The sequence below is a fragment of the Gracilibacillus ureilyticus genome (assembly GCF_900111195.1).
Lineage (GTDB): Bacteria > Bacillota > Bacilli > Bacillales > Amphibacillaceae > Gracilibacillus > Gracilibacillus ureilyticus.
The window spans coordinates 67,293-117,270 of sequence record NZ_FOGL01000016.1 but is presented as its reverse complement, the minus strand read 5'-3'; the positions used below and the strand labels follow the sequence as shown (position 1 = coordinate 117,270).

39 protein-coding genes are annotated in these 49,978 nt (G+C 40.1%); 23 read left to right on the top strand and 16 right to left on the bottom strand.

Going from position 1 to position 49,978, the window contains the following annotated elements:
• Together BMW36_RS20500 and BMW36_RS15110 are read left to right on the top strand one after the other, a co-directional pair.
• Window positions 1-217: hypothetical protein (locus tag BMW36_RS20500; RefSeq protein WP_217640963.1), on the top strand; the 217-nt coding region annotated here is incomplete at its 5' end.
• Between the two features lie 234 nt (window positions 218-451).
• A complete protein-coding gene (locus tag BMW36_RS15110) occupies window positions 452-1,453 on the top strand; it encodes a C40 family peptidase (RefSeq protein WP_089742608.1) in 1,002 nt (333 codons plus the stop codon).
• A 59-nt stretch (window positions 1,454-1,512) separates the two neighbouring features.
• On the opposite strand, the gene BMW36_RS15105 is transcribed toward BMW36_RS15110, so the two are convergent.
• Entirely contained in the window at window positions 1,513-2,451 is a 939-nt protein-coding gene (locus tag BMW36_RS15105) for a DUF4179 domain-containing protein (RefSeq protein WP_089742606.1), read from the bottom strand.
• Window positions 2,444-2,962, bottom strand: a complete 519-nt coding sequence (locus tag BMW36_RS15100; RefSeq protein WP_089742604.1) for an RNA polymerase sigma factor — start codon at window positions 2,960-2,962, stop codon at window positions 2,444-2,446. Before BMW36_RS15100 ends, BMW36_RS15105 begins: the two co-directional genes overlap by 8 nt.
• 120 nt (window positions 2,963-3,082) lie before the next feature.
• Between BMW36_RS15100 and BMW36_RS15095 the strand changes: the two genes are divergently transcribed.
• Window positions 3,083-4,267 (top strand): YecA family protein, encoded by a 1,185-nt coding sequence (locus BMW36_RS15095; RefSeq protein WP_089742602.1) that lies wholly within the window; start codon window positions 3,083-3,085, stop codon window positions 4,265-4,267.
• A gap of 46 nt (window positions 4,268-4,313) precedes the next feature.
• Here BMW36_RS15095 and BMW36_RS15090 read toward each other — a convergent pair whose 3' ends face one another.
• The 5 genes from BMW36_RS15090 to BMW36_RS20635 form a co-directional block, all read right to left on the bottom strand.
• Window positions 4,314-5,036, bottom strand: a complete 723-nt coding sequence (locus BMW36_RS15090) for an ABC transporter permease (protein WP_175480486.1) — start codon at window positions 5,034-5,036, stop codon at window positions 4,314-4,316.
• 15 nt (window positions 5,037-5,051) lie between these two features.
• A complete protein-coding gene (locus tag BMW36_RS15085) occupies window positions 5,052-5,747 on the bottom strand; it encodes a fluoroquinolone export ABC transporter permease subunit (protein WP_089742599.1) in 696 nt (231 codons plus the stop codon).
• Window positions 5,744-6,598, bottom strand: coding sequence for an ABC transporter ATP-binding protein (locus tag BMW36_RS15080; protein ID WP_089742598.1), 855 nt, complete (start codon window positions 6,596-6,598; stop codon window positions 5,744-5,746). Before BMW36_RS15080 ends, BMW36_RS15085 begins: the two co-directional genes overlap by 4 nt.
• Complete coding sequence (locus tag BMW36_RS15075) at window positions 6,585-7,208, bottom strand: TetR/AcrR family transcriptional regulator (protein WP_245711706.1); 624 nt, start codon at window positions 7,206-7,208, stop codon at window positions 6,585-6,587. The genes BMW36_RS15080 and BMW36_RS15075 overlap by 14 nt, the downstream gene beginning before the upstream one ends.
• A 128-nt stretch (window positions 7,209-7,336) precedes the next feature.
• Complete coding sequence (locus tag BMW36_RS20635) at window positions 7,337-9,028, bottom strand: methyl-accepting chemotaxis protein (RefSeq protein WP_089742594.1); 1,692 nt, start codon at window positions 9,026-9,028, stop codon at window positions 7,337-7,339.
• A gap of 330 nt (window positions 9,029-9,358) precedes the next feature.
• On the opposite strand from BMW36_RS20635, the gene BMW36_RS15065 reads away from it, so the two are divergent.
• Complete coding sequence (locus BMW36_RS15065; RefSeq protein ID WP_089742592.1) at window positions 9,359-10,867, top strand: sensor domain-containing diguanylate cyclase; 1,509 nt, start codon at window positions 9,359-9,361, stop codon at window positions 10,865-10,867.
• A gap of 129 nt (window positions 10,868-10,996) precedes the next feature.
• On the opposite strand, the gene BMW36_RS15060 is transcribed toward BMW36_RS15065, so the two are convergent.
• Together BMW36_RS15060 and BMW36_RS15055 are read right to left on the bottom strand one after the other, a co-directional pair.
• Window positions 10,997-12,367: an MATE family efflux transporter gene (locus tag BMW36_RS15060; protein ID WP_089742590.1), complete on the bottom strand. Its 1,371-nt coding sequence runs from the start codon at window positions 12,365-12,367 to the stop codon at window positions 10,997-10,999.
• A gap of 11 nt (window positions 12,368-12,378) precedes the next feature.
• Window positions 12,379-12,972, bottom strand: a complete 594-nt coding sequence (locus tag BMW36_RS15055) for a TetR/AcrR family transcriptional regulator (RefSeq protein ID WP_089742588.1) — start codon at window positions 12,970-12,972, stop codon at window positions 12,379-12,381.
• Window positions 12,973-13,132: 160 nt separating this feature from the next.
• Between BMW36_RS15055 and BMW36_RS15050 the strand changes: the two genes are divergently transcribed.
• The 13 genes from BMW36_RS15050 (at window position 13,133) to BMW36_RS14990 (ending at window position 28,596) form a co-directional block, all read left to right on the top strand.
• A complete protein-coding gene (locus BMW36_RS15050; RefSeq protein WP_089742585.1) occupies window positions 13,133-13,852 on the top strand; it encodes a 3-ketoacyl-ACP reductase in 720 nt (239 codons plus the stop codon).
• A gap of 341 nt (window positions 13,853-14,193) precedes the next feature.
• Complete coding sequence (iolG, locus tag BMW36_RS15045; RefSeq protein ID WP_089742583.1) at window positions 14,194-15,201, top strand: inositol 2-dehydrogenase; 1,008 nt, start codon at window positions 14,194-14,196, stop codon at window positions 15,199-15,201.
• Window positions 15,202-15,219: 18 nt separating this feature from the next.
• Window positions 15,220-16,023 (top strand): 5-deoxy-glucuronate isomerase, encoded by an 804-nt coding sequence (iolB, locus tag BMW36_RS15040; protein ID WP_089742581.1) that lies wholly within the window; start codon window positions 15,220-15,222, stop codon window positions 16,021-16,023.
• A gap of 70 nt (window positions 16,024-16,093) precedes the next feature.
• On the top strand, window positions 16,094-17,095 hold the full coding sequence (iolC, locus tag BMW36_RS15035; RefSeq protein ID WP_089742578.1) for a 5-dehydro-2-deoxygluconokinase: 1,002 nt from the start codon (window positions 16,094-16,096) through the stop codon (window positions 17,093-17,095).
• A gap of 13 nt (window positions 17,096-17,108) precedes the next feature.
• Window positions 17,109-17,963, top strand: a complete 855-nt coding sequence (locus tag BMW36_RS15030; protein WP_089742577.1) for a class II fructose-bisphosphate aldolase — start codon at window positions 17,109-17,111, stop codon at window positions 17,961-17,963.
• Window positions 17,964-17,982: 19 nt separating this feature from the next.
• A complete protein-coding gene (locus tag BMW36_RS15025; RefSeq protein ID WP_089742576.1) occupies window positions 17,983-19,443 on the top strand; it encodes a CoA-acylating methylmalonate-semialdehyde dehydrogenase in 1,461 nt (486 codons plus the stop codon).
• 59 nt (window positions 19,444-19,502) lie between these two features.
• Complete coding sequence (gene iolD / locus BMW36_RS15020; protein ID WP_089742573.1) at window positions 19,503-21,425, top strand: 3D-(3,5/4)-trihydroxycyclohexane-1,2-dione acylhydrolase (decyclizing); 1,923 nt, start codon at window positions 19,503-19,505, stop codon at window positions 21,423-21,425.
• A gap of 15 nt (window positions 21,426-21,440) precedes the next feature.
• Window positions 21,441-22,337: a myo-inosose-2 dehydratase gene (iolE, locus tag BMW36_RS15015; RefSeq protein ID WP_089742571.1), complete on the top strand. Its 897-nt coding sequence runs from the start codon at window positions 21,441-21,443 to the stop codon at window positions 22,335-22,337.
• Window positions 22,338-22,492: 155 nt separating this feature from the next.
• Window positions 22,493-23,497 (top strand): LacI family DNA-binding transcriptional regulator, encoded by a 1,005-nt coding sequence (locus BMW36_RS15010; protein WP_089742569.1) that lies wholly within the window; start codon window positions 22,493-22,495, stop codon window positions 23,495-23,497.
• Window positions 23,498-23,807: 310 nt separating this feature from the next.
• Window positions 23,808-25,070, top strand: coding sequence for an ABC transporter substrate-binding protein (locus BMW36_RS15005; protein WP_089742567.1), 1,263 nt, complete (start codon window positions 23,808-23,810; stop codon window positions 25,068-25,070).
• Between the two features lie 71 nt (window positions 25,071-25,141).
• Window positions 25,142-26,011: a carbohydrate ABC transporter permease gene (locus BMW36_RS15000; protein WP_089742565.1), complete on the top strand. Its 870-nt coding sequence runs from the start codon at window positions 25,142-25,144 to the stop codon at window positions 26,009-26,011.
• On the top strand, window positions 26,004-26,837 hold the full coding sequence (locus BMW36_RS14995; protein WP_089742562.1) for a carbohydrate ABC transporter permease: 834 nt from the start codon (window positions 26,004-26,006) through the stop codon (window positions 26,835-26,837). Before BMW36_RS15000 ends, BMW36_RS14995 begins: the two co-directional genes overlap by 8 nt.
• Before the next feature lie 40 nt (window positions 26,838-26,877).
• Complete coding sequence (locus BMW36_RS14990; RefSeq protein ID WP_089742621.1) at window positions 26,878-28,596, top strand: hypothetical protein; 1,719 nt, start codon at window positions 26,878-26,880, stop codon at window positions 28,594-28,596.
• A 76-nt stretch (window positions 28,597-28,672) separates the two neighbouring features.
• Here the strand turns inward: BMW36_RS14990 and BMW36_RS14985 are convergent, their stop codons facing one another.
• Entirely contained in the window at window positions 28,673-29,170 is a 498-nt protein-coding gene (locus BMW36_RS14985) for a hypothetical protein (RefSeq protein ID WP_089742560.1), read from the bottom strand.
• 162 nt (window positions 29,171-29,332) lie between these two features.
• On the opposite strand from BMW36_RS14985, the gene BMW36_RS14980 reads away from it, so the two are divergent.
• On the top strand, window positions 29,333-30,418 hold the full coding sequence (locus BMW36_RS14980; RefSeq protein WP_089742558.1) for a hypothetical protein: 1,086 nt from the start codon (window positions 29,333-29,335) through the stop codon (window positions 30,416-30,418).
• Between the two features lie 27 nt (window positions 30,419-30,445).
• Here BMW36_RS14980 and BMW36_RS14975 read toward each other — a convergent pair whose 3' ends face one another.
• Window positions 30,446-30,910: a DUF421 domain-containing protein gene (locus BMW36_RS14975; protein ID WP_175480485.1), complete on the bottom strand. Its 465-nt coding sequence runs from the start codon at window positions 30,908-30,910 to the stop codon at window positions 30,446-30,448.
• Window positions 30,911-31,147: 237 nt separating this feature from the next.
• Between BMW36_RS14975 and BMW36_RS14970 the strand changes: the two genes are divergently transcribed.
• On the top strand, window positions 31,148-32,584 hold the full coding sequence (locus BMW36_RS14970; protein WP_089742554.1) for a carbon starvation CstA family protein: 1,437 nt from the start codon (window positions 31,148-31,150) through the stop codon (window positions 32,582-32,584).
• Between the two features lie 20 nt (window positions 32,585-32,604).
• Here BMW36_RS14970 and BMW36_RS14965 read toward each other — a convergent pair whose 3' ends face one another.
• Entirely contained in the window at window positions 32,605-34,104 is a 1,500-nt protein-coding gene (locus BMW36_RS14965) for a BCCT family transporter (protein WP_089742552.1), read from the bottom strand.
• A gap of 159 nt (window positions 34,105-34,263) precedes the next feature.
• Between BMW36_RS14965 and BMW36_RS14960 the strand changes: the two genes are divergently transcribed.
• From BMW36_RS14960 to BMW36_RS14950, 3 genes are all read left to right on the top strand, one after another.
• Window positions 34,264-35,841: a Na+/H+ antiporter gene (locus BMW36_RS14960; protein ID WP_089742550.1), complete on the top strand. Its 1,578-nt coding sequence runs from the start codon at window positions 34,264-34,266 to the stop codon at window positions 35,839-35,841.
• Between the two features lie 155 nt (window positions 35,842-35,996).
• On the top strand, window positions 35,997-39,158 hold the full coding sequence (locus tag BMW36_RS14955) for a DEAD/DEAH box helicase (RefSeq protein ID WP_089742548.1): 3,162 nt from the start codon (window positions 35,997-35,999) through the stop codon (window positions 39,156-39,158).
• Window positions 39,159-39,311: 153 nt separating this feature from the next.
• Entirely contained in the window at window positions 39,312-40,322 is a 1,011-nt protein-coding gene (locus BMW36_RS14950) for an Rpn family recombination-promoting nuclease/putative transposase (RefSeq protein ID WP_089742546.1), read from the top strand.
• A gap of 28 nt (window positions 40,323-40,350) precedes the next feature.
• Here the strand turns inward: BMW36_RS14950 and BMW36_RS14945 are convergent, their stop codons facing one another.
• From BMW36_RS14945 to BMW36_RS14935, 3 genes are all read right to left on the bottom strand, one after another.
• A complete protein-coding gene (locus tag BMW36_RS14945) occupies window positions 40,351-42,330 on the bottom strand; it encodes an SGNH/GDSL hydrolase family protein (protein ID WP_089742544.1) in 1,980 nt (659 codons plus the stop codon).
• A 15-nt stretch (window positions 42,331-42,345) separates the two neighbouring features.
• On the bottom strand, window positions 42,346-43,872 hold the full coding sequence (locus BMW36_RS14940; protein ID WP_089742541.1) for an extracellular solute-binding protein: 1,527 nt from the start codon (window positions 43,870-43,872) through the stop codon (window positions 42,346-42,348).
• Between the two features lie 131 nt (window positions 43,873-44,003).
• Window positions 44,004-46,274 (bottom strand): helix-turn-helix domain-containing protein, encoded by a 2,271-nt coding sequence (locus tag BMW36_RS14935; protein WP_089742539.1) that lies wholly within the window; start codon window positions 46,272-46,274, stop codon window positions 44,004-44,006.
• A 391-nt stretch (window positions 46,275-46,665) separates the two neighbouring features.
• Here BMW36_RS14935 and BMW36_RS14930 point away from each other — a divergent pair, with 391 nt between their 5' ends.
• The gene (locus BMW36_RS14930) at window positions 46,666-48,123 is read left to right on the top strand and encodes an extracellular solute-binding protein (protein WP_089742619.1); all 1,458 of its coding nucleotides are present in this window, start codon (window positions 46,666-46,668) and stop codon (window positions 48,121-48,123) included.
• Between the two features lie 61 nt (window positions 48,124-48,184).
• On the opposite strand, the gene BMW36_RS14925 is transcribed toward BMW36_RS14930, so the two are convergent.
• The gene (locus BMW36_RS14925) at window positions 48,185-49,354 is read right to left on the bottom strand and encodes a cation:proton antiporter (protein WP_089742537.1); all 1,170 of its coding nucleotides are present in this window, start codon (window positions 49,352-49,354) and stop codon (window positions 48,185-48,187) included.
• Window positions 49,355-49,978 lie beyond the last annotated feature (624 nt).

Below are 49,978 nucleotides of genomic sequence, written 5' to 3'. Positions count from 1 at the left end.
GGAAGTGAAGTCGATCGGAGGCAGTCCGAAAGCCATCGCGCCGGGAAAATCGGGAGTGAAGTCGCTCGGAGGCAGTCCGAAAGCCTTCGCGTCAGGAAAATCGGAAGTGAAGTCGTCCGTAGGCGGTCTGAAAGCCATCGCGCCAAATAAATCGGAAGTGAAGGTATTCGGCCCTCCGCCGAATACCGCCCCCTCTTTTGTAAATCTCCTTTTATGAAACTATCCTGGTCAAATAAAATAACCTCTCCTCCTCAAACATAGCTGCATAATCATACGAAGCGGACCCACGCATCTCTCTAAACCACTTAGCCCTAGCCCCCACCTTTCACAAGCCTCTTTTCCTAGTACTATTCATCATCTCTATGTAATACCTTTTTACTATTTTGTAACGAAACTGTAATGTTTAATTGTCATATTTCGTGGTATAATCGCCGTGTTAAGAGGTGAGGAAATGAAAAAAGTAATAGTGACATTTGTCCTAATAATTATAGGAACAGTAATATTTTCCCAGAATACAGCACAGGCACAGGAAAATAAGTTAGTAGAAGTAGCTAAGCAGTATATCGGAACTCCTTATCAATGGGGTGGAACAACAACTTCCGGATTTGATTGTTCAGGATACATAAATTATGTATATAATCAATTCGATGTAACTCTTCCACGTACGACCAGCGGCATGTATGCCCAAGGTCAATCCGTATCAAAGGCGAATTTACAAGTTGGCGATATCGTATTTTTTAACACATCGGGAAAAGGCGTTTCCCATGCTGGTATATATATTGGCAATAATGATTTTATACATGCTTCATCAAGCCGTGGTGTGATGATCAGTGGCTTGGATGAAAGTTACTGGGTAAACAGTTATATTGGCGCACGAAAAATATTAAGTGATGAAAAACGTAGTGAATTCACTCCAATCGCAACTGTTACCACTTCAAAGATTTTTAAAGACGTACCTGCTAATCACTGGGCAAAGGATGCAATTGAGTCTCTTTACGAGCAAAAAGTCATCAGCGGACTTAGTGCCAACACATATGGCGTTAATCATAATATAACACGTTCTCAAGCTGTTGCTTTGTTAATGCGTGCAAAAGGTTATGATAAATCTCAAACATCAAATTTCGCAGATGTAAATAGTCACTGGGCCAAAGGAGAAATTGCGGCTGCTGAGAGTAAAGGCTATTTAGATTATATTGAAGGCAATACATTCAATCCTGACCAGCCAATTAATAGAGAAGAAGTAGCAATACTAATCTCGAACATTAACAATCTAACATATAACGGAAGCGGCAAGGCTTTCACAGATGTACCGGCAACACACCCATCATTTGAGGCAATTACTGCACTTCGCGAGCAGCAAATTGTTACAGGATATACTGACGGAAGCTACCGTCCTAATAAAAACTTAACACGTGCTGAATTTGCTGTAACACTTTATAATGTTCTGAATTAATAGATAAACCCCCTATTCCTGGACAACTACTCCCAAGATAGGGGGTTCTTTATTTCCTTCTATTCCGAATAAATCTCTATCACCTGATCATTAGGTAAATGTAATTCAATCGCTAGTTCCTCATAATCTGTCGGCAATGCATCGAATTTCATTTCAAATGTAGTTCCGGTTATTCCGGTGCTGTAGCCAGTACCAAACTGGCTGATTTCTTCCCCGTTAACAAGTAACCTCATTTGCTCAAAATCGATGTTTTCAATCAATGCTTTATTTCCGCTACCAGTGATTCTGGTTAAAGTTGGCGATGCTGTGATGGTTTTAAAGGTTAAATGGCCGTCATCCAGCGTTATTTTTTCATTAATCGGCTGCTTTATTGAATGTCCCATTGCCTTTGACGGGTCATAGGAGAAAGTTAACGTATCGGAGGTAAAGAAAAACTCTACGGTTAACTCTTTAGCAAAGCCGTTCGGCGGCTCAAAGCTGTGTGTTCCTTTCATTACTTTCCCGTCTTCACTGATTTCACCAACTCCACTCTCATGATTGGAATCTGTCAAAAAACCTGTTATTCTGGTTGGCTGATGATCCAATTCAGGGTGCTCCTCAATCGATTGAGGACTTTCCATTGTATAGAACATGACAAGCTGATTATCATCAACAATAACCCCGTCAATCGTAAACCTTACCCCATCTTCAAACGTAATGCTTTTATTAACCACCTGCCCCATGCCGAGATCATTTAAATGCTGCAACGTATCTGAGGTAATATGATCGTATCCGATAATTTTCTTCCCATAATACGCAAGACTTTGATAGTTATACCCTATTAATAAGCTGACAATAATTAATGCAGCAACACTTCGCAAAATGATCCCGTTCCGCTTCGGACGGCGTGTTGGCTGCTTATTTAATCGCTCCCGTAATCGGTCCTCCAACTCTGCCGGTGCATGAGTTTTCTGCAATTGATCCTTTTTCTGACGGATATGCTGTTTCGCACTACTCATCCTGCTCACCTCGATATAATTGATAGAGTTTCTTTAAACCATAATAAATTCGCGATTTTACTGTACCAAGCGATGTATTAGTAATTGCTCCGATAGTTTTCAGGTCCAGATCATGTAAATATTTTAGCCGGATCATTTCTGCCTGTTGAGGATTTAATTGGGCAAGCATTTGATCGAGATCTATCTGAATTTCTGCAGACTCTATTTCATCATCCTGTGCAACAAGTTCTTCCTCTTCTAAAAATTCGGTTTTCTTTCTTTTACGGAACGTATCATAGCAGCACCTGACGAGTATGGTTTTACTCCAGCTGTAGAAAGATTCTCTTTTTTTCAATGTGTGGATTTTTTCATAAAGGATCACAATCATATCTTCCATAACATCCAATGCATCGTCTTTATTTTTCATATAGCTTAATGCGATCCGGTAATATTCATCCTGTTTATTTAAAATAAGTTTAAGCAGCGCCTCTTTATCGCCCTTTTGCGCCTTTTTTACAAGTCTGTCAGTCAAATTGCTGCCCCCTCTCTATATGTAAGAGAAATAATCGCAGAAAAAAGTTCAATATTTCTTAAAAATAGTTTACCATGGAGATTAATAGGTGCGGGAAATATGTGAGGGAGAGGGTTTGAAATGGATAAAGAGATGATGCAAGTGTTAGAAGCGATGGATAGCTGGGATAAAGAATTGTACAAAAAGGAACAAAAGAAGTACTGGTCGCCAATCAAAGTTCCTTTCCAATTATCAGAGGCATTAACTGGTTTAACAAAAAATGAATTAGATATGATAAGAAAAAAACTGGGGATTAAAAATGCAAGTCAGCTAAAAAAAGCTGATCTGGCAGCATTGTTAACAGAGAAAATTCCTGAATACATTGAACAGCAATATCATTTTTGGGATAGTGATATGCTGGACACAATAACTTCGCTTGCTAAGAATAATGGGATAAAGTCTGTATCAAATATTAATGTAGAATTTTTTCGTGACCGCGGATTAGCATTTACAGGGATAGTAAATGACAAAAAAATCATTGCACTGCCGAGTGACCTGATTCCTGCTGTGCAAAGGTTAAAGGAAAATCAATTAGCAAGAAAAGTCTGCCAGAGAAATTCAGAATGGCGAAAGCTTACATATGGCCTTTTGCATTACTATGGCGCACTGGAAAGCCACCAAATGGTTGATCTGCTGGAAAAGTACACAGACAAGCCACTGGACTTTATGGCATATTTTAAAGCAATTGATGAGATGAACAGTTACTATGAAGATATAGTTATTGATCTGAATGGTTTCTCCGACCTGTTAGCAGAGAATCCTCAATGGATTCTGGCAGAGCAGAAGAAACGGAAGGATCTCCCATTTTACCCTTTCACGAAAGCGCAGATATTAGAAGCGAACCAGCCATTTTTTATTGAGAGAAACGTAAGTTACCGTCGGTTTGTGAAGTTTCTGACAAGGAACTTTGACATCGGCAAGGAAGCTGCAGACGAACTGGTGGAGGAATGTGTTTGGGACACAAAGGAAGGTAAAAGTCCGAACGAGGTGATGCGACACCTTACAGAAGTTTTAATTTTTGATCGAATAGAAGATGTACATGCCGTCATGGATCATCTGATGGAATTAATGAACAATACGAGAGAATGGGCACTAAAAGGTCATACATCGGAAGAACTGAGACCAATAGATACGGCGGGTATGCGGCCGTTTCCAGGTTCCATGCAGCAACAGAATAAGCAGGAAACCGTAAGGAAAGTCGGCAGAAATGAACCGTGTCCATGCGGCAGCGGGAAAAAATACAAGAAATGCTGCGGAAAGAGCTAGAGTGGCCTTAATAATATATTCCCTGAGCGAATCTCAAGATATGCTTCTACTCATTCCGCCTGCGGAACATTTGGCCAAACAACCATAGCCAAAATACTGTGACAAAAAGACCTGTTATAACATAAAGCCAAAAAGGTTCCTTGCCAATCTGCATAAAAGCTTGCACTGGCCAGTATAGAGGGAAAATCATCACAAATTTAGCGGTCGGGTGGCTGAATATATAATCAATAAGTGGTGCGAAGAGCATTAGGTTGATTACTTTAATAAGAGCCAGTCCTTCCACTTTATTTGATGCGAGGCTTGCCAGTAATATCGTCACAATGGGAGCTTGGAGGCTCAATAAGATAGATATGGGAAGAAAAGTGGCCCAATCCCATATAGCGATTCCTTGCACCAGTATGAAGAGGTAAGACATAAAGAATGTAACGATAACAGGAGCGGTTATTCTGGCAAGAAGATAACCAGTTTTGGTGATTGGTGTCACCGAAAAATAAACTAATAATCCTTCATCCCGCTCATCTAATATGATTAAACCGTAAAGCATGCCGACCATCAGCGGAGCCATCAGTAGGGAGATGCCGGTAATTATCTGAAAATGCGGTTGTAAGGAAAAAGCCGTGAAGTGGTTAAAGATATCATCTAGTTCCGGCAATCCGTAGCGAATAACTGTTGCTAAAAGCAATATCCCAAATAAAGCAAATAACAATAATGGTTCACGCTGCATATTTTTTATGTCACCAATGGACAGTAACTTTAATTTTTCAATCATCTTCTACACCTCCATTTAGAAACATTTTGTTCGTAAAAATCGTTGGAACTCATGAAGTGTCAGCATATAGGCAATACTGATCCAGGGCGTCAAAACGGCAATAGCATAAAAATAATCCCATAATGAGAGCGTATTAAATGAACCTTCCAAGAGCAGTAGAACAGCCTTTGTCGGGAGCAGATATACCAGAAATGAATCTATCAGATTAAAGAAATCAAGTAATGGTAAATAGAATACAATCACCAAAGCTGGGGACATATATAAGAACATATTGACCGAATCCACCCGTACAGCTAACAGTATCCCTAATAAAGTAAAAAATATGGAGCAAAGCATGACAGCGATGATAAATGGAAAGTAATTCAAGTGGCTCTCGTGAACGGTGATAAATATGATCGAACTAGACAAACAGGAAAGTGTCGTTAGTGATATGACTTTACTGAATAAATATTCATGAATTCGAATTGGACTGACGAATAACGTACTAAAAGTGGATTGGTCCCGCTCCAGTAGTACTAATCCGCCAACAAAAAAGAAGCCTAAAACTGATGGATCTGTAAATATAATTAAGATCGATGCCTGTTCTACATAAGGAGCTGGCAATATGGATAACAACCCGATATACAGAAGACTTACAAGCGCGTAAGCAGGATAGAAGCCATGGCGAATTTGAAATTGCACGTCGAATTTAAAAAGCTCCAGTTTTCTCATTTTAACTTCCTTCCAGTAACTTTTATAAAAATATCCTCTAATGTCGCTTCCTGTGTATGCATTGTGAGAATTTCGTGATGGGCGAGTATATGTTGGAAATGCTTGTTGGCATGAAGCTGATCAAGTGGGAAGAGGCCTTTTTTAATATCTGATTGAGTACGGTATTCCACTTGTAAGTTTTTCTCACCATAAGAGATTTTTAATTGCTTTGGCTGATCAATTAGAGCAATTTCCCCATCTGCCATAAAGGCTACGCGATCGCAGATTTTATCGGCAGTATCCATATGGTGAGTCGTAATGATAATTGTTTTTCCTTTTTCCTTTTCCATTAAAATAAGATCGCGAAGATTCTGTGCATTAATAGGATCTAAGCCGGAAGTAGGTTCATCCAGAAATAAAATATCAGGATCGTTTAACAGGACACGGCAAAAATTCAATCGCATTTTCATTCCTTTCGAATAATGGCTGAACTTCACATTAGCTGCTTCGGTTAAACCTACGCTTGCTAATAGTTGATGAGGGTCCCGGGTCTTTTTTTTATACAGTTTACTGAAAAATTGTAAGTTTTCTAATCCGGTAAATTTATGATAAAAGTTAGGGAACTCGAATCCTACACCAATTTGTTCATAATAATCTGCATTTATTTTGTGAAGTTCTTGCTGATTGATTTTTGCAGTTCCTTTATATCCTTTTAAAATACCAATTAAAATCTTTTGTGTCGTGCTTTTACCTGCACCGGATGGCCCTAAAAAACCGAATATCTCACCATTTGCCACGTCAAAAGAGATATTGTTAATCGTAGCTTCTGTTTTATTTGGATAACGGTATGTTACATCTTTAACGTGGATCATCAGCATTCTCCTCTATAATTAACCCTGATGCTATACATTCAGCTAAAAGATCAACAGCCTCCGGATATATTTCTTCTCCAATTTCACTCTTATGAAGCAAAATAGTGTAAAAACCTCTAATAGATGCTGTAATCGCATGAGTTGAGCGGTTAACCATCCGGTTGTTTTCCTGCCATTTGTTAATGAGCGGAGTGAGGACCCATTCATCCTGTTGAGCGTGCTGTTCCAGTCTTTCTGGAGGAAGTTTTCTTACGAGGTGTTCGAAACTTTCCCCTTGGAAAAGCCGCTTAATCAGCGGGTTCTGGTCGATAAGCTCCATTCCGTACAAGAGCATTTCTTTGAATGTCTGCCGAGTCATCGGTTTATTTTCCATCATCTCCATAATGCTTGCTTTGATGCTGGCCTCTTCCATCTCTAAAATATCGAAGAACAGTACTTCTTTCGAATCAAAGAATTGATAAAAGGAGCCCTGTGCGATACCAACAGCAGAAGTCAGTTGGGAGATGCTTGTTTTCTTTACACCCAGTTCTGAAAATAATTGCTTGCCAACAGCTATTAATTGTTGTGTAATTACTTTTCTTTCCTTTTCGGTAAAACCTTTAACCATCATCACAACCACCTTATGAACATATGAATATATTATATTTTTATTCATGTATAGTTTATATGAACCTGTGTATGTTGTAAATAAAAAAAATCACAAACCCCAATTAAAGAGTTTGTGATCCTGCTTCCATACTACAGCTTAAATCGCTGCACTAATCCTTCCAGTTCTGTAGCCAATTTGTTTAAATGATCGGCATTCTGAGCTACCTGATTAAAGGAGTCTCCTGTTTGATCGATTGTTGCAGAAGTTTCTTCAATTCCTGCAGCTGATTCTTCGGAAACTGCAGCAATTTCTTCGATTGACTGGTTAATCTCATCACTGTTGCCAGCGATATTTTGTAAGTTTTCGGAAATATACTTCACGCCAATCGCCATCTCGGATAAGGATGTATTGATATCGTCAAAAGTTTTTCCGGTCTTGATTACGATATTCGTTCCATTTTCCACTTCTTTATAGCCGTTTTGTAAAGAAGCCGTTACAGCTCCTGTTTCATGCTGAATATTATGGACGATCTGTGTAATGTCGGAAATAGAGGATGATACCTGCTCCGCCAGTTTCCGTACCTCATCGGCAACGACAGCAAAGCCTTTCCCTTGTTCACCGGCACGGGCTGCTTCGATCGCTGCATTTAACGCAAGTAAGTTCGTCTGCTCGGCAATATCTTTAATCACACTTACCAGTTGATTGATCTCCTGTGACTGCTTATCAAGTCCGCTTACTTTTTCCACAGCATCTTTCACGATCGAATCGATTTGTCCCATCTGATTAATCGATGAATTCATTAAATTACTGCCTTCATCCGTCAATTGAAGTACATGCTGGGAGGTAGTATGTACAGATTCCCCGCTGTTGTTTACATCCTTAATTTTGCTGATAAAACTAGCGATCGTATTTGCCAGGTTGCTTGTAGTGTCAGCCTGCGTTTCTGAACCGTTCGCTAACTCTTGCATTGTCACAGCGACCTGTTCATTTCCTTCTTTCACCGTATTGGATGTTTCAATTAACTCGTAACTTTGTGACGACAGTGTATTTGCCACATTTTTAATTTGATTCAGCATATCTTTCAAATTATCATTTACCTGATTGGACGCATGAATTAAGTCAGCAATTTCATCTTGTGATTTTGTCACTAATGGTTCACTGCTTAAATCACCATTCGCCATTAGATCCATTCGTTCTTTTAGTTGAACAATAGGTTTTGCGATCATCCTCGGTACGATAAATGCGATAGCAGAAATTACTAATAATAGTAAGATACCGGAAATGCTGGATACGATTGCTCCACTACGGGCATTCTCAAGTGCGATCTGACTGCTTTCCTTGCTTTGCTGTTCTCTTTTTATGGATAAGTCCGTAAATCCGGTTATTAATTCATTGGAAATTGGTTCTAATCTGTTACTTAATATTTCGGATGCCTGTTCTGTCTCTCCTGCTTCAACTAATGGAAAAAACTCCTCATCGGCAATTTGATTTAACTGGTCAATTTTACCGACTAGTTCGGTCATTGTCTCGTTAGTGCTTAGTGTTAATAGTTCCTCTGTAGAAAGGGAAATTACTTCTCTTAATCCTAAGATGCTTTCTTTATGTTTTGCATCCCCTGAGATAAGGTATCCCCGAAATTCACTTTGAACGCCGCCAAGAAGACTTAATAATTTAAAGTCTGCTGCCAGCAAAGGAATCTCCTTATTGGCAAGCTCCTCTGTTTCTTTTTCCATTTCATTAATGGAATAAGCCATATATAGACCCACACTCAATACTAAAAGGGTAATGATTAGGAAAAACCCCATCAGTTTTGTCCGTATACTTTTAAATCTGTATCGCATCTCAAATCTCTCCCCTTCTGTGCTGTTCAAATTTTAATGTTCTATACTATATTTATCGACAAAAATTATAAAACATTTACAGTTTTCGACATATTTCCGCCTTTTCGGCGAAAAGTCTGTTTTCTATCACATTTTAATGGTAATCTAGTTATTAATAGGTAATGGTAATAGACACGTATACCTTAGAAATGTATGATTAGATTAATCAAGTGGATATTGTTATTCATGGATTTAATAAGCTGATTTATATAGCTGCTGAGCAGTTTTTTCTATAAAACTGAAATGTGAGATAATGAATTCAGGAAGAAGTTAAGAATGAGCAGGTGAACAATGATGGAGTTATTATTTTTCTATATATTATATTTAGTCCCGGCTTCCACCTTTATTTTCATGGCTGGTATGGTATACAGCTATAACCGGCACAGTGCGAGGCATGTTACGTGCAGTCTGTTATATGCATTCACATCGATGTGGTTTTTTGGTGTGTTTACATCTGTGGTTACCTATCCGGATTTGTTTAATGAAATCATGATCTACTGGGTAAATGGGGCTGTTGCCATCACTGCTTTATTATCACTGCATCTCTGGCTTTTGACTGCAAGAATGTATGAAAGGAAAAATGGAAAGTTTCTTAAACTGCTCTTTGTTCCAGGTGTTGTGCTGGTATTGACAATGCCGATCGATTCCTGGATGTGGAATGGGGAGACCTTTTCCCAGGATCATTTATTTGTCCCTGGTCTAGGCCTCCACCTTTTATGGCTCGTTGAGTTTGTGTATCTGCTTCTTATCTTTATTATTACAGTAAAAGAAATGCGACAAGGAAGTATGTCTGCAAAGTTGTGGTTTAAAGGGCTGATCCTCTATTTCATTTGGACAAGCGTTATGTTAGCAGCCGCACTGCTTTTTCAGGAGACAAGAATCTTCTTTTATTTAATTCCACATGGATCTCTATTCTGGGGAGGGGCTGTCTTCCTCAGTATCTATCGCTTCGATTACTTATCATCATATGAAAAGCGTTACCAGGTCCTGTTCAATCGCTCTCCATTAGGTATAATGATTCTGGATGAGGAAGCAATAGTTGTGGAAGCAAGTCCGCGAGTTTCTCAATACTTAGGGGTGAAAAGGGAAGAACTTATTCAGTCATCCATTGTACCGTTTTTAGGCGGGGTCGATAAGCAGGAATTTTTGAATGTGCACCAGAAGCTATTTAAGGAACGGCTGAGCCTTGAGAATGCGGAATTATCCTTTGTCAATAAACAAGGTGAAAGAAAAACAATTGTGATGGACTCTGAATTTATTTTAGTAGAAGAAAAGCCGCTGGAATTTTTAATGGTAAAAGATATCACCGAGGCAAAAAGAAAAGAGGAAAGGGTTCAGTATCTCGCCTATCACGATATACTGACAGGGTTATCAAACAGGGCGGCATTTGAGAAAAAAATGGCTGAGCTTCTAAACAGGGAAGAGGCATTTCATTTTCTGCTGCTTGACTTGAATAAGTTAAAGTTGATTAATGATACATTCGGCCATCAGGTTGGGGATCATGCGATAAGGCATATCGCAACAATTTTACAAGAGTCAACAACAGAGGAAAAACAGCATGTGGCACGCCTTGGTGGAGATGAATTCGTTTTGTTACTCGATGTGGAGGGAACGGATGAAGTGATTGAACAGATTCATCGAAGGCTGGAATCACCAATGAAAATGATTAATCATGAGCCAATTTATTTATCTGCGAGTATAGGTGTCAGCAGATATCCCGAGGATGGAGAAACGTTTGAGCAGTTATACAGGATTGCAGATAAGCGGATGTATATAGAGAAAGGCAAGGGACAGAAATAACGGGATTGATTATCGGAAAAAGGGAATCCAGGTTACGACTGAAGATAAAAGAGCTCTTCATCATCAGAACGGCCCGCAGCTGGCTATGTTGTGATGATGAAGAGCTCAATTTTTTTACAGCTATGAACGCTATCCTTTGTTCAAAGCTAAATTCGCTTTTTGTTTGCGGTAAATAATTCTTAACCGGATAAAGAATCCGACAGCGGCACCGGTTAACCCTAAAGTAATTCCTATCCAGAATCCTGCTGGTCCCCATGAAGTGAAAGCGGCCAGCAGGTAGCCGGAAGGGATACCTATTATCCAGTAAGCAACAAAAGCAATATAGAATGGTACTTTTACATCTTTATATCCGCGAAGCACGCCTTGGAGGCTGGCTTGGGAAGCATCCGACAATGAGTAAATAATCGCAATGATAAACAGTTGGCCTGCAATTTGGACGACTGCCGGGTCTGTTGTGTAAAGATAGGCAATTGGTTCCCTGAAAAAGAATAAGAATATGGATGCTATAGCTAGGAATCCGACTGCACCGATCACTCCGATAAACGAATACTTCTTCGCTGCCTCTAATCGTTTCCCGCCAATTGAGTAGCCGACAACAATCGTAATGGCCATTGATAAACTAAGTGGTACCATAAATAATAAAGTAGTAAAGCTGAGAACAATCTGATTTGCCGCAATAACATTTGTTGTGAACATTTTCCCGACAAGCAATGTAACTACAGAAAAAATACTCGCTTCGAAAAAAATGGAAAGCCCGATGGGGATCCCGATAGCCAGCTGTTCTTTCCATGCTTTGACAGACGGCTTTGCCCACTGGACAAATAATTTAAATTCCTTCACTGCCTGGACTTTAAATGTCATCAGAATACTAATAATTGCGATAATCCAGAATGTAATACCTGTAGCATATCCTGCACCGATCCCGCCAAGCTTTGGCAAGCCGAAATGACCGAAAATTAAGCTGTAATTCAACAGCACATTAAAAGGCACTGCAAGAACAGTAATTATCATCGTGATACGGGTAAATCCCTGACCGTCAAAAAAGTTCCGAATCACATTGGAAAGAAACAATGGAACAATCCCTATGGAAAGACCAACTAAATAATGAAAAGCAATATGATGAACACTTTCTTCCAAATCCATTAAATTCAACACAGGATCGAGAGCGAAAGTACCAACGACGATGATCCCAATCCCCAGTATAATGGAAAGAAAAATAGCTTGTGTTACGGTACGGTGGATCTTATGGCGTTCATTTGCTCCCATCAGCTGGGCGATAATTGGTGTGATTGCGAGCATCACTCCGTTCATTCCTGTGAATATAGGGGACCACAGGCTTGCCCCAATAGCGACCCCCGCAAGATCATCCGTTCCGACGCGGCCTGACATCATCGTGTCAACTAAGTTCATTGCAGCTAAACTGATTTGTGTAATCATGATAGGAAACAAAATTCTCATATATAATTGGATTTTGTCTTTTAGTGTTTCTGCGTGATACATGTGAATCCTCCTTATTTCCTTGATGTCTTGTCTGAATGTGTAACACCAAGCCAGAAAATTTGCCATGATGCCTGCAATTTTCGGCTCGTACGAGATTCATCACCATAAATCAGTTCAACACCTATAGAATCTAACAATGCAGAAAAAGCCATTCCCGCCACAGCGGGTTCCTGAGTTATTTCTTTTTTATCAAAAGCATGCTGGAACCGGTCTACATATAAAAGGTCGACCTGATCAATATATTGATAAAGCTGGTTAATTACTTCCTCATATAAATGCTGAGGTGGGATAAATGTATTACGCAGCCAGAATTTCAACCTGTTATCATCCTGAAACCGATAGACAAAGCTTTCCAATGCCTGCCAGAGAACTTCCTTTAAAGTTTGGTCATAGCTTGAATCAATATAATCTTTTTCTATTTTTATCTCATTGGTGAATGAGTCCTCTAATAGTTGCATAAACAGATCATCTTTTCCTTTAAAATGTGTGTAAATTGACTGCTTTTTGATGCCCACCTGTTTAGCGATATCAGCGAGAGATGTCCCTTCATAGCCATGAATCGCAAATAAATTCAATGCTTCTTGTTTAATTGATTGATAAGACATTAGTTCACCCCTTACGAACGGTCGTCAGTATATCTTAGCAAAGCATTAATTTAGTGTCAATCTTTTATATGGCTCAAATCCGATCAAATACTTTGACTTAAATTTCCCAAATGTAAGATAATAACTCTGAAATGATACATAGGGAAGGGAGTTTTGTTAATTGGCACAGTCTCTAAAAGGAAAAGTAGCCATCATTACAGGTGCAGGGAAAGGTATCGGCCGTTCAACCGCAATTGCTTTAGCGAATGAAGGAGTTCAATTAGGGTTAATCGCACGGACAGAAGAGGATTTACAGGCTGTTCAAAAAGAAGTGGAAGCATCAGGCGGGAAGGCAGCTTATGCTGTAGCAGATGTTTCCTCAATGGAAGAAGTCAATCAAGCTGTTGAAAAATTGAAGGGCAGTCTTGGCCCTGCTGATATTTTAATTAATAATGCTGGTATAGGTAAATTCGGAAAATTCCTTGAGCTCTCACCTGAAGAATGGAAAAATATAATCGATGTTAATTTAATGGGTGCGTACTATGTTACCCGTGCGGTACTGCCACAGTTGATCGAAAAAAATAGCGGGGATATTATTAATGTCTCCTCAACTGCCGGACAGAAAGGTGCTCCTGTTACAAGTGCGTACAGTGCTTCCAAATTTGGTCTGCTCGGTCTGACGGAATCACTGGCGTTGGAGGTCCGTAAACATAATATCCGTGTTACTGCTCTTACTCCAAGTACTGTCGCAACAGAATTAGCATACAAAGAGAATTTGACAGACGGAAATCCGGAAAAAGTAATGCAGCCGGAAGACTTAGCAGAATTTATTGTGGCACAATTGAAGCTGCATCCACGTGTATTTATTAAATCTGCAGGTTTATGGTCAACAAATCCATAGAATGAAAATGATCCCGATTAGTGAAAGTGAGCTGATCGGGATTTTTATATGTTTAACCCGCTCACTTCATTGTGAAATTTAAAAAAACCGATCTACCGGTTGACTATAAAAATATATCGTATTATGATGGTATTAGTTAAGCGCTTTCCCTAAAAATGATTTAGATTTCCGCTAATACAAGGAAAACCAATTATTCAACACAGAAAGTTAAGCGTTTTCTTTTGCTGGAAAATCCAAGTTAGTACAGAGGTTAAGTATCCTCGTAAGTTTTGCTAAGGATCAGTTGAGCAGCAAAGTTCTTTACTGATCGAAAGTTTATTTTGACAAAAGGAGTACACGCTATGACAAAGATGACAGTAGGGATTATTGGAGCGGGAAGAATCGGACAGTTGCATGCTGAATATATGATGAGTACATCGTCCATTGAATTAAAAGGTATTTGTGATATTCATATCTCTCATTTGGAAGGAACAATCTTTGAACAGAATGTACCTGTCATAACAACAGATCCTTCGATCCTATTAGAGGATGAAACAATTGATGCCATATTCATTTGCTCATCAACCGATACACATTGTTATTATATTGAAAAGTGTGCCGAAGCTGGAAAACACATATTTTGTGAGAAGCCGATCAGTTTCAGTTTAGAAGAAACGGAAGCCGCATTAAAGAAAGTGAAAGAATTAGGCGTTAATCTGCAAATTGGTTTTAACAGAAGATTTGATACACATTTTAGAAAGGTGTATCAGACAATAACCGACGGAAAAGTCGGGAATCCCCATATAATAAAAATTACCTCACGCGATCCCGAGCCGCCCAGTGAGGAATATATCCAGTCATCAGGCGGGATGTTCTTTGATATGACGATCCATGATTTTGACATGATACGCTATTTGTCAAGAAGTGAAGTGAAAGCGGTATCAGTAGCTGCTGCGAATCTACTTGGTGACTGTTTTAAAAAATATGATGATGTAGATACCGCCATTATCACGCTGACGTTTGAGGATGGTTCCATAGGTGTTATCGACAACAGCAGACAGGCGGTTTACGGGTATGATCAGAGAATCGAGGTCTTTGGCGAGAAAGGTGTAGTAACGGCAGATAATGAGAGGTTGTCGAATGTACAGGTAGCGACAAAAGAATCCGTGATACTGGATCATCCCAAATACTTTTTCCTTGATAGATATAAAGATGCCTTTCACAAGGAAGTGCAGCAGTTTTCCGAAGCAATCATTAATCACCAGCCAGTCCCCTGTACGGGAGAGGACGGACTGCAGGCTCAAAAGCTGGCCATTGCTGCAAAGCTCGCCTGGAAAGAAAATCGACCGGTTTTGTTAAATGAAATTTAAATAAAGGAGGAATCATACATGCCGAGATTGTTGCAGAAGCCTCATCAGAGGGACCATGAAGGGAATGTGATCAGAATTGATCCGCAAACCGCAGGATGGAAGTATGTAGGCTTCGAAGTGTACCAATTGAAAAAAGGTGAGAAGCTTAGCAAAAATACGGAAAAGAAAGAAGTGTGTATTGTTTTGCTCAGTGGAAAGGCTAATGTCCTGACGAAGGAACGGTCGTTCACTGATATAGGAAATAGGATGAATGTCTTTGAAAAAATTCCGCCATATTCCGTATATGTTCCTCAACATGACCAATATACCATTGAAGCAAAAACAAATCTGGAAGTTGCGGTTTGCTTAGCTCCAGGAAAATCTGGCTATAATGCAAGATTAATAGAGCCTTCTGAAGTAAGTCAGGAAGATCGCGGTTCAGGAAAAATGAGTAGAAAGATTCATAATATTTTACCAGAGCAAAAGGAAGCCGCCAGTTTACTAGTTGTAGAAGTATTTACCCCTGACGGAAATACTTCAAGCTATCCTCCGCACAAGCATGACCAGGATAATCTACCGGATGAATCCTATTTGGAAGAAACCTATTATCATAGGTTAAACCCGTCGCAGGGGTTTGTGTTTCAGAGGGTCTATAATGATGAAAGAAGTCTTGATGAGACAATGAGTGCGGAAGATGGTGATGTAGTTCTTGTCCCAGAAGGGTACCATCCAGTTTCGGGTGTACCTGGTTATGAATCCTATTACTTAAATGTGATGGCAGGACCAGTAAGAACATGGAAATTTCATAATGATGAAGAACATGAGTGGCTAGTACAGCGCTAATCATCAGTTTCCCACACATATTTTTTTAACGTATTTTAGTTAAGCGCTTTATCAACAAAGGAGGTTGTATATGTATCACTTGGATTTTAGATCAGATCGTTCGATGGATTTAGTTGGTATTGGCAGGCTTTGTATCGATTTAAATGCAGATCAATTTAACCGGCCAATGGAAGAAACAACGTCTTTCACAAAGTATGTTGGCGGTTCACCGGCAAATATAGCTATCGGGGCAGCGAGACTCGGACTTAAAAGTGGATTTATTGGAAAAGTTTCTGATGACCAGATGGGTCGTTATATTCAGAAATACCTAAAGGAAAATCAAATTGATGTAAATGGCGTTTCTGTTGACGATACGGGTGCAGTAACTGGTTTGGCTTTTACGGAAATCAAAAGCCCGGAAGATTGCTCTATTTTAATGTACAGGGATAATGTCGCCGATCTCAAGCTTAATCCTTCCAATGTTTCTGAAGAATATATTCAACAAACGAAGGCTCTATTAATTTCAGGAACAGCATTAGCTGCAAGTCCTTCCAGAGAGGCAGTTTTCCTTGCACTCGATTATGCTAAAAAACATGAAGTAACTGTCATTTTTGATCTAGATTACCGGGCCTATACATGGAAAAATGAACAGGAAACAGCTGTTTATTACAATCTTGCAGCAGAAAAATGTGACGTCATTATCGGGACAAGGGAAGAGTTTGATATGATGGAGCAATTTGAGAATTATAGCCAAGATGACCATCGAACTGCAAAGAAATGGTTCGGTTATTGCGCAGAAATCGTTGTGATTAAGCACGGTTCGGAAGGCTCTATCGCTTATACCAAAGATGGGCAGTCGGAGAGAAGTGGGATTTTCCCAACAAAAGTACTGAAAACATTCGGAGCAGGTGATGCTTATGCCTCTTCCTTTATATATGGTTTAATGAACGGCTGGGAGTTAAAAAAGGCGATGGAATTTGGCAGTGCATCCGCTTCGATTGTTATTTCCAAGCACAGTTGTTCTGATGCAATGCCAACTGTTGCAGAGATTAACGAATTTCTACAGACCGCTTCAATAAGCGAAAAGCAATGAGAGCAGGTGGATGATGTTAGTGAATTTAAATGACGTTTTGTATCAGGCGCTTGCACGGAAATGTGCGATTCCTGCATTTAACGTATTTGGTTATGAAGATGCCAAAGCTGTTATTGATGCAGCAGCAGAAATGGGTTCACCAGTTATTCTTGCAACGAATAAGGTAGCTATTCACCATATGCCGATAGAGGTAATTGGGGCAATGCTAGTAGAAATGGCGAAAAAAGCTGCTGTTCCGGTAGTTGTGCATCTTGATCATGGTCAGAATTATGAAACAGCTGCAAAGGCAATCGCAGCAGGTTACAGTTCTGTGATGTATGATGGTTCTGCTTTACCTTTTGAAGAAAATGTAAGGAATACAGCTGAGGTGGTGAAGTTAGGTCATGCCTTCGGAGTTTCTGTGGAAGGGGAGATAGGATCAGTAGGATATAGTGATTCAGCTACAGGAAATGATGGCACATTAACCGATCCGTATGAGGCAAAGGTTTTTGCTGAGAAAACGAAGGTCGATGCTTTAGCGGTAGCTGTTGGTACAACTCACAGGATGGAAACACAATCAGCTTCCATTGATTATCACTTAATGGAGGAGATCCAGAAGGTGGTTCCTGTCCCGCTTGTTATGCACGGTTCAACGGGACTCCCGGACAATGACTTACAGGAAATTGCGAAGATGAACTTTTGTAAAGTAAATATTGGTACAGCGATTCGGATGAGGTTCGGTAACAGCTTGCGAAAAGCAATTCATGACAAACCTGAAGTATTTGATCGTCTGGAATTATTTCAATCACCTATAAAGGAAGTAAAGCAGGAAGCTGTCAACAAAATCAGGCTGTTACACGCGAACCATTTAACCTGGGACGAAGATTGAATAGGGAGGAGATCTTGAGATGACAGAAGCACAAACATATAAACTGCAAAATTTTATTGGCGGAAGATGGATAGATATTGAAAGCGATCAGGAAGAGATCGTTTATAATCCTGCTACGGGCGAAGAATTGGCCAGGGTTCCGCTATCTGGGAAAGAAGATGTAGACAGGGCTGTTCAAGCGGCGAATAATGCGTTTGAATCATGGAAGGAAGTTCCTGTTCCGAAGAGAGCGAGAATCCTTTTTAAATACCAGCAATTATTAGTAGAACATTGGGATGAATTAGCAGAAATTATTACAAAGGAGAATGGCAAAAATCTAAAAGAAGCTCATGGAGAGATGCTTCGTGCGATTGAATGTGTAGAGTTTGCTTCAGGTGCCCCTACATTAATGATGGGTTCACAATTGCCTTCCATTGCAACAGGACTGGAGTCAGGCGTTTATCGCTATCCGATCGGAGTTGTAGGCGGGATTACTCCCTTTAATTTCCCGGGAATGGTTCCATGCTGGATGTTCCCGTTAGCGATTGTCGCTGGTAATACATTTATATTAAAGCCATCAGAAAAAACACCATTATTAGCCAATCGATTAGCAGAATTATTTACAGAAGCGGGATTGCCAAATGGTGTGCTCAATGTTGTCCATGGTGCTCATGATGTAGTAAACGGCTTATTGGATCATCAGGATATCAAAGCAATCTCTTTTGTTGGTTCCCAGCCGGTTGCTGAATATGTGTATAAAAGAGGGACAGCTAATCTGAAACGGGTGCAGGCATTGGCAGGTGCGAAAAATCATTCCATCGTTTTAAAAGATGCCAACATGGAAAATGCGGCAACTCAAATCTTAAATGCTTCCTTTGGCTCTGCTGGTGAAAGATGTATGGCATGTTCTGTCGTAGCGGTGGAAGAGGGTATCGCAGATCAGTTTATCGAATTATTAGTGAAAAAGGCTAATGAAATTACAATAGGAAGCGGGCTGGAAGAGAATGTTTTTTTAGGTCCAGTTATCCGTGATGAACACAAAAAAAGAACATTACAATATATAGAAACAGGGATAAAGGAAGGTGCGCAGTTAATCCGGGACGGCAGAGATGATCCAAAGAGTAAAGATCAAGGCTATTTTGTCGGACCAACTATTTTTGATCAGGTGACAAGCCAAATGAAAATCTGGCAGGATGAGATTTTTGCTCCCGTTTTATCAATTGCCAGAGTAAAAGACCTGGATGAAGCAATTGAATTAACTAATCAGTCCAGATTTGCGAACGGTGCATGCTTATTTACGAATAATGGCGGAAAAGTCCGTGACTTCCGGGAGAAAATTGATGCCGGAATGCTCGGTATCAATATTGGGGTCCCTGCACCAATGGCATTCTTCCCTTTCTCCGGCTGGAAGGATTCGTTTTATGGAGACCTTCATGCCAATGGAAAAGACGGTCTAGAGTTTTACACAAGAAAGAAAGTTGTGACATCACGCTGGGTATAAGAGTGAAGGTTGCCGGGAAGATCCGGCAGCCTTTTCATCAAATAGATTGAGGTGATTGGATGAAATTGACGACATCACAAGCGCTAATAAAATTTCTTAATCAGCAATATCTTGAGGTAGACGGTCAGGAAAATAAATTATTCAAGGGAATATTCACTATTTTCGGTCACGGAAATGTATTGGGCATTGGACAGGCGCTGGAGGAGGATAGTGGTGATCTAGAGGTGTACCAGGGGCGCAATGAACAAGGAATGGCCCATGCCGCTGCAGCATTTGCCAAACAGAAGCATCATCAGCAATTAATTGCCTGTACCGCATCTGTCGGTCCGGGTTCAGCTAATATGGTAACAGCTGCAGCCACTGCTACCGCTAATAATATACCGTTACTGTTAATACCAGGGGATACATTTGCTTCCCGTCAGCCAGATCCTGTGTTACAGCAAATCGAACAGGCGCATAACCCTACCTTATCAACCAATGATGCATTGAAGCCTGTGAGTAAATACTGGGACAGAATAACAAGGCCGGAACAATTGATGACAGCTCTTATCAATGCGATGCGAGTATTAACAAGGCAAGCGGAGACAGGGGCTGTAACGATTGCGATTCCCCAGGATGTACAAACGGAAGCGTATGATTATCCTGATTATTTTTTTAAAAAAAGAGTGCACCGATTCCCGCAGAGAAAGCCGGATGACTTTGAATTAGACAATGCAGTAAAGTTAATCAGGAAAAAACAAAAACCGCTTATCATCTGCGGTGGCGGTGTCCGGTACAGCCGTGCGGGGAAGTTGCTGGCTGATTTTGCGGAGAAATATAAAATCCCGTTTGCCGAAACACAGGCAGGAAAAAGTGCTGTCATTAGTGACCACCCGATGAATCTTGGAGGAATAGGTGTAACGGGTAATTTTGCTGCAAATCGAATCGCCAAGGAAGCGGATTTAATTATCGGGATCGGAACAAGGTTTACGGATTTCACTACATCTTCTAAAAATTTGTTTCAACATAGAGAGGCTGCTTTTATCTCGATAAATAATTCAGACTACCATGCTTCTAAATTAGATGCTCATAAATTAGTTGCTGATGCGAAGGTTGCCTTACAGGAGCTTGATCAGAAATTGGCACAACATCATTACCAAACAGCATATACAGATGAAATCGCAAGGATCAAATCGGAATGGCAGCAGGAAGTTCAGCGTCTGTCTAACATTCAGTATGGAGCTGACTTCACGCCGGAAATTGAAGGGCATCTTGATGATAGATTAGCAGAATATCAAAAAGCCTTGCAAACTGCTCTCACTCAAACACAAGCAATTGGTGTAATTAATGATCATATAGCAGAGGATGCCATTATTGTCGGGTCCTCAGGCAGTCTGCCGGGAGACCTTCAGAGAATGTGGAGAAACCGTAGTACGGATACTTATCATTTAGAATATGGCTATTCTTGTATGGGCTATGAAATCTCAGGGGCTTTCGGTGCCAAACTAGCTTCACCTGAACAGGAAGTCTATGCAATGACTGGGGATGGCAGCTATTTAATGCTCCATTCGGAATTAGTGACAAGTATCCAGGAGGGTCAGAAGATTAATGTACTGTTGTTTGACAATGCCGGATTTGGCTGTATCAATAATTTACAAATGGACCACGGAATGGGCAGTTTTGGGACAGAATTTCGCAAGAGGGATCAAAAGACACGCCAGCTTACCGGGGAGATTATTCCCATATCCTATGCAGAAAGCGCTGCTGCATATGGAGTCAAGACGTACACGGCGACTTCAGTGGAAGAGTTAATTGCTGCTTTACAGGATGCGAAGAAACAATCCTGCTCTACATTAATTGATATGAAAGTTTTACCTAAAACGATGACACATGGCTATGATTCCTGGTGGAATGTAGGTGTGGCAGAAGTTGCGAAAAATCCGGAAATCGAGCGATCATCGAAAGAAAGAAAAGAGAAATTAGCATCTGCCAGAAAGTATTAAAGGAGGAGAGGGAAAATGTTTGATAAGGAGGCTGTGCAATTGGGGATTGCCCCAATCGGCTGGACGAATGATGATATGCCGGAACTGGGCGGGGAGATAACGTTTGAGCAATGTATCAGTGAGATGGCATTAGCAGGATTTACAGGAACGGAAATCGGCAACAAATATCCCAAGGATAGCAATGAATTAAAAAAAGCCCTTAAGTTAAGGGGATTGCAAATTGCAAGTGCCTGGTTCAGCTCTTATCTAACGACAAAGCCTTATGAAGAAACAGAAAAGGAGTTTATCAAGCATCGTGATTTTCTCCATGAAATGGGAGCAGAAGTCATCGTTATTTCTGAACAAGGAAAAAGTATTCAAGGCGAAATGGATACACCTTTATTTAGCAGCAAACCAATATTCTCCGACAAAGAATGGTCTGATTTAGCTGATGGATTAAATAAACTGGGAGAGTTAGCTGTGCAAAAAGGGATGAAACTGGTGTATCACCACCATATGGGGACGGGCGTACAGACATCAACAGAAATCGACCGACTGATGAAAGCGACAGAGGAAGAACTTGTATATTTATTGTTTGATACAGGTCACCTATATTTTTCTGGTGATGATCCGCTTTATATATTAGAAAAGTATCTCGAGCGTATTAAGCATGTCCATTTAAAAGATGTCAGAGATCATATTGCTGATCGTGTAAGGAAAGAAAATTGGAGCTTTTTAGAAGCGGTTAAGCATGGTGTATTTACTGTGCCGGGGGACGGCGGGTATGATTTCTCACCGGTTTTTGACATACTGTCACAGTCCGGCTATCAAGGATGGCTGTTAGTCGAGGCAGAACAGGACCCGATGAAAGCAAATCCTTTGGAGCATGCATTAATCGCTAGAAAATATTTGCGCGATAAAGCGGGTCTTTAATATTTGTTCACTGGAAAGATTATGGAAAAGAACAATGTTGGACAAATGATTACAATGTTATTTTATCAGGGAAATATGATAAAATAGGATTGTAATTTTCTTTGTAAAGATTATTTTATTTTAGGTCATATGGACGACGGAAGTAGGTGAGGAAAGTGAAGATTACAATTTATGATGTCGCAGAAAAAGCCGGAGTATCGATAGCAACTGTCTCTAAAGTTATTAATAACACGGGAAATATGCGGGACACTACGAGACAGAAGGTAATGAAAGTGATGGAAGAATTAAATTACTTTCCGAGCGTCATGGCTTCTGCCTTAACTGGTAAGAAAACACAAACGCTTGGTTTGCTGGTGCCTGATATATCGAATCCTTTCTTTTCCGAAATGGCTAGAACAATCGAGGACAGAGCCCATGAAAGAGGGCTTAGTGTAATTATGTGCAGTACGGACGAAGATGAAGAAAAGGAAAAAAAGTATTTGGAACTGTTGCGCAGAAAGCAAGTGGATGGCTTTATCATTGCATCTTCCTTTCATGAGAAAAAACTGTTAGAAGATATTAAAAGTGCAGGTATACCATTGGTCATGCTGACACAGGATGCAGGTTCACTGGGAGTTACCTCCGTCTCTGTCGATGATTTCACAGGCGGTTATGAAGCTACTTCTCATCTATTATCATTAGGTCACCAGAATATAGTGATTATTACAGAGCAGAGGTTAAGCAGTAAAATGAGATTGTACGGCTTCCGGGAAGCATATGAAACTTATGGTTATAACTATGATGAGAGCATGGTGTATCAAACGGTAGCTTCGATCGAGAATGGGAAGACATGCTTAGAAGAGATCCTGAAGAGAAGCGACCAGCCAACTGCTGTTTTTGCTTGCAATGATTTAATTGCTATCGGTGTGATTCAAGGGGCAAGAGAGCAAGGTATCAGGATTCCGCAGGACCTTTCCATTGTCGGCTTTGATAATACGATTCTGGCAACAACGACAGTGCCTTCTCTCACTACAGTTGCTCAGCCTGTTAATGAAATGGGTAAAAAGGTTGTTGATGTGATTGTTAGCAATATTAATAAAGAGGAAGAGAATGCAGAGCGTATATTATTTAAGCCGAAGCTGATTGTAAGAGATACATCAGCCCGTCTTACAAGTAAATAATTTTGTTGCGCTTAGAAAATTAAACGCTTAACTAAATTGATCGAAATATGAGGAAGCAGTGCAGGACGGCATTGTTCTCCTTTTTTCTTTGGAAAAATAAAGGTAATGCGGAATGATGCAAAGTCTTATAATAATAAGTGTTCACACAAAAAGTTTAAAAAATACTTGTGTTCAGCTAGAATAATTGATAAAATGCAAATTAAGAAAGCGCTTAACTAAATCGTGGCATGAGAAGGGGAGCGATATTTTTTTAAGTAAAAAAGAAAGCCCTTACAAAAGGGGAATAATTTTACAAAGGGAGAGGTTAAGTGTGAAAAAAGCGTTCTTATCAGTATTCATTTTGTTGACAGTCATTTTAACGGCATGTTCAGGCGATAGTGAATCTCAGTCGGGATCTGAAGGTGAAGCAGGGTCTAATGAGGAAAAGATGCAGTTTTACGTTTCTGGTGATACTGTAGAAGGTTCTGCCTTAACGAAAATGTCTGAAAAATATACAGAAGAGACAGGTATTGAAATTGAAGTGGTCGATGTTCCGTATGAGGATATGGTAACGAAAATAACGAATATGATGCGTGCAGAAGAACCACCGGCATTAGCACGTGTCACCGGCTTCAATCCTGCATGGAACGGAAAGTTAATGGACTTAACAGAGATTGCCGAAAAGAATAATGTCATGACAGATATGGGGATTACAGTTGATGATAAATTAGTCGCACCACCACTGGATCTGACGGCAGTAGGTATGTTTATCAATAAATCATTATTCGAGGAAGCGGGAGTGTCATATCCGGAGAATGAAGAGGATATATGGACATGGGAAGAATTTCTGAATGCAATAAATACAGTAGTGGAAAAAACGGATGCACAGTACGGTATGGTTATGGATAATTCGGAACATAGACTAAATGCCTTTTTATATCAGCATGGAAGTAAAGGATTTTACCAAGATGGAGATGAATATACGACAAACGATGAAACAAAAGATGCACTACAGCGGTTTATCGATATGAATGATAATACGATCATGCCAAAAGCAGTTTGGACAGCAGGTGAGGATGCTTCATCGATGTTTAAGAGTGGAAGAGTTGCAGCATATATGTCAGGATCATGGCAAATAACAGACTTCGCCTCCAACATTAAAGACTTTGAGTGGGAGTCTGTATATATGCCGTATGAAGATGTAAGGGCTACCAATTTAGGTGGTAACTATCTTGTTGGATTTGAAGGGTCTGGTCAGGAAGAACAGGCAAAAGAATTTATTGACTGGTTATACCAGAAAGAAAATTATGAAGAACTGGCGACATATGGCGGTTATTTACCAGTTACAGAGAATGCAGAAGTGGAATATGAATTAGCGCCAGAGGCATATCAGATTTACCAAAACGAGATAGCAGCATCTGATCCGATTGCAAGCCAGCAGCGTAATGAATTAGTCAGGAAGCAGTTAGTTTCCCAAAGAAGTCTTGGTACAGCTTTAGCAGATGAAGTGATGAAGGCTTTAAATGAGGAGATTACGATTGATGAAGCAATTGAGAATGTAAAAAAATCAATGACAGACGCCTATGTTGAATAAAAAAATAACAGCGGTCATGTAATTGGCCGCTGTTAGAAGAAAAACAGCGATGAAGGAGGGGGATGAATTAAATGAAAGATACCAACAGAAAATGGGCATTTTTATTTATCGTCACAAACTTAGTGTTGTTTTTACTTTTCTTTGCATGGCCTGCGATACTCGGTGTCTATTATTCTCTGACGGAATATAACGGAAACGAAGCAACTTTTATCGGTTTGGAAAATTATATCAGTCTGTTTCAGGATTCCAGTTTCTATAAGGCACTGTCACGGACATTTATATATACAGCAGTAGGGGTTCCATTAGTCTATATCACCTCATTATTTGTATCCGTTATGCTTACTACGAAACATACAAAAGGCAAAAATGTTGCCAAAATTATTTTCTTCTTCCCATGGCTGGTTTCTCCTATTGTAGTTGGTGTACTTTGGAGATGGATGTTCGGTGAAAGTTTCGGCTTCATTAACTATGTAATTCAGTTAATTGGAGGAGATCCGGTTCCGTGGTCTTCCAATGGTAATTTTGCTTTCTTAGTTGTACTGTTTGCAACAGCTTGGGGAGGAACAGCATTTAATATGCTTATCTTTATCGGGGCATTAATCAGTATCCCTAAATCACTATATGAAGCAGCTGATGTGGACGGCGGTTCCGGATGGCAGAAATTTTGGCACATCACCCTGCCTTCACTTAGATCTACATCATTCTTAGTTATTTTATTAGCGGTATTTAATCTGATGAAAGAGTTTCCTATGGTTCAGGCTTTAACAAATGGCGGTCCTGGAACGGATACAACTTTTATAGTCCAGTATATTTACCAGACAGGTTTTGACCAGATGAGGATTGGATATGCAAGTGCTGCCTCCATGGTGCTTTTTGTGATTCTGCTGGTATTCGCGTTATTGCAATTTAGATTTGCAAAAGGGGGAAGGGTAAATGAATAGTAAATTAACGGATAGATTTGCAACAGTCATGCTTACAACAGCCCTGTATATCGTTGCTTTTATGTACCTTTTCCCTATATTGTGGTTATTACTAAGTTCCCTTAAACCAGGAAGTGAGTTATTTTCATACCCGCTGACCATTTTTCCGGAAAATCCTACTGTAGAGGGGTTTGAATATTCATGGGCGACAATGGAATTTATCAAGTACTTTGTTAATACATTGATTGTGGCAGTAGGTACTACTGTATTGACAATTATAGCAAGCGCAACTTGCGGCTTTGCTTTAGCTAAATACAGTTATAAATGGCTGAATGTCTTTTTGATCTGTATGCTGGCAACGACGATGTTACCGACAGAGGTTATTATGACCCCTACTTTCCAGGTAATCTTAGATCTTGGACTTTATGACAGTTTAGCAGGTTTAATTATTCCTTCGATTAATACAGCCACAGGTATATTTATGTTCCGGCAGTATTTTATGACAGTGCCTAACGATTTGTTGGAATCTGCCAGAATTGACGGGGCAAGTGAAGGGAAAATATTTTTCCAGTTGATGCTTCCTATTGCTAAGCCTGTAGTAATTACTTTAGCAATCTTCTCTTTTCAATGGAGATGGAATGATTATATCTGGCCATTAATTGTGTTAAGTGACCCGAATAAATATACGGTCCAAATCGCATTACGCAGTATTATTGGTGCAGATAATATCGATTGGGTGTTATTACTATCCTCTTCCATTATATCGTTAGTTCCGATGATCATTATTTTCATCGTCTTCCAGCGCTATATCATGGATACAAGTGCGACATCCGGTTTGAAGGGATAAGGATGAGGAGAGTGTATTGTCCAAAGGGGAGGGATTACAATTGAACGGGTATAACAGTCTTCTAGTGAAAAATGATGAAATGACAATGATGCATTTTGAACATCAGGTGAAGGATAAAGGCAGCAGGTACTTCGGTGGTATTATTAATCAAAATACAGGCATACCAAGCCCGAGTCACACCGGTACTGGCAGTGTGATTGGGAGTTGGGTATGCTCTTATGTGAATAAGGATTCTGCCTATTTTGAAAATGAGGAACTAGCAGAAAGAATAGAAATGGCGCTCGATTATATGTTAAATAAGCAGCATAATGATGGAACGATTTCGCCGGGCTGGACAAATTACCACTCCCCACCAGACACAGCCTTCATTGTTACTGGTTTTGCACAGATATACTCGCTGCTGAAAAAGAACAAAAAGGAAAGCTTTGCAGATAAAGTAGCATTATTTCTAAAAAGAACGATTCCTGCTATGTTAACAGGTGGATGCCATACGCCAAACCACCGGTGGGTACTGGCTTCTGCACTGGCGCATTTATATAATATATTCGGTAATCTGGAGTTAAAGCAAAGGGCAGAAGAATGGCTGCTGGAAGGAATGGATATGACTGAGGACGGGGAATGGACTGAAAGAAGCAATGGAATCTACAACTCTGTCAGTAATATTTGTTTATATCATACGGCTTCCCTTTTGGGAAAAACAGAGCTTTATGGGTATATAAGGAAAAACCTCGATATGATGATGTATCTCGTCCACCCTGATGGAGAAGTTGTCACAGATTACTCTGGCAGGCAGGATTTAGGGAACAGGTTTGACCTTTCACCATATCATTTGATTTACCGGTTAATGGCATATAAAGATACAAACCCGCAATACATGTCGATGGCAGATTTGGCTCTGGAGAATATGGAAGATACAGGTCCTGTAAATAATCATATGATGCTAGGCTATCTGTATTTTCCTTTTATAAAGGAAGAAAATATTGACAGAGCGGAACTGCCTAAGGAATATGAAGTGTTCATTAATGAGAAATACCAGGTCAAAGAAAATATGAACAAAATGGAAGCTGTAGGGCACTATTCGAGAATAGAACACAGTAGTATGCACACATCATTTGGTGCACAAACGGTACGATATCGTAATAAGGATATTAGTGCAACAATTATGGGGATGAATTCATCGATTTTCTCATTACGCCACGGAAAAATAAAGCTACTCGGAACACAGATATATACCAGCTTTTCACCAGGTGTAGTTGAATTTGATTCTATTAAGAAAATAGATGGCGGGTACCGATTATCCGCAGTTTTAGAAAAGGGATATACAGGCCCGCTTCCACCATTGGATAACAGCAAACCGAATAATACAAGTATATGGTATCTCCTTCCGCATCAGTTAAGAGAATCTACACATAAACAAACCTTTCACATATGGGTAGATATTTTAAGGAAAGAGAAAGACTGGTCCATTCATATTCAAACAGATGAATTGGAGGATGTGTTTACACAGGTGGTTTTTGTGTTTGATGAGAATATCGCCAGTAAGGGAGAAGGAATAGAGAATTTGAATGAAGGAAATTACTTTTGGAAAGAAGGCAAGCTGGATATTCAACAGGAGAAAAATAAAATGACACTCTTGGCAGGCGAATATGAACATTGGCAGAAATCCTTAGGAAATAAAAATACAGGCAACAATCTAGCATTTTACCGGGTAAATCTTCTCTCACCAATTGATAAAAAGTTCAGCATATCTATCTCTTAATTTTTTTTTGGGGGGGATATTTATAGCTGATGAAAATCCCAATCAGCATCACAGCTAATTGGGATTATTGCCAGTTCTACTGACTAATCTCTTTATATTTAGTAATCGGAAACTTTTTAATCAGCCAATTGAATAAAACATAAAACAGAAATATATTCATAAAAAATCCTATAATGTTCATATCCCAGTTCGTCAATCTGAACGAAAGTAAATTGGGAAGCATAAAGTTCGCTCCACTTTCACTATATAAAGAAAAATACGGAAAAGGAAGTCCATAAGTGTAAATATATGTTGAGGCGTGAAACTGCTCAGGAACCATATCCGGGACTACTGCTGATAAAAGAATCATGGAAAGAGCTGAAATGCCGAGAATGGGGAGGTTCACATCTTTACCCCAGCCCTTCTTTTTATAGATGGCAAAAACAGAGACAAATACACCAATTATCGCGATCCAGCCATATTTGTAAGGATCCACTCCGAAAAATAATAAGCCGATCGGTATTACTATGCCAAGAACCGCAAACAGTACAATAAACAGACAAATGAACCGCAGAAATTCCAATGTTATTTTCACTTCTAACGCCCCCCTTGTTTTCTTATTTCCATTATATCACAAAACTGGATTTACCAAATGACCAATTCGATAATAAATATACGAACAATACTGTTAAGAGGTTTCGTAATGGATAAATATGGTATGATTAATTGCGACGGACAACAGTGAGGTGAATGGATAGTGGAAATGTTCTCAAGTGACAAGAACCAACACCGATATATTAGTAATGAACTGCCTAAATGGGCGATAGCTGCACATATTGCGCTGATTATATTTCTGACGCTTTTCGGCTTAGCTGGTATTATATTTTCCATTTATATTGGGGCGGAGAGTGGGATCGTGTATTTTCTTTTCCTGTTAATTGCGGGGATACTCATAATCTCGTTAGCTATTTTTGCCTATAAAAATCTTAGAAAATATCTGGATAATGCGATTAATATCCAGCTTCGTGAGGATGGCTACTTTTACCGGTATCATAACAAGAAAGAGAACAGAACAGGGGAGATTCTATTACCATATGAAACTATTGATTATGTGCTGATCGGAAAAAGTGCGAACACGACATACCGTACAACATATTCCTCTTTTATTGGGATGAGGCATAAACTTTCCTGGATGGTTAGTGCAAGATTTATGATTAAAGGGGAAGATAAAATTCTCGACTTTACAAGTTCGAATCAGCAATTTATTGATGACTGGATCCGCGTTTTTCAGGAGAAGCATGTTCCTCTTTTTCATACAGAATGTGGTGTGAAAGTAACACCAAATACACCAGAGGCAATCGAAGCGATCCCTAAACAGAAGTATGCAGGAAAATTGGCATTCCAACCTGGTGAGATGATGGATGAACTCGATTTTGATGATGAATTTTTAACAGAACAACAAAAACAACTCACCCAGAAACGCAATAATAAGAAAAAATATGCCGGTATTGTTTTGGGACTTGTCCATATCCCGCTTGTTATGCTCGTATTTCCACAGTTTCCGGTAGAAGACGGAACTTTCGCTTCTGAAAGTGACATGCTGCCATGGATAGTTACACTTCTAGCACTTTATTTCTTCAATTTTAGGAAAATTAAATGGTATCAGCCATTGCTGGATAGTCTGATATTAGTTCTCTGTATCAGCATCGCAGCAATAGTAACACCGGGTGTAACAGAAGAATTTAAAGATGCAGTATTCTTCTACATGTATACTGTGATTGCATTCTTTCTAGTCGGTAAGTACTTCTTCATGATTTTCAAATGGGTAAGGAAAAAATTATAGGATAGCACGGGGGCGAACTGAGCCCCTTTATTTTTTGATAACAGACAGTGAACCATTCGTTTCAAGGATAACCTGCTTAATTTGACTCATATCATCTTCGCCGCTCTCTCTGACAGCCTGCATGATTTCCTCTTTTTGTACCCGTTCTTTTTCCAATGCTTTGGTCAAAAACTTATCTTCATAATATAAAAGGGCTGGTTCGGACTTAATGAACTTATTCAGGAACGGAATTTTCACAGCAAAATTGGAGACCAAGTATTGCAGAAATAAAACGATCAGGATGCTGACAAATCCGTCAGAAACGGTAACTTTACTGTTTGTCAGTGTGGATGCAAGTATGGAACCGAGAGCAATCGTCACAATGAAATCGAATGCATTCAGTTTTGCCAGGCTCCTTTTTCCGAATATCTTTAATGCAAGGATAATAAAGATGTAAACACAGACACCTTTAATCAGGATATTCAGTAAGGTGTTATAGTCGCTGAAAAGCATAGAATATCTCCTCCTCAAGAGACCTTTTTTCTTCCATTCCCTGATACAGAGTAATCTACACTTAAGTGGATAGTTGTCGCTGCTTTTTATACTCAACATGAGATTATTACACTTCTGATAAAATGGAAGGAAAGGTCTAGGCTGCTAGATGTGTATATTTTTACCTCTTGAAAAATACTGGGAAAAAGTTAGAATAGATAAAGCAAGCGATTACATTATAAAAGAGGAGGCATTATGATGGCCACTTTCTTAGCATCTATAATTATATTAATTATTGGTTATTTCACATATGGTAAAATCGTTGAAAAGATTTTTGGCCCAACAGATAAAAGAGATACACCGGCAAACTCTATCAATGACGGGGTAGACTATGTTCCGATGCATAAACAACGAAATGCTATGATTCAGTTACTCAACATCGCGGGTACCGGTCCGATATTCGGTCCAATTATGGGGGCGCTCTATGGTCCTGTTGCGTTTCTTTGGATTGTAATCGGTTCCATATTTGCCGGGGCAGTTCATGATTATTTAACTGGAATGATCTCCATTCGGAATAACGGGGCACATATTCCAGAATTGGCAGGCAAGTTTCTTGGAAAGTTCTCGCGTCATCTGGTGAACGCTTTTTCCTTATTATTGCTAGTTTTAGTTGGTACTGTCTTCATTACAACACCAGCTTCCTTAATAGATATTCTATTGGATGGAAAAGTTGCATTCGGGGTAATTTTAGGTGCTATTTTTCTTTATTACTTCCTTTCCACGATCCTGCCGGTTAATCAAATTATCGGCAGAATTTATCCAGTGCTTGGAGCGATTTTGTTAATCGGGACTGTATCGATAGGAATTTCCCTCGTATTTTCCGATTATACGATCCCGGAACTGACACTGCAAAACCTGCACCCTGAAAACTTACCGGTATTTCCGTTACTGTTCTTTACAATTACTTGTGGTGCCTTATCTGGATTCCACGCAACACAATCACCAATTATTTCTCGAACAACCCAGAAAGAATCGCAAGGACGTTACATTTTCTACGGGATGATGATTGCCGAAGGGATTATTGCAATGATTTGGGCGGCGGCAGCGATGAGTATATTCGATGGCCGGACATTAAGTGAAGTTATTGCAACAGGTACAGCGTCTGCAGCAGTTAACGAGATATCTGTGACCCTGCTCGGTGCCATTGCAGGTACAGTTGCCGTTCTAGGGGTGATTGTTCTTCCGATTACATCAGGAGATACAGCTTTTCGGGCGGCAAGGTCAATCGTGGCAGATTATATTGGTCTGGGACAGAAAAAAGTATTCAACCGTTTAATCATTGCATTGCCACTGTTTGCGATTGGTTATATATTAACAAACATTGACTTTAACATTTTGTGGAGATATTTTTCCTGGGCCAACCAGGCAACTTCGGTGATCGCATTGTGGATTGCTACAATGTATCTAATAGTAAAAGGGAAAAATTATTTGATCTCTTTAATACCAGCAATATTTATGACATATATGGTTTTTGTATATATTCTCAATGCAAAAATTGGGTTCAATCTCGATTTGAATCTTTCCTTTATTGTCGGCATATTCCTTACTGCCGGACTTGTGTATCTGTTCTTTAATAAAGCAGGAAAAAATAAAGCAGGGAAGATAGAAGTTGATATGATAGACGCAGCATCATAATCCGAACAAGGGGGAGGAACTCAGCCTGTCCCTTGTTCTTCTTTTAATCCTTTTACTAAAGAAACGATCATCACAAGCACAATAGCAGTAAACGGAAGTGCCGCCAATATCGCCACAGCTCTTAAGGCTTCCAGACCACCGCTCAGCAGCAATACCGCTGCGGTAATCGAAATACAGAATCCCCAGGCTAATTTCACAAATTTCGCAGGATTAAGGACTCCTTTCGATGAAATCACACTTAATACATAGCTTGCTGAATCAGCGGATGTAATAAAGAAAATAGAGATAAGCAGTATTCCGAGAATATTTAATATCAAACCGAACGGTAAATCGCCGAGCATAAGGAAAAATGCCAGTTCTTCATTTTCCTGCGCCTTCCCTGCAATATCCAGCCCGCCAATAATCTGCTTGTGCAAGCCGGTACCGCCCATGATCGAAAACCAGACCGCACTAAGCAATGCCGGGACAAACAATACCCCGAGCACAAATTCCTTTATTGTTCTGCCGCGCGAAATTCTGGCAATAAATGTTCCGACATAAGGTCCCCAGGCGATCACCCATGCCCAGAAGAAGATTGTCCACTGGCCTCGCCAATCTCCATCACCATATGGAGACAAGGATAAGCTTAACGGAATATACTCACCGATGTACTGGCCCAGAACAGTGACAAAACTGTCCAGTAAAAATGCAGTAGGACCCAGAAATAATACGAGGATCATCAAAACGCCTGCGACAATTATATTGCTTGTGCTCAAGTAGCGGATCCCTTTGTCCACCCCTGATAATAAAGAGGTAATAAACAAGCCGGTAATCACAGCAATGATGATCAGCTGGCTGATTTCATTATTTGGTGTGCCGAAAACCTCTGAGAGTCCGCCGCTTACCTGCATGGCACTTAACCCAAACGTTGTTGCCACACCAACGGCAGTTGCTATGGTAGATAGAATGTTAATCACTTTTCCAAGCGCTCCATTTGCCTTTTCGCCTATTAATGGATAGAATGCATGACTAATAAGCCCGGGGCGCTTTTTCCTGAATTTAAAAAATGCCATCGACAAACCGATAATGGCAAAAACACCCCAAGGCTGAAGGGCCCAGTGGAAAACACTATACATTAACGCAGCCTCTGCCGCCGCTTCTGTTTCCGCCTGATATCCCGGAGGTGGCTCAACATAAAGCAGGACAGGCTCAGCCACTCCCCAAAATACAAGCCCGACGCCCATTCCTGTCGCAAAAAGCAAACCTAGCCAGGAAAAGAAAGAATATTTTGGCTTACTGTCTTGTTTCCCTAATTTCATATTCCGGTAAGGGCTGATGGCAAGATACAAACATGCCAAAACAAATATCGTTGTAGCAAGCATATAAAACCAGCTGAAATACTCATTCATCCAGCCCATCCCTGCATTCGATGTATCACTTAAATGCTTCGGAAAGAAAGCACCCCAGCAAACCAGAACTGCAATGATACCAAAACTTGTATAAAAAACAACTCCAGGTCTTGTTTTTTCTTTCCTGTTCATTGAATCCTCCTTTTTAAGTATAATCCACAGTACATATACCCTTGTGCTGATTTTATTAAAACAAATACTTCCTGCAAGGGCTGTGTGATATGTTTTTCTTTTCACTCATTTGGGGAAAATGATTAGTATTGTTACAAAAAAAGTAAGGGAGGATCAATCATGCATGAAATGGATTTACATCATATTTTTCAACTTGCACTTATTCTCGTTATGATTGCAGCTGGTATTACAGCAATTGCCAAAAAGTTCAAACAGCCTTATCCGATTGCACTGGTCATTGTCGGAGCCATTATTGGTCTTGTTAATATTCCTGTACTGGAACCATTGAAGGATTTTATTACAGAAGGGGAAGTTTTTAATTTCGTTATTATTACGCTGTTCCTTCCCGCGCTGCTGGGGGAAGCGGCGTTGAAGCTTCCCTTTTCCCATTTAAACGAAAACAAAAAGCCGATTCTTGCTCTGGCATTTGGCGGGACATTTCTATCTTTTATTATCATCGGCTTCTCTTCAGTCTGGTTATTGGAATTCACGATTCCGGCTGCATTTGTTTTTGCAGCCCTTATGAGTGCCACAGATCCTGTTAGTGTTCTATCTATATTTAAAAGCGTTGGGGTGAAAAAAAGACTTGCTACTGTTATTGAAGGGGAAAGCTTGTTTAATGATGGATTAGCAGTTGTTTTATTCAATATATCAGCATTCTCACTCATCTCCTATATGGATCTCGGGCTGCTGGGCGCAGGTTATGGAGTGTGGGAATTTGTAAAAGTCATTTCACTAGGTCTGATTATCGGCGGATTAATGGGCTACGGATTTTCCCGATTAACAAGATACTTTGATGACTATCCGCTAGAAATTATTTTTAGTATGATTCTCTTTTATGGCTCCTTTTTACTCGCGGAAAGCTTCCATGCATCAGGGGTAATTGCCGTTGTGGTGGCAGCACTTATATTTGGGAATTATGGTTCGAAAACCGGGATGAGCCCTGCAACCAAATTAAACATTAACAATTTTTGGGATGTTGCAACATTGCTTGCCAACTCCCTCGTCTTCTTAATGGTAGGATTGGAAATCACGAGAATTGATGTGGCAGAAAACTGGGGGCTAATTTTTATTGCCATTATTATTGTGCTTATTGCCAGAAGTTTTGCAGTGTACAGCAGTCTTTTCTTTATAAAAAATATCCCGCTTTCCTGGAAACATATCCTGAACTGGGGTGGACTAAAGGGCTCTTTATCCATTGCCCTTGTTTTAAGCCTTCCGAGGGACTTTGAAGGACGCGAAGAAATTCTGCTTCTGGCATTTAGTGTTGTCTTGTTTTCCCTTGTCGTACAGGGCCTGTCGATCAAACCGCTTATCTCATGGCTGGGTGTGAATAAAAAAGAAGCAAGCCATCAGGAATATGAAGCAATCATGGCACGTGCCCACAGAATGGAAACAGGCATTCAGGAAATTCTGAAGGTAAGAAAGAGATTATTCGTAACAGAAGTAGTTTCAAGGGAAATTACCGATGAATACGAAGAACAACGGGCGGAACTGCACAAAGAAATAGACGAGCTTTTCGAGAAACATCCAGAACTGAGAGAAAAACAGGAAGTGGCTTTATTGAAGCATTCGCTATATGCCCAGTACGAAGCAATCGATCATCTGCTAAGAGAGGAGATTATCTCAAGGGAAGTAGCAGAAAAAGAGAAAGACCTGATTACAAACAAGATCGTAGAACTGGAGGAAGGACATTAGGAAGAAGGTGGGGTGATATAATTCCCTTGCAGCAGTATGTAAAAAACCCCATTTGCCCATACGATGGTAAAGGCTTGTTCCTTTGTATTCATTCTCCCTTATATTATAATCATGTAAGGAGAACATACAGAACGGATGAAGGGGGCGGGAGCACATTGGACATACAAATAAATCAGAAGATCATCAAAGACAGGTGTGGAACGGTCTCCTTCAAGAAGGGAAAAGCCTTTTATGATGCGGATAAAGTAACATTTCACCACTACACAGCAAGGAGCTGTGAGGCAACTGTAGCGGGGGCAGAAGAGTTTCATGTCACTGTAAAAAGTGGGGAAGGCGGGATCGAGACAGCATGCACTTGTACCACTTTGCCTTCCTTTAAAAATGATTGTCAGCATATTGCGGCAGTTTTAATCGCCCTTAATGAACATAAGCGCAATGGGACAGTTCCTGTTGCATCAGAAAAATACCATCTGACACAAGGTCTTGTGTCTATTTTTAACAGGAACCCTGCCCGCCCGAGCGGCCATCAGTCTCACTTCGAAAATCGCCAGGTCCTTAATTTAATCTTCACATGTAAGCCGGTTATGACAGAGAAGGGTCAGTACTTGCTTGGGGTGCAAATAAATATCGGACCGATCAGAGTAGAAAACATTGGCGATTTTCTTGAAAAAATAAAAAATGGCACACCTGTCCCATTATCAGGTTCCTTTACTTATGACACGAAACTTCACTGTTTTCCTGCAGAAACAGATGCAGTTCTTCAACAGCTTACTAAGATAAAGCATGACTCTGACCAAAATACAACACCTCATCTTTTGCTGATTCCGCCATCTTCCGGTAACACGCTCATCCCTTTACTGGCAAAAGCACCACTCGTGAAGCTGGAATATGACGGAAACACCTATGAGGGTCTTCAATTATCTGAAGAGCGGCTCCCTTTGCAGTTTACTTTTTCTGAAGCGGAAGGGGCAGACTATCAGCTGAAGATATACGGCTTTACCCGGTTGTTTGTCATGGATCCCTACCGCCTCGTTCTTTATGAGGGAAAACTGATCCAGACAGGAGCAGAGCAGAACGAACAGCTCGTGAATTTAAAACAGCTGCTGGATAGATCAGGAACGAACCAGATTCCCATCCCAAATGAGCAAATGGACTTTTTTATGGAGAAGGTTGTCCCGGGATTGCGGAAGTTAGGAAATGTCCGTTTATCGGGAGCTATAAGGAAGCAGTACGACAAAACGCCATTAGTTGCCAAGCTTTACCTTGACCGGGTAAAAAACCGTCTGCTTGCAGGATTGGAATTCCATTATGAAAATGTGATGATCAATCCATTAGAGAATAGTGAACCACATGATAAACTGCCAATCATCAGGGATGAAGAGAAGGAAAAAGAAATTCTGAAACTAATGGATGAAAGCTCGTTTACTCAAACAGAAGGCGGATATTTCTTGCATAATGAAGAGCTGGAATATGAGTTTTTGCACCATATCATTCCGAAGCTGGAGCCGCTTGTCCAGATATATGCTACAACTGCTGTTAGAAACCGGGTCTTTAGAGCAAATGCCCGTCCGAAAATCAGGGTCGCTTTTAAAAAGGAACGGACAAACTGGCTTGAATTCAAGTTTGAATTTGACGGCATTCATGAAAAGCATATCCGTGAACTGTTGCAGGCACTTGAGGAAAAGCGGAAATACTACCGTCTGCGTAACGGGTCCCTTTTGTCACTGGAGACAAGCGAATTCGATGAAATAAGAAGATTTCTGAATGCCGTACCTGTCCAGGATGGAGATTTGGAAAAGGGCTTTGAAGTCCCTGTAGTCAAGGGGCTGAAACTTCTTGACACTGTGGAGGATCAGGATATATTTCAGATAGAAAACTCATTCCGGCAGTTTTTGAAAAAAATCGAACATCCGGATGAATCGGCGTTTGAGGTGCCTGATAGCTTATACGCGATTATGAGGGATTACCAAAAACGTGGCTACCGCTGGATGAAAACAATTGCTGATTATGGATTTGGCGGAGTTTTGGCAGATGATATGGGGTTAGGCAAAACATTGCAAAGCATTGCCTACATGTTATCGGAGCTACCGGCAATCCGTGAAAAAAAGCTGCCAGCACTCGTTGTATGCCCATCATCTTTAACCTATAACTGGTTGAGTGAGGTGAACAAATACTCACCGGAATTAAGGGCAATCATTATCGACGGGAAAAAATCGGACCGCATTCTTAAACAGAAGGATGCGATGAATAGTGATGTACTGATTACTTCCTATCCGCTGCTGTTGAAGGATATCCAGTGGTACCATAAGCAATCATTCCACACCGCATTTTTTGACGAGGCCCAGGCATTCAAGAACCCTTACACCCAAACGGCCAAAGCGGTAAAAAAAATTCAGGCAGGCCACAAATTTGCTCTGACCGGTACACCTGTCGAGAATTCACTGGAAGAGCTCTGGTCCATTTTTCATGTCGTTTTCCCTGAACTTTTACTTGGAATGAAAGAGTTCAGTAATCTGACAAGGGACAAAGTTTCCCGAAGAATCCGGCCATTTCTGCTCCGCAGGCTGAAAGAGGATGTGTTGGAAGAGCTGCCGGAAAAAATAGAATCAACCGAATCTATCGAGTTGCTGCCAGATCAGAAGAAGTTATATGCAGCCTATCTCGCCAAATTAAAACAAGAGACACTGAAGCACCTTGATAAAGACACACTCCGGAAAAATAAAATCAAAATACTCGCAGGCTTAACACGATTACGGCAAATTTGCTGTCACCCTGGATTGTTTGTCGATGGTTATAAAGGAAGCTCAGCAAAATTTGAGCAATTAATGCAGCTTGTCGAGGAATCAAGATTGTCTGGCAGAAGGGTACTGATTTTTTCCCAGTTTACAAAAATGCTGGAACTGATTGGACGTGAATTAGCCTATCAGGGACTGCCATTTTTCTATCTCGATGGGCAGACACCATCAGAAGAACGGGTGCAATTATGTGATCGATTTAATGAAGGGGAGCGGGATCTGTTTCTTATTTCCCTAAAAGCAGGCGGTACAGGTCTGAATTTAACCGGTGCCGATACCGTGATTCTATATGATCTTTGGTGGAATCCTGCTGTGGAAGAACAGGCAGCAGACCGTGCCCACCGGATGGGACAGACAAAATCGGTGGAAGTAATCAAGCTGATCAGCCGCGGTACAATTGAGGAAAAAATTAATCAATTACAAGAAAAGAAGAGGGACTTAGTTGAGGAGATAATCGGGGATAAAGCGAACACTTCTAAGAGTATGAGTGAGGAGGATATTAAGGAGATATTGATGATATAGAGAGGTAGCGGTTCTGTAAGATTCTGCCGTTTTGATTTTTCATTTTTAGATCTCAACCGGAACGTACGTTCTTGCTTGTGGGAGGGAACTGTGTTATTCTTATTTAAGAATATACAATCTCTTAAAGGCATCAAACTTAAATGAAAGAAGTTGATGCAATTGAAAATGAAAAATCCACATGATAAGTTTTTCAAGGAAACTTTTTCTAATGTGGATGTGTTTAAGGATTTTATTAAATACTATGCACCAGAGAGTATCGCAAAGATAATGGATTATGAAAGTATTGAGCCACAAAAAGATAGTTTCATTTCCAATTCACTGGATGAGTTCTTTTCTGATTTGTTATTCAAACTGAAGTTGAACGACAGGGAAGGTTATATTTATTTATTGTTAGAACATAAAAGTTATCCGAGCAGGAATACAGCCTTCCAATTATTGCAGTATATGATCGCAATCTGGCGAAAAAGCAACGCATCAAAGGGTTCTGGTGATCTGCCAGTTATCTTACCTCTAGTACTTTTTCATGGGGAGAAGAACTGGCACATCCCTCGAAGTTTCGGTGAATTGTTGGAGGGATTTGAATCTCTGCCAAAGGAAGTTAAGCAATATGTACCTAATTTTGAATATGTTCTATGTGATGTGTCTAAATTAAAAGATGAGGATATTCGAGGGGCAGTACAATTAAAAATAATACTAACACTTTTTCGGGATATAATGATAAAAACAGATGATGAATTAATCCAATCGGTTACCCGTTCACTAAGCTACCTTACTCAACTAGAAGATCAGGATAGTGTTACCCAGTACTTAGAGACAATGATTCGATATGTATGGAACGTCGATCGTAAGCTTACAAATCAGCACTTTCATGATATGATACATTATATAGAAAATCATTTTCCGGAAAGGAGCGAACTATCCATGTCCATAGCCGATATGCTTCGAGAGGAAGGTAGAAAAGAAGGGAAAGCAGAAGGAATAGAGGAAGCAAAAATTACAACATTAGTTGAAGTGGCTGTTAAATTGATAAACAAACATGTAGATGCAGTACCCCCAGCTCTGGAAAAGAAGTTATATAAACAAGACGAAGAAACATTAAATCAGATTATAGATCAAGCTACAGAAGCAGATAATATGGAAGAAATATATAAATTAGTGAAGTGAAAGAACAGGAGGACCTGTTCTTTCTTTGTTATTGGTGGATGAGCGCTTCATCTATTTCCGATAAATCATTTTCTACATTAATTGGATTACTTAATACCCAGATAAAATAGAGTGCTTTTGCTGCTTTGGCACGTGTGACAACCTCTCCTGGTTCGAAGGACGTTCCATTGGAGATTCGCCCTCTGACAATCCCTTTCTCGGTTCGCACTAATCCAAGTTCATAGGCTCCCCTTACTTTAGTAAATAAAGCAGTTGAAATTTGGTGAGCATCAGTCAGTTTTTTAAAAGGCGTGACTGGATAATAAGTTTTCATATTTTCACTGTTTTCCTCATGATTGCTGGTATCATTATAGTCAGTCATATATTTAGGCTTTTGGCTGCCAAATTTAAGACAGTAGGCATCATATAATATAACAGCCATCATTTCTCTGGTTAAATGCTCTTCATTAAATGTTGTCATCTCATCCAATTTCACTTTTAACAGCGTTTCTAAAGCAAGGCGGAATTCCACTGTCCTCATAGGAACATCTGGATAAAAGTTACCATCTTCCTCTTTTTGCATGACCTTTAATTGCACTAATTTCTCAATCTGGTTTCTGTAATAGGCGTTATCCCCAGTCAGCGTATCTTTGCAACATTGGGAAAAAATATCTTCCCAGTTATCTGTTTCGATTGCTTTCTTCACAGAACTCTTCAGAAAGCCCTCAATTTCTGCTGCCACCTGATTCCCTTCCTTTTTTAACCGGGTAATCTCTGTAACGATGATGCGGGCAAACTGGTGTGCAAGTGCCTCTTTAAAATGGGTGCCATCGATCTTGTTGGACGGATGGCCATTGGCATAGGTGCCATCATTCGTTTTTCCGGGACTCTCGCCTGCTTCGATCGACATGAACAGAGCCTTCGTTGCCTTTACACCGATTTCATTATAATAATCGAGACTCTTTGTATTTAGATCAATTACCGGAATATTTAATTCCATTCCCATTCCCTTCAATATTTCCGGGAACTTTCTGTTTACAAATGAGTTATAATAGCGGCCTTCCATTAAACTGCTGTCAATCCGGGACATTGGTGTGACAAAAACCGGAATGAGACCGCGAGAGCGGATAGCGGGAATGTATAGATTTTTTATATAGGATCTGTACATATTTTCGGTGGAACCTCTTCCGAACCGATCGCCTTCATCTGTTCTCTCATCGTTATGGCCAAATTGAATAAAAATATAATCGCCCGCTTTTCCGGTTAATAAAATATCGTTTAGTCTGCCTTCGCTATATGCATTTTTAAATGATCTGCCACCCATCGAATAATTAATGATGTTCACTTTATCTGTATTAAATAAACGATGGAAAACCTGGCCCCACCCATGCATTGGGGCCTCTTCAAAAATATAGGATTTAACGGTGGAGTCACCAAGTAAAAATACGGATGGACTCTCGTCTTGACTCCGTTCGTTAAGCGGTATTGGCGTAATGATTATTTCCTTCAAACCGACAGATATGTTTTTACCTTTTGGCTCTACTTCAATATCGATATAATCACGCCCGTTGGCATAGGGAAAACTCCACTCATCTTCCGTAATTTTTGTAAAATTTTTCACTGGAATGAGTTTTGCGGCATCCCAGTAATCATTGCTGTCTGGAAAGTTTGGACGCATTCCAGATATGGATATAAGTGCATCAGAAGTCGGGCAGGTTGTTTTTATTCTTATTTGATATCCTCCAGGCGGTGTTTTTACTCGAAAGGCTAAGCCGAAATGGTTATAATCATCAGGATTCTCCGAGATATGACCGGAAAAGTATGGTTCCGAAATGGTATAACCATTGTCTGTTGCCTGGATCCTTTTTGTATGAACAATTCTGGGCGGGAAGGCACCCGTTAAATTAACAAAGCCATAACCCGCTTGTTCACTATAAATGGGAATATCTTCATGTCCACCTTTGTTGATAGAGATATAATCAGCTTTTGGCTGACTGGTAAAATTAAACTGGAGTTCTTTTGCAAACATTTTTTCTCTCCTAATCTATTTGGAATGACTCTTATATGATGCGTTGTATTCTTCGATGATGTCATTACCGCCTTCGGATTTCCACTTTTCTATTGCGGCATCAAAGCCTGCTTCATCAATTTGCCCTAATATATACTGATAAGTGGCATCTGTGATAATAGATTGCAGTCGGTTTCCTTCCATTGTCGCAGTTTCTGAATCAAGTGTTATCGTTGGATCGACAATTAAATGGTTCTCATTCTCTTTAACCAGTTCGACGGCTTCAGCCTTTGTTTCATACTCGATAAGTGCTTCATATCTGCCATTCGTATCAGGTTCACCAATTTCGATCGAAGAATATGGCTTTACTTCTCTTTCTGTTAAACTTTGATTATCGACAGGCAGTGCTTTTCCGTCTACCACTTCATAATGCTCACCTTCTATTCCCCAGGAAATTAAATTAGCATTTTCAGGTGTCATCATTTTGTCGAAGAAGGCCAGAATCTTCTTTAGTTCTTCTTCCGACTGAACAGAGCTTTTCGGGAAAAGTACGAGGTTTCCGTAACCGGGAATCGCCCAGACTCCGAACTCTCCGTCAGGACCCTTAATATTATTGATCACACCATATTCCGTTTCCGGGTTAATAGCGACGGCATCCTGATGTAATGTTCCGACATATTCCATATTCCCTACAAATAACCCGGCAGAGCCATTTTTCATAAACTCAATCTGGTCATTACTGCTGGCAACAGGGAAATCCTGATTAATATATCCATTCTCATGTAGTTCTTTAAAGAAATTCATCGTTTCCTTGTACTCATCGAACATGAACTCAGGCAGGAGCTGCCCGTCCTTTTCTCCCCAGTTATTCGGTGTACCAAACCATGAGGACACCGTTTTAAAGGCACCATAAACGAGATCTCCCCGATCTGTCACTCCAAATGTATCATCTTTTCCATTGCCATCAGGGTCGTCTTCTGTAAAAGCTCTCGCCATTTCCATAAATTCCTCTGTTGTTGCCGGTGCTGCCAGACTGAGGTTATCTGCCCAGTCTTTCCGGTAAATCAGCCCCTGACGTGATAATGGCCTTCCTTGATAGAGCGAATATAACTCTCCGTTGATGCGGGTATTATCCAATATCGGAACTTTTAATTTCTGCAGATTTTCAAATTCGTCCAAGTATTGACCGATTTCCCAGAACTGTCCGTCCCTGATCGCTTCTTTATATTGGGAAAATGTATTTTGATTCTTCAAAAAGATCGCATCAGGCAACGTATTTGTAGCAAATGCTGTACTCAGCCTGTCTTCATAGTTGTTGTCAGGGACCCATTGAATATCAGTTTTTGTGCTGGTATTTTCTTCAATAAGCTTTAATATCTTCTCATCAGGCACTTCTGGTGTGTGTAAATTCGCCATCATGGAAAATTCAAACACCTCACTTTCTGTACCCTCTTCCTTGCTGTTTGAAGCGTTTTCATTATTGCAGGCAGTTAGCAGAAAACATAATAATAATAATGCCAGTAAACCTCCTGCAAGTTGGTGATTCCAATAATTTCTTTTCATTTTGTATCCCTCCTATAGCTAAATCGTAAGGAAAATAGAGGATTACGTAAATAATCATTAGTTGATAATTCTTGCCGGCTTGTCTTTCGGCTGTTATGCTCCTATTTATAATCATTTCATTGGGTGAAAGATTATCCTTTATTCGCTAAACGGTAGTTGCCTGGTGTCATCCCTTCCATTTTTTTAAATGAGCGGATGAAATTCTGGGAATTTTTGTATCTTAGTTCCTCAGCAATTTGTTTCACAGATTTATCTGTCGTTCTTAACAGTGTTTTTGCTTTATCCAGTCTGTACTGAAGTAAATATTCAGAGAAAGAAGAGCCAGTCTCCTTTTGAAAAACTCCGCTCAGATAACTCACATTATAATGAAGTTTAGCTGCAATGGCATCGAGAGAAATCTCGCTAGTATAATTGTTGTGAATTAATTCAATTACCTGATCAGAAATCTTCTTATACTTATTCGTATCTTTTTCTTCAATTTTCTCAATAAGCGGCAATGTGATCTCAAAAATCAGCCAGTCCTCCATCTCTCTAAGTGTGGCTAGGTTCTTAAAATGTGTAATCATTTTTGCGTTTTCCAGCTGATCCAGATGGATGCCTAACACCTCTTTTAATTCATACAGTTCATATAAAAACCTTGAGAGCATTGTTTCGATCTGACCGGGATGGATGACATGCTTGGTAATATATTCAAACAGTGCCTCGATTTCCTCGGTTACTTTGGCTTTATCGCTTATTTTGATCGCATCAAAGATATTTTTCTTAATATGATTAGGAAAAGGTGCGATGGTAGAATAATTTCTGTTTAAATTTTCATAAAAAATAATGGCTGACTTATTTAGTTTCAAGCGGTATTTTAATGCCTCCTTACTTTCTTTATAAGCAGATTCTGCCTTTCGTAATTTCTTAAAACGCTCACTGATGCCAATACTTATGTGAATGTTAAGCAGTCTAAAGACCTCTTTCTGGATGAATTCAGCCTTTTGGTTAATGTGGCGGGTGTATCTGCTGTTCTGTTCCTGCCTGGAAATAATCACAGTTGACTGGATATCATCGAGTATAAATGGTGTAAATCTGTCTGTCGGCGGGATAATATCCTCAATAATATTATTTATCGCAAAGAGAACTAAATCTGTCTCATCTTCTTTAAACCTGTCATGCTCTGTCTGATCAATTTTCAGCGAGAAGATGGTCAGCCAGCCCCACACTTCCGGGTAGTGAAACTGCTTCAGCTTCACTGGTATTTCATCCTCTGTTACTTGTCCCTGTATTAAACGAATCATGAATAATTGCTTTAATGGCAGTATCTGACTCTGCGCCCTTTTTTCCAATTGCGTATTTTTAAGGGAGAGATTATGAATATGTGATTCGATCAGTTGAAACTCATTGGTGCCTGTCAAAGGTGATTTGCTGTCATGGTAGTTGATGATTGATGTTTTCAGATGATTAATCGGTTTATATAAAACTCGTGTACTAATAATCGCAAAAAGAAAGGACAGAATGGTTAGAATGCTTACAATCAGTAATGTAATCCATCCGATGCTGGCAGATTTCTGTTTTAGTGTGCTTAATTTTACTAAGGAGAGATAGGTCCAGCCCGTATACTCTGATTTTTCATAGATAAGTTTATAGTCTGTCCCGTTAAAAAGATATTCTGTCTGTCCGCTTTTTTCTGTCATATCTAACTTATCGAAATCCAATGTTATCGAAGTTTCCGGACTCGTATTCGCGATAATCTGCTTATCGTTATCAATGATCAGAAACGAATCCCCCGTATTTTTTTCTGAAATAATATCGGTTATTTCACAAGTCGGAATGAAAACACTGACTAATCCATTTTGCTCACCGGAGAATAATGGCAGCATTTTAACTAAATTTATATATTGGGGACAGGTGTTTCTGATATCTGTCGGAAATTTGATCATTTCTGCCTTTTCCAAAATCCAGCTTGACCTTCCTTCTAGATGCATGTAACTTTTCTTGATTTGTTCATATGTCTGATAATCCAATTTTTCAATCCCATTATTGCTCATCAGCCAATTATGCTCAAAGCTTGCAACCACGATATCTTCTATCCCTGTATCCATCGTCTGCAGCTGAATCAGGTCCCGGCGCAGCTGATGATAATCGGTGAAGTCGGGTACAGCAATATTTTGACTGAGAAGTTGCTGTGTCTGGCTCGAGCGGACAAAATTAGTTATCGAAAAATCGATATACTGTAAGGATTTCTCCACATTTGTTCTTACCTGATAAATATTCTGCAGCTTTTCTTCATTGGAGAGGTTCACCATTGCTTTAGAAGATTGCCAGAAAGAGAGACTTCCGGTGATCATTACAGGAAGGGTGCTCAGAATAATTAGAAACGCAATGAGTTTAAAAAAATGATTTTCCGAAAATTTCATGATTTTATACTTCCTTGTCATAGATAATTCAGTTTTCTTTGGAGGTAATTAGTTAAAATAAGAATACCGGCAAAACACATTTTCGTAAACAGCAAAAAATAAACCGCTTACATAAAAATGATCATTATCCACTATTAACTGTGAAGGAAGAGCAGGACTGTTGCGCCATTGACAGGGGGGATAATCATTTTCTCGCAAGTTTTGGGAGGATGGCTGTAATGATTATAAAAAGGATAATTACAAGAGGGATTACTGAATAGTGAAAAATTGATTATATACAAGATACTTTTCCTGCGTATAGGATAGAAAAAGGAGAGAAAAAAATGAAGAGGGTGATGAATTGAGAAAATGGCAGGTTTATTTAACGGGGGTAATCTTCCTGTTCCTTGTCATGACAGCATGCAGCCCAACTGGAGCAAACAGTAATCAGGAGGGACAAGCATCTTCTGAGGAAACATTTGAGTTCTCGATTATGGCAACACTTCATGCCCCAGAGGCACCGAACGAAAAAGTTCTCAAAGAAATGGAAAAAGCTGCGAATGTTAAATTAGATATTCAATGGGTGCCGAACACGAGTTACCAGGATCGGCTGAGTACTGCTTTTGCAACAAATACCCTTCCAGATGCTGTGTTTTTCGGAAACCAGGCAATTTTTAACCAATTTCGTGATGCAATGGAAGACGGACAGTTTTGGGAGATCGGCCCATATTTAGACGAATTCGAAAATCTATCGAAATTAAAAGATAATATTTTGGAAAACACAAAAGTAAATGGGAAATTATATGCTTTATATCAAGGGGTTCCACTGTCAAGACAAGGATTAATCTACCGGAAAGACTGGGCAGATAACCTCGGATTGGAGGCACCGAAAACTACTGGTGATTTTCTGGAAATGGCAAGAGCATTTACAGAAGATGACCCAGATCAGAATGGCGTTGATGATACATTTGGAGTGGCAGATCGGAGCGACTTAATTTACGGTGCGTTCAAGACTGTTTCCTCATGGTTCGGCACGCCGAATAACTGGGGAGAGAAAGATGGACAGCTGTTACCGGAATTCATGTTTGATGAGTATATGCAAACAATGGATTTTTTTAAGACAATGTTTGAAAATGGATACATCAATCAGGATTTCCCTGTGACTAGTAAAACAGATCAGCAGGAATTTTTGAAAAATGGCACTGCAGGGATGTATGTCGGTGCAATAGGCGATGTGGGCGGATTATATACAGATGCAGCCACAATAAATTCCGGTGTGGAGTTCGATGTTCAGAACCAGATTAAAGGGCCGGATGGAGAGTTTGGAATCTGGTCAGTACCCGGCTACGGTAGTGCACTCATGTTCCCGAAACGTTCGGTTGAATCAGAAGAAGAATTAAAACAAATTCTCGCTTTTTTTGATAAGATGATGACACCGGAACTGTCCAATCTTGCTAATTGGGGGATAGAAGGGGAGCATTATGAAGTTGTTGATGGAAAGGCCTTGCCTGTTAACAATAAAGAATTAACAGACAGGGAGGTAAAACCATATCTGTCCATACTGATCGGTGAAGCGGAAACGAGAGGAAGCTATGAACTTTTAAGGGAGCTTGAGGTTGTGGCCAAATCAGCAGAATTAATAAAAGACAATGAGAATTATTTAATCGATGATCCAACCATCCCGCTTTATTCCCAAACCCAGATAAGGGACGGTGCCCGCCTGCAGCAGTTGATCACAGATGCAACCTATCAGTACATGATAGGCCAGATTGATAAAACAGGATTTGAAACAGCTGTTGAAGAATGGCGTTCACTTGGCGGGGATGCAATTATTGAAGAATACAATGCATCATGGCAAGAGATGAAATAATGGATGGGAAGGGGCGCCAGAATGTGGCGGCCCTTCACTTTACTGGGGAGTTTTTGTTTTATTACTTCAGCAGCGACCTTGATATCGGTGCGATTGTCAGACTCTGTATTGTCAGGGATAATAATATTACCGTAAAGCTGACACCGACGATCCATTCACTCTGAATTCCGCTGGCACTTTTAGCGAACAATGTTAATACTAAAAATACAGACATGGATCCTTTAAGCCCTGCCCAGGACAATAAGAAGTTATAACGCCAGGAAAGGGAGTGGACGACCTTCGTTATTCCGTAAATAGTAATAAACCGGACAAAAATCATGAAAACGAAGATGATAGCGGCATACAGCCAGTAATCTAATTTTAAATATTCGGTCATTTCAATCCCGATTACTAAAAACAAAATCGCGAGTAAACTATGTTCAGCAATCTCCCAGAATCCATCTAGTGATTTTCGAAAGTGATCTTCCTTCTCTGCACGCCCATATTCATACGAGATCATCATGCCGCTTGCTACTGTTGCAAGCACACCGGAAACACCGACAGCTTCTGCAATCAGGAAGGACCCGTATGCCAAAATAATACTGAGCATAATCTGGTAATTCCTGTCATGCGAATAGTGGACAATTTTGCTTACTAAAAAACCAGCAGCAAGACCAATCAGAACACCGCCAATGGAAACGAGCAGAAATTCCCCGGAAAATGAGAAGAAAGAAAATCCCTTCTCACGGGTCGCCATTGACAATAAAGTGGTAAATAGCACAATACTCGTCCCGTCATTTAACATTGACTCCCCTTCAACTATGCTGGCAATTTCCTCATTCCCTGTCGCTTTTTTAATAATAGAAACAACCGACACTGGATCAGTAGGCGTCAGTATTGCAGCAGCAATAGAAGCCTCGAGTAACCCAATTGGAGATATAATTGAAATCAGGTAGCCAAGTATAAGCACATTTAAAACAATCCCTACCGTCGCAAGGGAGACGATGATGCTGGCACTTTTCCGAAAATCTTTTATTGGAAACTGATAGGCAGATACAAATAATAATGCCGGCAAAAAGACATGATAAATCGTATTCTCTGTCAATCGTGCTGAATCAAAATAAGGAATGAAAGCAAGCCCCACGCCAAGCACTACTAATATTGCAGGGACAGGGAAGTCATCCTTCTTTTTATCAATCGTAAAAATTATGTAGCCAATCGTCAGTAAAATGATAATAAGTTCAATAGACATTTTCTCACCACCTATGTAGTAAGTATTCCCAATTTTAATAGGTGGAAACATTGACGGAGGGGAACGAGCGGGTATTGGTAATATAGGGAGATCAGGACGAAATCTACGGAGCGAGAGGTGGAGATTTGGTTGTGATTCGTCGATCAGGACGAAATCTCCGGAGTGAGAGCGGAAGATTTGGTTGTGATTCTTCGATCAGGACAAAATCTTTGGAGAGAGAGCGGGAGATTTGGTTGTGATCCTTCGATCAGGACGAAATCTTTGGAGTGAGAGGTGGAGATTTGGTTGTGATCTCGCCATCAGGACGAAATCTCGGGAGTGAGAGCGGAAGATTTGGTTGTGATTCGTCGATCAGGACGAAATCTTTGGAGAGAGAGCGGAAGATTTGGTTGTGATACTTCAATCAGGACGAAATCTTTGGAGTGAGAGGGGGAGATTTGGAGTGATCTCATCATCAGGACGAAATCTCAGGAGAGAGAGCGGGAGATTTGGTTGTGATTCGTCGATCAGGACGAAATCTCAAGATTGAGAGGGAGAGATTTGGTTGTGACTCTTCAATCAGGACGAAATCTCAGGAGTGAGAGGGAGAGATTTGGTTGTGATTCTTCGATCAGGACGAAATCT

Bases quoted from the DNA above. Each gene is read 5' to 3' on its own strand.
- BMW36_RS15110 (WP_089742608.1), top strand. From the start codon at position 452: ATGAAAAAAGTAATAGTGACATTTGTCCTAATAATTATAGGAACAGTA.
- BMW36_RS15105 (WP_089742606.1), bottom strand. From the start codon at position 2,451: ATGAGTAGTGCGAAACAGCATATCCGTCAGAAAAAGGATCAATTGCAG.
- BMW36_RS15095 (WP_089742602.1), top strand. From the start codon at position 3,083: ATGGATAAAGAGATGATGCAAGTGTTAGAAGCGATGGATAGCTGGGAT.
- BMW36_RS15090 (WP_175480486.1), bottom strand. From the start codon at position 5,036: ATGATTGAAAAATTAAAGTTACTGTCCATTGGTGACATAAAAAATATG.
- BMW36_RS15085 (WP_089742599.1), bottom strand. From the start codon at position 5,747: ATGAGAAAACTGGAGCTTTTTAAATTCGACGTGCAATTTCAAATTCGC.
- BMW36_RS15080 (WP_089742598.1), bottom strand. From the start codon at position 6,598: ATGATCCACGTTAAAGATGTAACATACCGTTATCCAAATAAAACAGAA.
- BMW36_RS15075 (WP_245711706.1), bottom strand. From the start codon at position 7,208: ATGATGGTTAAAGGTTTTACCGAAAAGGAAAGAAAAGTAATTACACAA.
- BMW36_RS20635 (WP_089742594.1), bottom strand. From the start codon at position 9,028: ATGCGATACAGATTTAAAAGTATACGGACAAAACTGATGGGGTTTTTC.
- BMW36_RS15065 (WP_089742592.1), top strand. From the start codon at position 9,359: ATGATGGAGTTATTATTTTTCTATATATTATATTTAGTCCCGGCTTCC.
- BMW36_RS15060 (WP_089742590.1), bottom strand. From the start codon at position 12,367: ATGTATCACGCAGAAACACTAAAAGACAAAATCCAATTATATATGAGA.
- BMW36_RS15055 (WP_089742588.1), bottom strand. From the start codon at position 12,972: ATGTCTTATCAATCAATTAAACAAGAAGCATTGAATTTATTTGCGATT.
- iolG (WP_089742583.1), top strand. From the start codon at position 14,194: ATGACAAAGATGACAGTAGGGATTATTGGAGCGGGAAGAATCGGACAG.
- iolB (WP_089742581.1), top strand. From the start codon at position 15,220: ATGCCGAGATTGTTGCAGAAGCCTCATCAGAGGGACCATGAAGGGAAT.
- iolC (WP_089742578.1), top strand. From the start codon at position 16,094: ATGTATCACTTGGATTTTAGATCAGATCGTTCGATGGATTTAGTTGGT.
- BMW36_RS15030 (WP_089742577.1), top strand. From the start codon at position 17,109: ATGTTAGTGAATTTAAATGACGTTTTGTATCAGGCGCTTGCACGGAAA.
- BMW36_RS15025 (WP_089742576.1), top strand. From the start codon at position 17,983: ATGACAGAAGCACAAACATATAAACTGCAAAATTTTATTGGCGGAAGA.
- iolD (WP_089742573.1), top strand. From the start codon at position 19,503: ATGAAATTGACGACATCACAAGCGCTAATAAAATTTCTTAATCAGCAA.
- iolE (WP_089742571.1), top strand. From the start codon at position 21,441: ATGTTTGATAAGGAGGCTGTGCAATTGGGGATTGCCCCAATCGGCTGG.
- BMW36_RS15000 (WP_089742565.1), top strand. From the start codon at position 25,142: ATGAAAGATACCAACAGAAAATGGGCATTTTTATTTATCGTCACAAAC.
- BMW36_RS14995 (WP_089742562.1), top strand. From the start codon at position 26,004: ATGAATAGTAAATTAACGGATAGATTTGCAACAGTCATGCTTACAACA.
- BMW36_RS14975 (WP_175480485.1), bottom strand. From the start codon at position 30,910: ATGCTTTTCAGCGACTATAACACCTTACTGAATATCCTGATTAAAGGT.
- BMW36_RS14970 (WP_089742554.1), top strand. From the start codon at position 31,148: ATGGCCACTTTCTTAGCATCTATAATTATATTAATTATTGGTTATTTC.
- BMW36_RS14965 (WP_089742552.1), bottom strand. From the start codon at position 34,104: ATGAACAGGAAAGAAAAAACAAGACCTGGAGTTGTTTTTTATACAAGT.
- BMW36_RS14960 (WP_089742550.1), top strand. From the start codon at position 34,264: ATGCATGAAATGGATTTACATCATATTTTTCAACTTGCACTTATTCTC.
- BMW36_RS14950 (WP_089742546.1), top strand. From the start codon at position 39,312: ATGCAATTGAAAATGAAAAATCCACATGATAAGTTTTTCAAGGAAACT.
- BMW36_RS14945 (WP_089742544.1), bottom strand. From the start codon at position 42,330: ATGTTTGCAAAAGAACTCCAGTTTAATTTTACCAGTCAGCCAAAAGCT.
- BMW36_RS14940 (WP_089742541.1), bottom strand. From the start codon at position 43,872: ATGAAAAGAAATTATTGGAATCACCAACTTGCAGGAGGTTTACTGGCA.
- BMW36_RS14935 (WP_089742539.1), bottom strand. From the start codon at position 46,274: ATGAAATTTTCGGAAAATCATTTTTTTAAACTCATTGCGTTTCTAATT.
- BMW36_RS14930 (WP_089742619.1), top strand. From the start codon at position 46,666: ATGACAGCATGCAGCCCAACTGGAGCAAACAGTAATCAGGAGGGACAA.
- BMW36_RS14925 (WP_089742537.1), bottom strand. From the start codon at position 49,354: ATGTCTATTGAACTTATTATCATTTTACTGACGATTGGCTACATAATT.